The sequence below is a fragment of the Gordonia sp. NPDC003950 genome, assembly GCF_053605205.1.
Genome location: NZ_JBSGIT010000012.1, coordinates 1 through 57671 on the forward strand (window position 1 = coordinate 1; position 57671 = coordinate 57671).

A 57671-nucleotide genomic window follows, 5' to 3' on the forward strand; every position below is an offset into this window, starting at 1 on the left:
GTTGTACCGGGGACTCGCCGGTCAGGTCAGCACGCAATCGCCGCAGACGGATCGGCGGTCACCGCTGACCTGATAGATCAGGCAACAACTGCGTCGGCGAAATGTCGGACCGGAGCGCAACGCACCGCCCTCGACCCGGCCGTCGGCGAGGTGTCGGTCGGCGGCATCCCGAGCGGCTTCCTGCAGGTCGGGCCGGGCCGCGGCGATGAGCTGCGCGGCGCTGTTCGCCGCGGAGGCGACATTGCCCCACAGGGTTCGGGCACTGACCCCGAAGGTGTCACCGACGAGGTGGGTCAGCGCCTCGACGACCGAGTCGCCGCTGTCGGTGCCCGGTTCCGCCGCGGTCACCGAGAGCGGGTAGGGACCACCCAGTTCGTCCTGCCACCAGATGTCGTCCGGGCGCAACGAGATCGGTGGATCACCCAGGGCCTCGACGGCGATGGCGGGGGCGATGATGCGCGCGACGAGACCCAGATGTGTCACCGATGCGGCGACCCTTTCCTCGACCGGGCCGCCGGCAGCGAGCGCGCCGCGGACGCGCGCGACGCGATCGGTGAGGATGCCGGGGTCGGCGAGCAGGTCCGACATCGGCGTCCACGGAGTGATGGCATGGTCGGACGCGGCGTGCCGCGCAACGCCGAAGAAGGGGCCGAGTTCGTCCAGGTGGGTCACCGTGTGACGAGCGTATCGCGCCGGTCCTCACTCGGCCGCGCGTCATCCGACGGCATCATCCGGTTCATCAACGCGCCGAACACCATTCCGATCACCAGCCAGATCAACGCCTGATTGAGCAGTGAGTACCAGCGGAACTTCCACAACACGTCCGCGTCGAAGCCGGGGTAGGCGATCTGGCCGGGTGCGTAGGTCTTCCCGTCGATGGTGAGGGGCTTGTCGAGGATGTTGGTGATCGGCTGCGGCGTTTCCGTGGACGCCCGCGCGAAGCCGAATTCGCTTGAGTGGTCGACGTTCGCCTGCAGGTCGCCGAGCGAGGGCATCGCGGCCAGTGCGATACCGAACAGGACCAGGAAGCCGGCGCCCGCGACCAACACGGCTCGGTAGGTGCCGATCCGGGAGTGCAACATGTGCGCGACGTACACCGCGAGTCCGAGGAGGATCAACGAGATCGTCACCATCGCCAGGTACAGCTGTCCGCGGGTCGCGATGGTGAAGTCGTGTCCGATGGCCGGCGGGTTGGCCGGGTACTTGACGAACGGGAGCAGGTAGATGCCGAGGAATCCGAAGCCGGCGATCAGCCAGGAAAGGTACTGCGCGCGGAGACCCGTTCGTCCCATCAGGACCAGGTAGGCGACCGCGATCAGGGCGCCCATCGCGACGGAGAAGCCGATGATCCCGGTGGCGATGCCCACCGTCGACTGGATGGATCGACTGAAGATCTCCGAGCCCTCGGCCTCGGTGGCCCGGCCCGCCGCCTGGTTGAGGGCATCGAGGACCTCGTCTCGCCCCGACTCGTAGTCGATCGCCGTGTTGATGACGGGTTCGGCAAAGATGCGGGCGAAGACGAAGCCCAGAATGCCGGCGATCAGACCGGCCAGGGCTCCGCGCCCGATGACGCGGAGTTCCAACATCGTTCAGCCGGCTCAGTGGCAGGGAAGCCGAGGAAGTGGCGGGCGTCGTGCACCCACTCGTGGACGACCATCGTCTTGCCGAACACGGAGGTCATCCCCTCGTCGATGCCGATGAAGTAGTAGGCCAGCAAGGCCAGCAGGACGGTGATGCCGAGGATCAGGGCGACACGCCCGGCGGACAGCGCCTCGGGTGAGACCTGGACGCCGGCGCTCGGCTGTGCGACGTGTGAAGTCATCGGAACCTCCTGGGGTGATGCGCCCCGTCGATGGTGTGCAACTCGGTGACGGCGACGTGTCTGACTTGCCGGTGACGTATCGCGTGGGCGATACGTCGGGCTCACAGTGGCGCCACCGTCCCGGATTCTCACCGGGTTCCGTGCGCCGTCGCAGATGAGCACATCACCCGGAAGAGTGCAGGTCAAGACGGGTGTCCGGGATGTCTCGATAGTCCCGTGCGGAGGTGGCCGCATTGTCCGGATCGGCGCATCCCTCAGCAAAGAGATGAAATCTCCAATCTGTTCCTTGACGGTGACAGTGGCGGCTGACACAGTTGGGAGCTGAAACGTGTTCCACTGGTGCTCCCTACTTGTGAGGTGTGTCGATGTTCGAATGGTCAGAGGAAGATCTGATGGTGCGCGACGCCTTGCGCGCGTTCATCGACAAGGAGATCCGTCCGCACATCGACGAGCTCGAGACGGGGGTGCTGCCGCCCTATGACATCACTCGAAAGTTGTTGTCCACCTTCGGTGTCGACGCGATGGCCAAGGATGCGCTGGAAAAGGAGCTGGCCGCCGAGGCCGCCGGGGAGAAGTCGTCCGGCGGTGGTGGCGGAGGTGCCATGGCCGGTTCGATGTTCATGATCGTCAACATCGAACTGGCCGGCGTCTGCCTCGGACTCGTCGGTTCCATGGGCGTCAGCATGGGTCTGACGGCCTCGACCATCCGCGGCAAGGGCACCCTCGCACAGAAGAAGCGCTGGCTACCCGAACTGGTGACGATGGAGAAGGTGGGCGCGTGGGCGATCACCGAACCCGACTCGGGCTCGGATGCCCTCGGCGGCATGAAGACCACGGTGCGTCGCGACGGCGACGAGTACGTGCTCAACGGACAGAAGACCTTCATCACCAACGGCCCTTACGCCGACACGATCGTCGTATTCGCCAAACTCGACGACGGCTCGGGCACCCCGATGCGGGAACGCAAGGTGCTCTCCTTCGTCCTCGACAAGGGCATGGAGGGGCTGACCCAGGGCAAGCCGTTCAAGAAGATGGGCATGGTGAGCTCACCGACCGGCGAGTTGTTCTTCGACAACGTGCGCCTCGGTCGGGACCGCCTGCTCGGCGAGACCGAGGACACCGGCTCGGATTCGCGTGGCGCCGAAGGGGCCAAAGCCGGTTTCACCGCCGAGCGCATCGGTATCGCGGCGTTGGCGATGGGCATCATCAACGAATGTCTGCGCCTGAGCATCGATTACGCGAAGGCCCGCACGCTGTGGGGCCAGGAGATCGGGAAATTCCAGCTCATCCAGCTCAAGCTCGCGGAGATGGAGGTGGCCCGGATCAACGTGCAGAACATGCTCTTCAGCGCGATCGAGCGCACCAAGGCGGGCAAACCGCCGAGCCTGGCCGAGGCGTCGGCGATGAAGCTGTACTCGTCCAAGGCCGCCACCGATGTGGCGATGGAGGCCGTGCAGCTGTTCGGCGGCAACGGCTACATGGCCGAGTATCGCGTGGAACAGCTTGCGCGCGACGCCAAGTCGCTGATGATCTACGCGGGCAGCAACGAGATCCAGGTGACCCACGTGGCCAAGGGGTTGCTGGCCTAGACGCGCCGCCGATACCGGCCTCGACGCCGGGCGTCGTCGAGGCCGGTATCTGTTGGTCTCAACCCCGAACACCCGGTCGCGCAACCACTGCGGCAAGCACCAGATTCAGTGGTCGCGGTGGCCAATGGTCGCGGTGGTGAACGGTCGCGGGGGCCGTGCCGCCGGCGGTGGCCCCATTCCGCTCAGGTCCCGGTCAACACCAGCACGATGAGGGCGATGTTGAGGACGACGATCATCACCGACGACAGGGCCGCGACGATGCGCAGTGGCCACCCGTCGGCGAACTCACCCATCAGTGACCGGTCGGCGGTGAGTCGTCCGAGCGGGATGATCGCGAAGGGGATGCCGAAACTCAGGACCACCTGGCTCATCACCAGTGCCCAGGTGGGATCGACGCCGAGGGCGAGCACCGCCAGGGCGGGAACCAGGGTGGCCAGCCGCCGGATCACCAGCGGGATACGTCTGTGCAACAGGCCGGCCATGATGGCCGCACCCGCCGACGATCCGACCGAGGTGGCGGCCAGTCCGCTGGCCAGCAGCCCGATCGCGAAGATGGTCGCCATGTGCGGTCCCATCGAATCGGCCACCGCGTGGTAGGCGCCCTCGATGGTGTCGGTGCCCTCCTTGCCGCGCAGATTCTGGGCCGCGAGCAGCAGCAGGGAGATGTTCACCGCGCCGGCGATGATCAGGGCGGTCACCACATCCCATCGGGTGGCACGCACCAGCAGCCGCCGTCGGGCCGGGGTCTTGGCGACGCCGTGCCGGTCGATCACCAGTGACGAGTGCACGTAGATGGCGTGCGGCATCACTGTCGCGCCGAGCATCGAGGCGGCCAGTAGCACGGTCTCCGGGCCCTGCAGACGGGGAACGAGACCCCCGAGGACGTCGGACAGCCCAGGCGGGTTCACCACGAGACCGGCCAGGAAGCCTACGACGATGATGGCCAGCATCGACACGATGACGGTCTCGAAGACCCGTTGCTGGCGCGGGTTCTGCAGCAACAACACCACCGTGGAGACGACGCCGACGATGATGCCGCCGATCAGGAGGGGCAGATCGAAGAGCAACTGCAGGGCGATCGCGCCGCCGAGGACCTCGGCGAGGTCGGTGGCGATGGCGACGATCTCCGCCTGGGCCCAGTAGGCGAGGCGTCGGCGTTTACCGAGCCGTTCACCGAGCAGTCCGGGGAGGCTTTTGCCGGTGACGATGCCGAGCTTGGCCGACTGGTACTGGATGAGCATGGCGATGACGTTGGCGATCACCAGCACCCAGACGAGCAGGAATCCATAGCGGGCGCCCGCGGTGATGTTGGCGGCGACGTTGCCGGGGTCCACGTAGGCGACGGCGGCGACGAAGGCCGGGCCGAAGAGTGCGATCTGACGGAGCGACCGGTATCGACGCAGCCGGATCCGTCGTCGGGCCGCCGCGGTATCCGGTGCCTCGGAGGTGCGCGTGTCCACCTGATTCACCCGCTCAATCTGACACAGCCGCGGCTAATCATCAAATAAGGCGAAACCAAAAGTTCGGTGAGCCGAAAAACCGTGGCGGGTGTGTGAGCCGGATTCGTCACTGCAGGAGCCGCCAGATCCGATCCCGCGACATCGGTGTCTCGTGTGGTCGCACACCGATGGCCCGTCGGATCGCATTGGCCAGCGCCGGCGCCACCGGGTTGTACGGCGATTCGCTCATCGACTTGGCGCCGAACGGGCCGAGGTCGTCGGAGGTGTCGGCGAAGAACACCTCGGTATCGGGGATGTCGGCCATCTGCGGCACGCGGTAGGTACGCAATACCGGCGTCAGTACCGCGCCCTTGCCGTCGAGCATGATCTCCTCGTACAGGCTCGAGCCGATCGCCTGCGCGACGCCACCCTCCACCTGTCCGAGGCACTGTTCGGGGTTCATCACGGTGCCCGCGTCGGCGGCGTGGACGGACTGCATGATGACCACCGATCCGGTGTCGGTGTCGACGGCCACGCGGAACGCCTGCACGTTGAAGGCGATGGATCGCAGTTCGCCGTGTTCGGCGCCGGTCGCCACGGCGCGAGGCCCGCCGGGGCGTTCGATGCGGTGATCGGCGTCGACGGCGCCGATGAGTTCGGTGAAGGTGACCATCCGCTCCCCGACGAGCGCGCCGTCGGCGGTCAGCCGGACCTCGTCGGGTGTGACCGAGCACAACGCGGACGCGGTGCGCAGCAACACCTCTCGCAGTTCCAGCGCGGCGCCGTACACTGCCTTGCCCGCGACGGTGGTACCCGCGGAGGCGAAGGCCCCGGTGTCGTAGCCGGCGGCGTCGGTGTCGCCGTTGCGGAGGACGACGCGATCCACCGACGTCGACATCGTTGTCGCGGTGATCTGGGCGTGCACAGTGGTGGTGCCGTTGCCGAACTCCGCCGTGCCGACCCCGACGTGATAGGTCCCGCCGGCGTCGACGGCGACGGTGACATCGGAGTGATGTCCGCGTGGGGCCATCGTCGCGATCGCCGCGAGGGCCATGCCCTCGCCGATCCGCCACGACTCTCCGGCCGGTGCGGTGACTCCGTTGCCCTTCGTCAACGCCGCTTGGGCGAGATCGAGGCACTGGTCGAGTCCGTAGCTGCCGTAGACCAGATCCTCCTCGGGTTCCGGGTGTGCGATCAACAGCGGATCACCTTGTGCCACAGCGTTGATCCGGCGCAGCTCGAACGGGTCGACACCGAGCCGCAGCGCGAGCTCGTCCATCGCACTCTCGATCGCGAAGATGACCTGCCCGAGGCCATAGCCACGGAAGGCCCCCGACGGCGGGTTGTTGGTGTAGACGACTTCGGCATCCACCCGTTTGACCGGGCAGGTGTACACCGAGACCGATTCGGCGCAGGCGTGGAACATCACCCCGATCGCGTGGTTGCCGTAGGCGCCGGTGTCGGAGAGCACGTCGACCTTCATGGCGGTCAGCCGCCCGGCGTCATCGGCGCCGAGATCCACAGACACCTCGAAGGGATGACGGTAGGTGGTGCGGGTCATCTCGTCGGTGCGGGTCATCTCGTAGCCGACCGGACGGCCGGTCCGCAGCACCGCGATCGCGACGAGATCCTCGGTGAGCAACTCCTGTTTCCCGCCGAATCCGCCGCCGACACGGGCGGCGACGACGCGGATCCGTTCCGGTGGGAGATCGAGGAGCAGGGCGAGTTCGTCACGCACCAGGAAGGGGACCTGGGTACTGGTCCGCAGGACGAGGCGGCCGTCGTCGTCGAGCCATCCGATGCTGCCGTGCGTCTCGAGCTGGGCGTGGCTCACTCGTGACGTCCGCCAGGTTCCGCCGACGGTGACCGGCGAACTGTGCAGTGCGGCATCCACATCACCGCCGAAACCGTCATGGAATGTGGCGATCACGTTGCGGTCGGCGTGCGCCACCCGGTCCGCCGGGGTGCGGTCCGGGTGGATGAGCGGGGCACCCGGCCGGCGGGCGTCGGACGGATCGAACACCGCGGGCAGGGGTTCGTAGGTCACAGTGATCCGGCGGCATGCCTCCTCGGCGGCCGTCGCGGTGTCGGCGACGACGGCCGCCACCCGTTGGCCGACGAACCGGACAACGGGATCGAGGACCAGGGTGTCGTCCGGATCGTCCTCGCGAAGGTCGTGCCGGGCAGTGGAAAACCGTCGGGTGGAGACGTTCTCGTGGGTGAGGATCAGATTCACGCCGTCGACGGCGGCCGCGTCGGTAACCTCGATCGAGGTGATCCGGGCATGCGCGTGCGGTGAGGTGAGCACCCGCAGGTACTGCATCCCCGGCACCTCGACGTCGAAGGTGTACGGTTCGGTGCCGGTGACGACGCGTTCGGCGGCAAGGGGATTCACCGAGGAGCCGACACCGGTGCCGGCCGGGCGGGCGGCCACCGAACTGGGGGCGTGCTCGCCGGTCACGCCTTCGTGAATCGCCGAACAAATCGCCCGATAACCCGTGCAGCGGCACAGGTTTCCCTTCATCCGCCGCGGGAGATCGTCGAGATCATCGGCTTTCAGCGTCGAGGCGGTGACGATCATTCCGGCAGTGCAGAATCCGCACTGGAAACCGAAGTTGTCGACGAAGGCTTCCTGCATCGGATGCAGGTCGCCCGGCTTGCCGAGTCCGGACACGGTCGTCACCGACGCGCCCTCGATGCGCTGGGCGGGATAGATACACGAATGCACCGGCGTCCCGTCGACCAGCACCGAGCAGGCCCCGCAGTCGCCGGCGTCGCAGCCCTTCTTCACCTCGAAGTGGGCGGCGTCGCGCAGGAACGTCCGGAGGCATTGGCCGGGTCGTGGTGTGGCGTCGGCAGATTCACCGTTGATCTCGAAGTGCATGGATCTCACCGTCCGCCGGTCGTGGGCTGCGTGCGGTCGCTCAGTTCGGCCCGGATCTGCTCGGCGAGCGTCCCGCTCACCCCGCGGCGCCAATCCGCAGAGCCGAGCGGATCGGTGTAATAGCCATCGGCGGAGTCGATGTCGGCGCGCAGAGTGGCCGCATCGGGAAGTATGGGATAGCGCAGCACCGTCGGCCACCCCGTCGCGGCGGTGATACCGAACACCGCGGTTCCGTCGTCATCGAGGCGCCCGGTGACCACGGCCGCGGAGCGACCCAGTTCGGCCAGGGCGATCTTGCGGAATCCGGTGAACCCGCGCAGCGCATGGCCGGGGATATCGATGGCACGCAATACTTCTCCCGACTCGAGTGTGTTGGTGCCGTTGCCGGTGACGAGGGTGGCGACCGGCACGGCACGCTCGGTGCCGTCTGGTTTCCAGATCAGTGCCACACCGTCGAGTGCGACGGCCAGCGACACCATCGACGCGGCGGCGAACGACCGGCAGATGTTGCCGCCGACGGTGGCAACGTTCCAGATCTTGAACGACGCCAACAAGGCGTTCGCGCACTGGGAGAAGAGCGGATGCGCATGCCACCCGGGCCGTGGCTCCAGGTGGGTGAGTGTGGCGATGGGGCAGGTCGCCGCGATCCGCAGACCGCCGTCGGGAAGATCTTCGACCTCGGGCCAGCCGATGCGGCTGATGTCGACGACACCGGAGGCGTCGATCTGCGGTTCGGAGAAGAACCAGGTGCCCCCGGCGACGATGCGTTCGCCCGGGGCGAGGATGAGATCGTCTCGGGTGCGTGCGTAGCGGTAGGCGCTGATGGTGTTGAGATCCATGCCGTGTGCGACCTATCCGGCCTTGTCGAGCAGTCGACGATGTTCGGTGGCGCAGTCCTTCGCGATGGTGTCCACGTCGGCGGTCGTGAGTTCACCGTCGGCGACGATGCGTCGGCCCTGGATCCAGGTGCCCACGATCGGCGGGATCGCACCGAGAACCAGGGCGGCGACCGGGTCGTCGATATCGGCCTGGCCGAGTCCGGACAGATCCCACAGCACCAGGTCGGCGAGCTTGCCGACCTCGATCGACCCGATCTCGTTGTCACGCCCCAGGACTCGGGCACCGCCGATGGTGGCCAGGTCGATGGCGGTGCGGGTGGTCAGCGCCGTCGGACCGCCCCTGGCGCGGGCCATCAGGACCGACTGGTGGGCTTCTTCGAGCAGGCGCGCCGACTCGTTGGAGGCGGCGCCGTCGACGCCGAGGCCCACGGGTACGCCGGCGTCGACGAGATCGCGGGTGCGGCAGATCCGGTTGCCCAGACGCGCATTCGAGGTGGGGCAGTGCGCAACGCCGGTCGACGTGGCGGCGAGGCGACCGATTTCCGCGTCGTCGAATTCGATGCCGTGGGCGAACCACACGTCGTCGCCCACCCAGCCGACGGATTCCATGTACTGCAGCGGGGTGGAACCGAAGTGCTCGTCGCAGTAGGTGTTCTCGTCGAGGGATTCGGCGAGGTGGGTGTGCATCCGGACGCCGAGTTCGCGTGCCAGGGAAGCCGATTCGCGCAGCAGATCGGTGGTCACCGAGAACGGGGAGCACGGGGCGAGCGCGATCCGCAGCATCGAGTCGGGGGACGGGTCGTGCCAGCGGCTCACGGCATCGGTGCTCGCCGTAAGGATCTCGTCGATGGTCTGCACGACGGTGTCCGGGGGCAGGCCGCCGTCCTTCTCCGACAGGTCCATCGAGCCGCGGGTCGGATGGAAACGGATGCCGAGGGTCTCGGCGGCGGCGATCTCCGCGCCGAGCAGATCGCCACCCTCGCGCGGAAAGACGTAGTGATGGTCGGTGGTGGTGGTGCATCCGGATAGGGCGAGTTGGGCGAGTCCGCCGAGCGCGGCGACGTTCACGGCCTTCTCATCGATCCCCGCCCAGATGGGATAGAGCGTGGTGAGCCACTGGAACAACGTGTGATCGGCGGCCAGTCCCCGCGTGATCCACTGATAGAGGTGATGGTGGGTGTTGACCAGACCCGGTGTGAGCACGCAGCCGCGGCCGTCGATGCGGACCACATCGTCGTCGACGTCGGTGATCGGCCCGGTGGACACGGCCGTGATCGTGGTGGAGTCGATGAGGACCGACGCGCCGGACAACTCGCGCCGTTCGGGGTCGACGGTGATCACGTGCGTGTTCTCGATGAGGGTCTGCGGGGACACGGGCTCACGCTACGACCATCGCGTTACGGTCAGATTGCGCCACGCGCGAGCGTGCTCGCTGACTCCGCGGGTGTGTGAGCTAGACGCGTTCCTCGTCGAGGCGGCGTCCCTGCGGGATGGCCAGTGCCAGACCCGCGGCCACCGCGCAGGCGCACAGCGAGATGATCGACGCCGCCAGGTACCCGGAGGTGTCGGGGACCGACGCGACCGTCCCGTCGGGGCCGTCCACCGTGACGATCGACCAGGTGAGGATCATGCCGACCACGGCCGCCGACGTGGAGGTGCCGACGACGCGCATCAGTGCGTTGACGCCGTTGGCCTCGCCGGTCTGGGTGATCGGCACGGCCCGCATGATCAGGGCGGGCATCGCGGCGTAGGCGATCCCGAGGCCGGCGCCGATCAGACAGGCGATCATCAGCATCAGCCACCAGGTGATATCCCAGCCGGCGGCCAGGACGACGATGAACACGACATAACCCACCCCGATGACCGTCGCGCCGAGCGACAGTGAGATCCGCGGACCGACGTGCGCGGTCAGCCAGGCGCTGACATGGGAGAACACGAACATCAGGATCCCGCTCGGCGCGAGGATCAACGACGCGGTGACCATCTGGTAGCCGAGTCCCAAGGGTCCGGTGGTCGGTGCCATCAGCACCTGAATGGGCATCAGCTGCATCGAATAGAAGGCGAAGCCGGTGGCCACCGACGCGATGTTGGTGAGCAGTACCGGGCGTTCGACAGCGATCCGCGTGTCGATGAGTGCGTTGGGCAAGCGCCGCTCCCAACGCCACCACAGCGAGCCGATCACCACGAATGCCACGAGGGCGCCGATCGTCAGCGGCGAACCCCAACCCCATGACGCGCCCTTGGACAGCGGCAGCAGCAGACACGTCAGCAGCACGGCGAGGCCGAGCGCTCCCAGGATGTCGAATCGTCCGCCACTATGGCCACGGTCGGCGGGGATGGTCGCCACCATGCCCAGAGCACTGAGTCCGGCGGCGACGGCGCACATCCAGAACAGGGCATGCCATCCCACATGCTGGGCGAGCAGGGCGGCGACCGGGAGGCCGAGGGCTCCGCCGATTCCGAGGGAGGCGCTCATTGTGCCCACCGATGAGCCGAGCCGCAGCGGCGGGACGATGTCGCGCATCACGCTGATCCCGAGCGCGATCGTTCCGAAGCCGAGGCCCTGCATCCCGCGTCCGATGAGGAACGCGAGCAGCGACGGCGACAGCGCGCACACGACCGAACCCGCGGCCACGCAGGCCATCGACGCCAGCAGCATGCGCCGTTTGCCGTACATGTCACCGAGGCGACCACCGATCGGCGTGATGACCGCGCCCGCGAGCAGTGTGATGGTCAGCGCCCATGTCGTGTCACCGGGTTCGGCGTGCAGGAGAGTGGGCAGCGCCGGAATCAGCGGCACGATGATCGTCTGCATCAGGGCGACGACGATGCCTGCGGTGCAGAGAACGGTGACGGCCGCGCGCGGGTGAATCTGCGGGAGGTGGTTGTCGTGATGGCCATCGGTGGGGTTTACCGCACCGCTCGTACCCCCCGGCCCGCTCGAACACACAGTGCGATCTGTCGCTGACACCGGCATCAACCTCCGTGGGACACGCTATCTCACGTCGTCGAACGAACGATCGGTCAGGGCGAAAAGTGGGGGAGGAATGCCGACGTAGGGAACGAGTGGTTCGTCCCCGGGTTCATGATCGTCGGTGGGGAAGTGTCGGGGGATGAATCGACCGGTGGGGGAGGAATTCTCAGGCGCCCCACCCATCCCCTGTGGCAGGTGAGGGTTGGGTCACGCGGGACGATACGGAATCGAGTCGCTGCGAGTCGGATCGATGTGAATGCCCCGGCCGAGCTGGGGGAACGCGCGTTGAGTGCACGCCGGACGCTCGCACACCTTGCAGCCGGCCCCGATCGGTACGACGGTGCGCTCATCGGCGAGATCGACACCGGTCGAATAGACGAGCCGGTCGGCGTGGGCGAGGTCGCATCCGAGGCCCACGGCGAAACTGGTGTGTGGTGCGAGATGGCCGCGCTGTTCGGTGGTGGTGCGGGCGAGCCAGAAGTAGGACCGACCGTCTGGCATCTGGGACACCTGGGTGACGATTCGCCCGGGCGTGGCGAACGCATCGTGAACTCCCCACAGCGGGCAGCTGCCACCCACGCGTGAGAAGTGAAAAGCGTTGGCCGACTGCCGCTTCGAGATGTTTCCCGCCTTGTCGGTGCGCACGAAGATGAACGGCACACCTCGACTTCCGGGACGTTGCAGGGTCGACAACCGATGGCACACCGTCTCGAATCCGACCTCGAACGTCAGGCTGAGCAACTCGATGTCGTAGCGCGTGTTCTCCGCCGTGGCACGGAACCGCTCATACGGGAGCAGTAGAGCACCCGCGAAGTAGTTGGCCAGTCCGATGCGTGCGACGGGAAGTGTTGCAGCGCTGAGGTTCTGGGCCTGTGCAACCAGCACATCGATGGTGGCCTCCTGTTCCAGCAGTGCCAGCTGGGTGGCGAGCTGAAACGCGCGCTGTCCCGCGCTCAGACGACCGGCCAGGCCGATCACACCGTTGGCCGGATCGAACGTCCGTTTCGGAACTGCCACGGCCGCAACGGGATCGGGTTCATGGGTGATGGTCACACGGATGTCGTGGCGACGACGCAAGAGATCCGCCAGTTGCAGATCGAGCCCGCCGATGGAGAGTTTCTCGTCGGCGAAGAGTTGCTCTGCCGCCCGGTCGAGGACGTCGATGTGGTTCTTGCGGTCGTAGAAGAAGTCACGCACCTCCTCGAAGGGAGTCGAACCCGCCGCCGCGGCCGGGTCGGAGAGTTGCGCCCGGTAGGTTTCCAATTCGGCGGTCGCCGACGTGAGTTGCCGGTGGAGGGCGACGAGAGTCCGTCCCATGGCGGGCATGCGTCCGGCGAGTTCGGCGATCTCGGCGCGGCTCACCTCCCCGGACTCCGCATGGGCGGTCATGACGTCGGCGAGGTCGCCGATGAGTCGCGCATCGTTGTCACCGGCAAAGTAGTCGGCGTCGAGATCGAACTCCCGGGTCAGCGCGAGCAGGACCGGGACGGTGATCGGGCGCTGATCGTTCTCGAGCTGGTTGACATAGCTCGTCGACTTCTCGATCCGACGTGCGAGCGCGGCCTGCGACAGGCCCTGCTCATCGCGCAGCCGCCGCAGTCTCGGGCCCACGAACATCCGGCCCGCCGAACTCGACGACGTCTTCACCATGGCGCCCAGCATAGACGGCGAGCCGTCCACAAAGTTTGCAAGATTGTCTGGAAACTTCCGCAGAAATACGCATTTGCCAGGTCTTTCCACTGGTCGCCGATGCTGCGTACGGTGCGAATATGATCATTCACGACGTACGGACACACCGCAGCTCTGATGACTTCCCGCAGTCCGAGCACCTTGCCACCAAGATCGCCAAGGTGGCCATCGACCCCGTCGAGGTGCCCGCCGACACCGCGGAGATGATCATCAACCGCGTCATCGACAACGCCGCGGTCAGCGCGGCGTCGGTGATCCGCCGTCCGGTCACCTCCGCCCGGGCGCAGGCGCTCGCACACCCGCCGGCAGAAGGAAGGCCCGGTGCCGCGGTCTTCGGTGTCGAGGGCCGTTACTCGCCCGAGTGGGCGGCGTGGGCCAACGGGGTCGCCGTGCGCGAGCTCGATTTCCACGACACCTTCCTCGCCGCCGAGTACTCCCACCCCGGTGACAACATCCCCGCACTCGTCGCCGTGGCGCAGCAGGTCGGCGCCTCGGGTGCCGACCTGATCCGCGGTCTCGCCACCGCCTACGAGATCCAGATCGACCTGGTGCGCGGAATGTGCTTGCACGAGCACAAGATCGACCACGTCGCCCACCTGGGGCCGTCGGTCGCCGCCGGCCTCGGCACGATGCTGAAGCTCGACGAGGAGACCATCTACCAGGCCATCGGGCAGGCCCTGCACCTGACCACGGCCACCCGCCAGTCGCGGAAGGGTCTGATCTCGAGCTGGAAGGCCTACGCCCCGGCCCACGCCGGAAAGATCGCCATCGAGGCCGTCGACCGCGCCATGCGCGGCGAGGGTGCGCCCGCCCCGATCTGGGAGGGCGAGGACGGCGTCATCGCCTGGATGCTGGGTGGTCCGGAGAAGACCTACCAGATCCCGCTCCCCGGACCGGGTGAGGCCAAGCGCGCCATCCTCGACAGCTACACCAAGGAACACTCCGCCGAGTACCAGAGCCAGGCGCCGATCGACCTCGCTCGCCGCATGCGGGACCGCATCGCAAATCTCGACGACATCGAATCGATCGTGCTGCACACCAGCCACCACACCCACGTCGTCATCGGCACCGGTTCCGGGGATCCGCAGAAGTTCGATCCGAAGGCCAGCCGCGAGACGCTCGATCACTCCGTGCCCTACATCTTCGCGGTGGCACTCCAGGACGGCGTCTGGCATCACGAGGCCTCCTACGCACCCGAGCGGGCGAACCGTCCCGACACGATCGCACTGTGGAACAAGATCTCCACGGTCGAAGACCCGGAGTGGACCCGTCGGTACCACTCCACCGATCCGGCCGAGAAGGCATTCGGTGCCAAGGCCGTGATCACCCTGACCAACGGTGAGGTCATCACCGATGAACTCGCGGTCGCCGACGCCCATCCGCTCGGCGCTCGGCCGTTCGCGCGACCTCAGTACGAGGCGAAATTCGCGGCGATGGCCGAGGGGGTAGTCGATGCGGACGAGCAGCAGCGATTCCTGGTGGCTGCTGCCGGGCTCGGCGATCTCGGGCCGGGTGAGCTCGGCGCGCTCAATGTGACCGTGGCGCCGCTGGTGTTGGACAAGGCGCCGACGATCGGGACGGGGATCTTCTGATGGGCTCAGCATCAGGGGTTTCCGGACTCTTCTCGTCGGCCGTCTCCGACGCCGACAAGCGCCGCGCACTGCGCGCCGGGCTCGCCTCGGGTGAGCTCCTGCGCTGGCCGGGAGCCTTCTCCCCGCTGGTCGCCAAGCTGATCGCGGACATCGGATTCGAGGGCGTCTACGTCTCGGGTGCGGTGCTGTCGGCGGACCTCGGGCTGCCCGACATCGGCCTGACCACGCTGAGCGAGGTCACCGCCCGCGGATCGGTGATCGCGCACGCCACCGACCTGCCGACCCTCATCGATGCCGACACCGGTTTCGGGGAACCGATGAGCGCGGCGCGCACGATCGCCGCGCTCGAGGACGCCGGCCTGGCCGGATGTCACCTCGAGGATCAGGTCAACCCCAAACGGTGCGGACATCTCGACGGCAAGGATGTGGTGCCGACGGCCGAGATGCTCAAGCGTCTGCGTGCCGCGGTGTCCGCGCGTCGCGATGAGAACTTCGTCATCTGCGCGCGCACCGACGCGGCAGGCATCGAGGGCATCGAGTCGGCCATCGAACGGGCCAAGGCCTACGCCGATGCCGGCGCCGACCTGATTTTCACCGAAGCCCTGCGCGACATCGGTGAATTCGAGAAGTTCCGCGCAGCCGTCGATGTCCCGCTGCTGGCGAACATGACCGAGTTCGGCAAGTCCGAGCTCGTGACCGCCGACCAGCTACGCGACGTCGGCTACAACGCCGTCATCTACCCGGTGACGACGCTGCGCATCGCGATGGGTGCCGTCGAACGTGGACTGCGGGAGATCGACTCCGCCGGAACGCAATCAGGGCTTCTCGACGGGATGCAGCACCGCAGTCGACTCTACGAACTGCTGCGGTACGCCGATTACAACGATTTCGATTCCGACCTGTTCAACTTCAGCATCGGCGCCGGGAGCGGAGCGAGTGAGCCGCTTTCTGCGGCGGGCGGGCCGGCCACCACCACACACCCGAAAGGTGTACAGCAATGACCACCGCGACACCCGAGAGCACGGCGGCACAGTCCGAAGCCCCAAAGATCTACAAGGGCCTGGCCGGCGTCGTCGTCGACACCACCGCGATCTCCAAGGTGGTACCGGAGACCAACTCACTGACCTACCGTGGCTACGCCGTGCAGGACCTGGCGGCCCACTGCTCGTTCGAGCAGGTGGCCTACCTGCTGTGGCATGGGGAACTGCCGAACGATCGTGAGCTGGCGGCGTTCACTCAGGTCGAGCGTGCCAGTCGTCGTCTGGACCGTTCGACGCAGGCGGTCCTGGCGCGGATTCCAGAGAACTGCCACCCGATGGACGTGGTGCGCACCGCGATCAGCTTCCTCGGCACCGAGGATCCGGACGAGGACAATCCGAGTGCGTCGTCGAACTACGACAAGGCGCTGCGGATGTTCGCCGTCCTGCCGACGATCGTCGCCGCCGACATGCGGCGGCGACGCGGGCTGGAGCCGATCGCCCCGCATCACGGGCTCGGATACTCGGAGAACTTCCTGAATATGTGTTTCGGAGAGGTGCCCGACCCGGTGATTGTCCGGGCATTCGAGAAGTCGATGGTCCTCTACGCCGAACACAGCTTCAATGCATCGACGTTCGCCGCACGCGTCGTCACCTCGACGCAGTCCGACATCTACAGCGCGGTCACCGCGGCGATCGGAGCGTTGAAGGGGTCGTTGCACGGTGGGGCGAACGAGGCGGTCATGTACGACATGATCGAGATCGATCGTCCCGAGCGGGCGAGGGAATGGATGGAGGCCAAGCTGTCTCGAAAAGAGAAAGTCATGGGCTTCGGACATCGCGTGTGCAAGAATGGCGACTCGCGGGTGCCGACCATGAAGGAGGCGCTCGTCGACATATCGAACCACAAGAACGACACCCGATGGTTGGAGATCTACGGCGAACTCGAGGCGGTGATGACCGAACGGACCGGGATCAAACCCAATCTCGACTTCCCGACCGGGCCCGCGTACTACCTGATGGGATTCGACATCGGTTCGTTCACACCGATTTTCGTCATGAGCCGGATCACCGGATGGACGGCGCACATCATCGAACAGACGGCGGCCAATGCGCTCATCCGTCCGTTGAGTTCGTATGACGGCCCGGCGCAGCGGGTCCTGACCGCCTGATGTCCAGTCATCCGACAATTCGGGGATTCCGCGGCGGAATGCGTGGTATTCCCACCAGTCATCCCACGTCATAAGACAGCCGGTCCGATGTCAGATGCTCCCGGGTTACGCTCACCTGGGAGCATCTGACATTTCGGGGCCTGCAGGAACGGAAAGGCAACATGTTCGACAAGGTGTTGGTGGCCAACCGCGGCGAGATCGCGATCCGTGCGTTTCGCGCCGCCTATGAACTCGGCGCCCGCACGGTCGCGATCTTTCCGTATGAGGATCGCAACTCGCTGCATCGATTGAAGGCCGACGAGTCCTATCAGATCGGCGTGCCCGGACATCCGGTGCGCGCATATCTGTCCGTCGAGGAGGTCGTCGCCGCGGCCCAGCGATGCGGTGCGGACGCGGTCTACCCGGGCTACGGGTTCCTCTCGGAGAACCCCGGTCTGGCGCGTGCGTGCGCGGCGGCAGGGATCACCTTCGTGGGTCCGAGTGCCGACGTGCTCGACCTGACCGGCAATAAGGCCCAGGCCATCGCCGCGGCCAAGGCCGCCGGACTGCCGGTGCTGGCGTCGTCGGAGCCGTCCTCGGACGTCGAGAACTTGATCGCGGCGTCGCAGGACATGCAGTTCCCGGTGTTCGTCAAGGCCGTCGCCGGTGGCGGTGGGCGCGGGATGCGCCGTGTGGACGACCCGGCGCAACTGCGGGAATCGATCGAGGCCGCCTCGCGTGAGGCCGATGCTGCCTTCGGTGATGCGACGGTGTTTCTCGAGCAGGCGGTGATCAATCCGCGCCACATCGAGGTGCAGATCCTCGCCGACACCCACGGCAACGTGATTCACCTCTACGAGCGTGACTGCAGCCTGCAGCGCCGCCATCAGAAGGTGGTGGAGTTGGCGCCGGCGCCGAATCTCGATCCCGCGCTTCGGGATCGGATCTGCGCCGACGCGGTCGCCTTCGCCCGCCAGATCGGCTACTCCTGTGCCGGCACCGTCGAGTTCCTCGTCGATGAACAGGGCAGGCACGTCTTCATCGAGATGAATCCGCGGATTCAGGTGGAGCACACGGTGACCGAGGAGATCACCGATGTGGATCTGGTGGGGGCGCAGCTGCGGGTGGCCTCGGGGGAGTCGCTCGCCGACCTCGGGCTGACCCAGGAGACCATCGCCGTCCACGGCGCGGCGATGCAGTGCCGCATCACCACCGAGGACCCGGCCGCCGGATTCCGCCCCGACGTGGGCCGGATCACCGCGTATCGCACCCCCGGTGGCGCCGGTATCCGACTGGACGGCGGCGCCAACCTCGGCGGTGAGGTGAGTGGTCATTTCGACTCGATGCTGGTCAAACTGACCTGTCGGGGAAGGGATTTCGCGACCGCGGCACGTCGCGCCCGACGCGCCTTGGCGGAGTTCCGGATTCGCGGCGTCGCGACCAACATCCCGTTCCTGCAGGCGGTTCTGGATGATCCGGACTTCCGTGCCGGACGGGTCACCACCTCCTTCATCGACGAGCGGCCGTGGTTGCTGACCACCGGCGGATCCGCCGACCGCGGCACCCGCATCCTGGAGTATCTGGCGGATGTGACGGTCAACAAGCCGCACGGGGAGCGGCCGTCGACGGTGTATCCGCGCGACAAACTGCCCACCGTCGACAAGGCCGTGCTGGCCCATCCGCAGCCCGGATCCAAGCAGCGGCTGACCGAACTGGGCCCGGAGGGCTTTGCGCGCGCACTGCGTGAGCAGCCGGGAGTTGCGGTGACCGACACCACCTTCCGTGATGCGCATCAGTCGCTGCTCGCGACCCGGGTGCGTACCTCGGGGCTGATGGCGGTCGCGCCGTATGTGGCGGCGTTGACGCCGCAGTTGCTGTCGGTGGAGTGCTGGGGTGGGGCGACCTACGACGTGGCGCTACGGTTCCTCAAGGAGGACCCGTGGGACCGACTCGCACAGCTGCGTGAAGCCATGCCCAACATCTGTCTGCAGATGTTGCTGCGCGGCGCGAACACCGTCGGCTATACCCCGTATCCGACGAAGGTGACCACCGCCTTCGTGTCGGAGGCCACCGCGGTCGGTGTTGACATCTTCCGGATCTTCGACGCGCTCAACAACATCGAGCAGATGCGGCCGGCAATCGAGGCGGTCCGGGAGACCGGTACGGCGGTGGCCGAGGTGGCGATGAGCTACACCGGTGACCTGGCGAATCCGGCCGAGGATCTCTACACCCTCGACTATTACCTGCGTCTGGCGGAGCAGATCGTCGAGGCGGGTGCGCACGTGCTGGCCATCAAGGACATGGCCGGTCTGTTGCGTGCACCGGCCGCGACGAAACTGATCACGGCACTGCGTTCGGAATTCGACCTGCCGATCCATGTGCACACTCACGACACCCCCGGTGGTCAGTTGGCGACGTATCTGGCGGCGGTGCAGGCCGGTGCGGATGCGGTCGACGGTGCGTCGGCGGCGTTGGCCGGGACAACGAGTCAGCCGCCGCTGTCGGCGATCGTGGCGACGTTCGCACACACCGAACGCGACACCGGCCTCGATCTGGCTGCCGTGTGCGATCTCGAACCGTACTGGGAGGCGATCCGAAAGGTGTACGCGCCGTTCGAATCCGGCATCCCCGGACCGACCGGACGCGTGTACGCCCACGAAATCCCGGGTGGCCAGCTGTCGAATCTGCGCCAGCAGGCCATCGCGCTCGGCCTGGGCAACCGGTTCGAGGCCGTCGAGGACGCGTACGCCTCCGCCGACGCGATGCTCGGCCGGCTGGTCAAGGTGACACCGTCGTCGAAGGTCGTCGGTGACCTCGCCCTGTCGATGGTGGGCCAGGGCATCGACCCGCAGGACTTCGCCGACGATCCCGCCGGCCACGACATCCCGGATTCGGTGATCGGGTTCCTGCGTGGCGAACTCGGCGATCCGCCCGGCGGCTGGCCGGAACCGTTGCGCAGCAGGGCACTCGAGGGCCGGCCTCCGGCGCCCCAGGTGGTCGAGTTGTCGACGGAGGATTCGGCCGCACTCGACGAGCCGGGACGTGGACGGCAGGAGACGTTGAACCGCCTGCTGTTCCCCGGCCCGACCCGCGAGTTCACCGAACACACCGAGGCCTACGGCGACACGTCACGGTTGTCGGCGAATCAGTTCTTCTACGGTCTGCGCTACGGCGAGGAACATCGCGTCGAACTCGAACCGGGTGTGGAACTGCTGATCGGCCTCGAGGCCATCAGCGACGCCGACGAGAAGGGCATGCGCACCGTGATGTGCGTCCTCAACGGGCAGCTGCGGCCGGTCGCGGTCCGCGACCGCGCGGTGGATTCCGCCGTCGAGGCCGCCGAGAAGGCCGATCGGTCCAATCCCGGGTCGGTGGGCGCACCGTTCGCCGGTGTGGTGTCGGTGTCGGTGTCGGTGGGCGACGAGGTGAAGCCGGGTGCGGCGATCGGCACCATCGAGGCGATGAAGATGGAGGCCACCATCACCGCCCCGGTCGGCGGCAAGGTCACCCGCGTCGCCATCGGACCGGTCACCAGCGTCGCGCCCGGAGACCTGCTGATCGAGATCGGCTGAGGTCACTCGCCGGTGACCTCGGCGTCGCAGCGAGATCGGGTGGCGCGCACGAGTGCGGCGTTGACATCGTCGACCTCAGCGATCCAGGATCGCGCATCGGAGTCGGTCTTGCCGGCCGCGACGTGACGGGCAAGTAGTCGCGTGTGGCGCACAGCATCGGGGGCATCGACAAACCACAGGCGATCGAGAAGTGTTCGTACCGGCGACCATTCGCCATCAGCGGCGAGGTAATTGCCTTCGACGACCACGACGCGGGCAGTGCCGCCGATGATCAGCGAGGCGGCAATGGGCTCGGCGGTGGTGTGGTCGAAATCCGGTGCGTAGACATCATGTCCGGGCGTCCGGATGCGTCGGAGCAGGCTGAGGAATCCGTCGACGTCAAAGGTGTCGGGAGCGCCTCGTCGTGCGGCCCGGCCGAGACGGCGCAGCACAGGTGTGGCCAGATGGAAACCGTCCATCGGCAGAAGGCCCACCGCCTCGTCGCCGAGCGTTGCTGCGAGCTCGGCGACGAGGCGGTGGGCGATGGTGGTCTTGCCGGCGCCGGGTGGTCCGGTGATACCCACTACATGACGTGGTGACCCGGCGGCCGCCGCGATGATCTCCGTGGTGACCGACATACGCCGAGCCTATCGGCCGCGACGTTCGGTGGGTACAGAGTCAGCGGACCTCGGCGGTCGGCGGATTCTGCTGTGGGTCCCACTGCACGAGCACGGTTTCGGGACCACGGAAGGACGTGTTGGGGGAGTAGGTCCACCGTTGTGGTTCGACGAGGCGGAGATGCGGGAGCCGAGCGGTGGTCTCCTCGAGCATGACGGTCATCTCCATGCGCGCCAGCGCCTGACCGAGGCAATGATGCACTCCCCAGCCGAAGGCAAGGTGATCCTCGGCGTTGTGGCGGTGAATGTCGAACGTGTCACCGTCGGCAAACCGTGCCTCATCGTGATTGGCCGAACCGGTGAGCAGCAGGATGCGTTGCCCGGCGGGGATGTCGAATCCGCCGATGGTGACGGGGCGAGTGGTCACCCGACGCCACGCCGGCACCGACGAGGCGTAGCGCAAGATCTCTTCGACAGCGGCGGGAATGAGCGCGGGATTCTCGCAGAGCTCGCGCCACTGATCAGGGTGCTCGAGCAGCACTTTGAAACCACTGGCCATGGCATTGGTGGTGGTCTCGTGCGAGGCGTAGAGGTGACTCTGCATGATCGAGGCCAGATAGGTGCGATCCCAGACGTCGTCGTTGCCTGCCTTCTGCCACGCCTTGATCGCGTTACTCATGTAGTCGTCGCCCGGATTGTCGATCAGACGCTCCACATGTTCCCGCGCATAGGTCAGGTACGCGGCGAACTCCTCGGCGAGCGTGACCTGTTGGTCGTCGCTGGGGCGACCCCAGATCCACAAGGCGAACCGGGACGCGTACCGACGGGCCCGCTCCACCTCGGCCTCGGGCACCCCCATCAGGACGAAGGCGGTCTGGGCGGGAACCTGAAAAGTCATATCGGAGACCATGTCTGCGTGTCCCGCATCGACGATCGCGTCGAGGCACGTGCGGACGAATCGACGGGTGTACGGCTCGATCTCGGCGACCTTGTCCGGCGTGACGCCCTTGCGCAGTACGCGCCGGCGCTTGGTGTGCAGGGGAGCGTCCTCGTCGACGAGCATGGTCGAGGGAACGTAGTCGACGGCGGCGAGCTTGTCCATCGCTGCCGGGCATGGCGGCTTGATCAACTCACCGGCCGCCGTGGCCGAATAGGACTCGGTGTCGCGGAAGATCGCGAGCACGTCGTCGTAGGTGCTCACCACCCAGTAGTCGATCTCTGGGCTGTAGAACACCGGCTCGTCGGCTCGTGCCCGGGCGAACACGGAGTAGGGATCTTGCAGATACGCCTCGTCGAATGGGTTGAACTCTGCGGCAAAGTTACTCACCGGGCAGCGACCGGCGGATGTCGCGGCGGATGTGGTGGTGGGTGCGGTACTCGGCGCATGGGTGTTGGTGGGGCGCACGGGTGTCTCGGTCATCGTCGACTCCTTGTCGAATTGGGGGGGGGGCTGAACTCCGATGGGGCAGAGGGTGTGTGGCAGAGGTGATGGTCACAGGTCGAGGACGAGACGATCCGATGTGGCGCGCGAGCAGCAGATCATCATGACCTCGTTCTCCTCCTTCTCGTCGTCGTCGAGGATCTGATCGCGATGGTCCACGGTGCCCTCGACGATGGTGGTCTCGCACGACCCGCATACCCCTTCGGCGCAGCTGTTGGGGGCCTTGATGCCCTGTGCGAGTAGGGCATCGAGAATGCTTTGGTCGGCACCCACGGTCACCACCGCGCCCGAGCGGGCCAGTTCCACCTCGAATGCCCGCTCCTTGTCGGCGTCGAGATCGACCGCGGTGCCGACGAAGCGTTCGATGTGTAGATGGCGCTGACGGTCGGCGCGTCGGCAGTGGTCGGTCAGTTCGTCGAGCAGTCGTGGTGGGCCGCAGGCGAATATCTCGGCCGCAGCGTGCGTGTCGTCGTCGAGTAGTCCTGCGACGTCGAGCCGGCTGCCCTCGCCCGATACCAGTAGTTGTACCGACGGATCGTGGGAGAGCAGGCCGGAGAAGGCCATTCGCGATCGGTCTCGTCCGGCGTAGACGAGCCGGTACGGCCGGTGGCGTCGCTGGGCGGTCACCATCATCGGGATCAGGGGGGTGATCCCTATTCCACCGGCGACGAACAGATATTGCGGGGCATCGGTGAAGGGGAAGTTGTTGCGTGGCAGGGAGGTCGATAGATGGTCACCCTTGGCGAATGTGTCGTGGATGTAGCGTGAACCGCCGCGACTGTGTGGATCGAGGAGCACCGCGATCGTGTAGTGGCCGGGGTCGGCGGGGTCGCTGCAGATCGAGTACTGGCGGCTGAGTCCGTTGCCGAGGTGTACCTCGATGTGTGCGCCGGGATCCCAGGCCGGCAGGTCGGTACCGTCCGCGGCCACCAGTTCGACGCAGACGATGCCGTCGCATTCGGTACGTAACTCGTCGATGACGAGCGGGAGAGTGGGGGCAGGATGCATGAGAGACCTCCGGGCGGTGTGCGAGCGACGTCGCCATGCGGCACGGATTTGGTCCGTCGCGGTGCGGTGGTGTCGCGCTCGGCGTCGTGATGCGGTGACGCGCTGTGTGACTCGCTGTGGTGTCGGGGGCGAGGGCACCCGATGGATATGTCGTATATCACCCAACCGTAGGCAAGTGGGACAGCGCACATCTATCCGCGCAGCGGCGCGGTCCTATCCGATTTGCGCCACGGCACGTCCTCGCGCTACCGGTTCGACCGACGACCCCAACTTGTGCGACCGGTGGCCTTCAGGGTCTCCGACGGTGAATGTCCGTGCAGCCGTTTGTAGTCCGCGGAAAATCGACCGAGATGGTAGAAGCCCCATCGGCCGGCGATCGCGGCGACGGTGGTGGTCGCCGGGTCGGCGGCAAGGAGATCGCGATGAACGTTGTGCATCCGAACGGTCCGCAGATAGTGCATCGGGCCGAGGCCGACGTGTTCGCGGAATCCGCGCTGCAGGCTGCGGACACTGAGGCCGGCCTGTCGGGCGATGGATGTCGGGGTCAACGGAAGTTCGGCGTGGGCGTCGATGAACTCCATGGCCCGCCGGATCGCGACCGGCGCGGTGGCCGGTGCCGCCGCCTCGAGGGCGTCGGTGTGCCCATGGTCGATGAGTGAGAGCAGTCCGGCGATGATCGAATAGTTCAGCGGCTCGGCGACCACCGGGTTGGTGAGCATCGCATTGGGGACGGCAGCGACGTGGGTGTTCAGGACCAGCGATCGCCAGGCCAGCCCCGCGCGAGCGGAGAGGTTCAGGCTCCCGCGCAGGTGTACCCCGGGGACGGGGGCGCCCACGATGTCGGCGAGCACGTTCTCGACAGCGTCACGGTTGAACTTGAGCGCCACGACGTTGAGCTGGCTGGCGGAGGGGGTCACCAGGCGGGCATCGGCGTCGTGGTCGTAGACGACGCCATCGAGTTCGTCGATCGTGGTGCGTACCCCCGCCGACTCGGAGATCAGGCGCCCGGCGATCGGAATGTTGACGTGAAAGCCGTCGATTGCGGGGCAATACAGATCGCTGTTGCTGTTGTAGCGGATGCGCCCGGCCACGATCGGTCCGGTGGCCACCGCGCTCAGGTCGGCCTCGAATGTGCCGGTGGTCTCGACCCGGGTGAGTTCGTGGGGATGAAACAGTCGTCCGACCTCGGCGGTCGCTTCTTCGACGTCGGCGCTGTGCATTTCGACCGAGGTCGGCGGTGTGGGTGGGCCCGCGCCCGGATCCGATTGCGATGGGCGGCCCGGCGAGTGTGGCATCCCGACCTCCTCGGACGTTCACGGCGGTCGCGGTGGCCGACCGGCCCTCACTGTGGGTGTGGTGAGAGCACCCTGCCGTGGTCGCCACCCTCGCGGGTCGCGACCACGGCAGGTCAACGCCGCAGCCTACGCGGACTGGGACTCGAAATGCATGATATGCACGCCATGTGTGGCGAAGTTCCCCACATCGGCTTGTGCCGCTTGCCCTTCCGGTGAGTCGAGTGCGGCGCCCATCGCTTCGACGCTGTCGAAGTCGGCTTCGAATACCGCGAAGTAGGGCGACGGTGAACCGTCGGGCGTGGCGATCTCGAAGGAATACCGCGATGCCCGGACGTTGGGAATCTTTGCCGCCAGCGGTAGGTGGGTTTGCGCGTAGTAGCGACGGAACTCCACCGGATCGGCCGGGTGCGGGTAGGCGACCATCAACGTGTGCATGATGTGGGTAGTCCTCTCAGTTGCCGAAGTAGCTGACGTCGTCGTTGCCGATCAGATCGGGGACGGTCCAGCCGTCGAGGTCATACTCGGCCAGGCAGGCCTCGGCGAGACCCTTCATCTGATCGACGCCACCGCGGTTCTGCGCGGCGAAGAGCAACTCGGCGTGCACGTTCTCGTGATTGCCGGAGTAGTTGCGCTCGTAGAGTTCGTGACGGCCCCCGAATTCGGAGCCGATCGAATCCCACAGGGCCTTCATGACTTTCACGCGGTCGACGGCGGTGATGCCGTTGGAGCCGCGGACGTACTTGTCGAGGTAGGGGCGCACGGTGGCGCTCTTGAAGTCCGCGGCGCTCGACGGCAGGTAGATGAGGCCCGACGCCACGTCCTGCTCGATGATCTCCTTGATGCGGGGGTAGCCGCGCATCATGAACATGCGGTAGATCAGCCCGTACTCCAGGCGTGGGATGACGGTGTCACCGATCCACGGTTCCGGGTTGTGGGCCATCGCGTCGGTGATTGTCCAGAACAGATTGCGCCAGCCGATGACCTCACCGACACGGGTCTGCACGCCGCGGAATCCGCCGGAACCGGTGCAATCGAGGGCCTTCATCAGCAGACCGGCGATGAAGTCGAGCTTCACCGCGAGGCGGGTGCAGCCCTGGAAGGTGAAGCGCGGCAAGAAGCCCGATTGCGGGAAGAACGCGTTGATGCGTTCGACGTCGCCGTACATGAAGACGTTCTCCCACGGGACGAGGACCTTGTCGAAGACGAAGATGGTGTCGTTCTCGTCCATGCGGCTCGACAGCGGGTAATCGAACGGGCTGCCCATCACCGCGGCCTGCTGGGTGTAGGAACTGCGGCAGATCAGCTTGATGCCGGGCGCGTCCATCGGCACCGTGCAGATGAGGGCGAATTCCTTCTTCTTGATCGGCAGGCCGTAGTGGGCGATGAAGTTGTAGTTGGTGATGGCCGAACCGGTGGCGACCACCTTGGCGCCGGAGACCACGAGGCCGGCGTCGGTCTCCTTCTCCACCTTCATGAACACGTCGCCGACCTCGTCGGGAGGCAGCTGCCGATCCACCGGCGGGTTGATGATGGCGTGATTCCAGTAGAGGACCTTCTCCTGCGATTCGCGGTACCAGCGTTCGGCATTGGCCTCGAACGGCGCGTAGAGATCCTTGTTGGCGTGCAGGGTGCCCAGGAAGCTGGCCTTGTAGTCGGGGGAGCGGCCCATCCACCCGTAGGTCATCCGGGCCCACTCGGCGATGGCGTCGCGTTCCTTGATCAGGTCCTCGCTGCTCGTCGGCGCCTTGAAGAAGGGCATGGTGACCCCACCGTTGCCGGTGTCGGTGGGTGCGGTCACCTTGTCACGGGTCTCCGGGTCGTGCATCGAGTCGTAGAGACGGGCGGTCATCCGGATCGGATTGCGGAAGGCCGGGTGGGTGGTCACGTCCTCGACGCGTTCACCGTGCAGCCAGATCTCACGACCGTCGCGGAGTGATTCGATGTACTCGTCGCCGGTCATCGGCCGGGATGCGAAGTTCTTCTTCTGATTGTCGGGCGAATCGGCGGCCGGATTGACGGTGGGCGCTCCGGTGTCGGCGGGATTGCCGGTGGAATTGTTACTGGGGCGTTCGATGGTCGTCATGATTCATACCTCTTTCTGATGAATGGAACGAATGTCGTTATGGATCAGGCTGATACGGGAGTTGTGCTGGACTTCGGAGTTTCTGCGTTCTCTCCTCGGGTGAGATGGAAGGGGGTGAATGTGGTGGTGGCGTCGAACCATCCGGAATGCGGATCGTCGGCGCACAGCGTCCACAGCGAGTTGACGCTGGGCTCGCCCAGATCGTGGAAGGTGCTGCGGTAGTACAGGAGTGGGGGCTTCCCCGAGGACTCGGCGTCGACGATCTCGCCGATGAAGATCAGGTGATCGCCGCCGTCGTAGGACCGCCACGGCGTGCAACTGAGAACCGCCGCGCTGCCCCGCAACACCGGCGCGGTGGGTCCGTCGACCCAGGTCGGGCCGGGTTCGCTCGGCCGGCCGGCGAAGTGCATCGCGGTGTCGAGTTGATCGGCCGCGAGGATGTTGACCGCGAAGGGAGCATCGGTCAAGTAATTGCACGCCTTGGACTTTCGCGTGAGGGTGACCTGACACAACCGCGGTTCAAGGGAGACCGCGGTGAACGCGGTGACCGTCGCGCCGTGCGGCTCGCCGTCGGCGTTGGCGCAGGTGATGACGGTGACGCCGCTCGCGAAATGGCCGAAAACGTTCTGCAGGGCTTTCTTCTCCATGTGCCTCGCCTTTCCTCTCGGGCCGAATGTGATGTAGAACATAAGGCGACCGAGAAGACGTTGGCGATCCGATCTGCGCGGTGTCCATCCGAAAAGCGCGTCGGGTTCTTTCAGCCCGCGAAACCGCGTCCCTCGGTCCGAGGAGGTGTCAGAGCATGGGTTCGGTGGACCATATCCGGGTGCCGGGTACACCCGAGTGGGATGCGGCCCGCAAGGCCGTGTCGGATGCGTACTTCCCGCACGAGCTGAAGCCTCTCGACGCGGGGAGTGCGGCCACCGAGGCCGACGTGAACGTGACGGTGGTCGGTCCGTTGCGGATCGCGCGGATCGGTTGGGGAGCCGAGGTGGCCATCCACAGTGACCATCCCGGGGCGTAGGGGATCAATGTGCCGCTCGGTGGGGTGCTCGAGACGGCGGTGCACGGCCGGACGGTGGTGTCGACGAGCGGCCATGCGACCGTGAACCCGCCGGATACGCCGGTCGACATCACCCGCTGGTCGGGGGACTGCACGATCGTGGGAGTCAAGATCGATCGGGACTTCGTGCACCGCGAGGCGATCCGCGTGGCCGGTGACACCGACGTGGTGATCCCGGATCTTCTGGATCTGGGTGTGCCCGAGATGGCGAGCTGGTTCCGCCTGGTGCGGTCGGTGGCCGGTCAGCCCGGCGACGACCCGTTGCTGTCCAATCCGCTGATCGCCGAGCAGCTGGCCACGTCGCTCACCGACGCGTTTCTCGTTGCGGCACTTCCCGAATCGCCGTCGGACCGGCAGGCAGTGCGGCCCCGGATCGTCACCCGGGTACTGGATGCGATCCGTGCCGATCCGGCGCGGGCGTGGTCGGCGGCCGACATGGCCGAGGTCGCCGGGGTGAGCGTACGACGACTGCAGGAGGGCTTCAAGGAGTACATCGGCAAGACACCCCGAGAGTGCTTGACCGACATCCGGTTACGTGGCGTTCACGACGAATTGGCCGGTGAAACAGCCGATTCCGTCACCGAGGTCGCACTGCGGTGGGGATTCACGCATTCGGGCCGGTTTGCGGCAGCGTTCCGCAACCGCTACGGAGTGTGCCCCTCGGATGTGGTGGGCGGCAGAGGGATATAGGCATCGGTGAGAAGAAGGTCCGACGCCGATCCACCCCCGCGACGGGCGGGTGATGGATCGGCGTCGGAGCTGTGCGGGTCGACTCAGGCGTCGGCGCCCGCCCGGACGGCGGCGGCCGCCGCGACCAGGTTGGTCAGCGACGCGATGACCTCCTCATTGCCGCGGGTCTTGAGCCCGCAGTCGGGGTTGACCCAGAGGCGTTCCGGGCCAACGGCCTTGAGGGCCGCACGCAGCGACGTCTCGATCTCGCCGGTGTCCGGGACACGCGGGGAGTAGATGTCGTAGACGCCCGGACCGACACCATTGGAGAAGCCGACGGAGTTGAGATCGTCGAGCACCTCCATGCTCGACCGGGCCGCCTCGATGGAGGTGACGTCGGCGTCGAGGTCGGCGATCGCACCGATCACCTCACCGAACTCCGAGTAGCACAGATGGGTGTGCACCTGCGTGGTGTCGGCGACGCCCGACGTCGACAGACGGAACGCACGGACAGCCCAATCCAGATACGCCTGCTTGTCGGCGTTGCGCAACGGGAGCAGTTCGCGCAGGGCCGGCTCGTCGACCTGGATGATGCCCACGCCGGCGCGTTCGAGATCAACGGTCTCGTCGCGGATTGCCAGGGCGATCTGATCGGCGGAGACCGACAGCGGCTGATCGTTGCGCACGAACGACCACGCCAGGATGGTGACCGGGCCGGTGAGCATGCCCTTCACCGGCTTACCGGTCAGCGACTGGGCGTAGGTGATCCAGTCGACGGTCATCGGCGTGGGACGCGACACGTCGCCGAAAAGGATCGGCGGGCGCACGCACCGGGTGCCGTAGGACTGGACCCACCCATTGGCGGTGGCGAAGAATCCGTCGAGTTGCTCGGCGAAGTACTGCACCATGTCGTTGCGCTCCGGCTCGCCGTGGACGAGCACGTCGAGCCCGATCTTTTCCTGCAGTGCGATCACGTCGGCGATCTCGGCGCGCATCTGTCGCTCGTACTCGGCGTTGTCGATCTCGCCGGAGCGCAGCGCGGCGCGGGCCAGACGGATGGCCGAGGTCTGCGGGTAGGAACCGATCGTCGTGGTCGGCAGGACCGGCAGTCCGAGCCGTTCGTTCTGCGCTGCCAGGCGGGCGGTGGCCTCGCCGCGCGTGGCGTCGGCGTCGGTCACTGCGGCGAGGCGCTCGCGGACCGCCGGGTTGTGGACGCGCGGATCGGTGTCCCGGGTCGCCAAAGCGGCGGCAGAGGTGGCGAACGCATCGGCCTGTGCGTCACGACCGCGGCGCAGCGCGTCGGACAGGACCGCGACCTCCTGATACTTCTCGGCGGCGAAGGCCAGCCATCCGCGCAGATTGTCGTCGAGCTCGGTCTCCGGCTCCAGCGAGTACGGCACGTGCAGGGTGGAGCACGAGGTGGACACCGCCAGCGATCCGGTGGAGCCGAGCAGCGTGGCCAGGGTGCCCAGTGCCTTCTCCAGGTCGGTACGCCAGATGTTGCGTCCGTCGACCACACCGGCCACGACCAGCAGATTCGCCAGTCCGGGGACGTCGGCGACCGATTCGATGCTGCCCTCGACGAGGTCGACGGCCACCGCCTCGACACCGGAGGACGCCAGCGGTCCGAGGGATTCGCGGGCGTCGCCGAAGTAGGTGGCGACCAGGATCGACGGACGCGTGCCCGCCTGAGCGAGGGTCGAGTAGACCGAACCGGCCAGCGCCGGGAGTTCGGGAGCGACGTCGGTGACCAGGATCGGCTCGTCGATCTGCACCCACTCGGCTCCGGCCTCGGCGAGGCGGGCGAGGAGGTCGAGGTAGAGGGGAGCAACTCGTTGAGGCGGTCCAGCGGCGGCGCGGCGTCGTCGGCGCCGACCGTCTTGGACAGCGCCAGGAAGGTGATCGGACCGACGATCACCGGTCGCGGATTGATGCCGGCGTCACGGGCCTCGGCGAGTTCGGCCAGAACCTTCTCCGGGTGCAGCGAGAATCGGGTGTCCGCGGAGATCTCCGGAACGATGTAGTGGTAGTTGGTGTCGAACCACTTGGTCATCTCCAGCGGCGCCAGCTCGGCGGTGCCACGGGCGGCGGCGAAGTAGCGGTCCAGCGCATCGTCGATCGCGGCGAAACACTCGGGCAGTGCGCCGAGCATGATCGCGGTGTCGAGAACCTGGTCGTAGTACGAGAACGAGTCGACGGGAATCGAGTCGAGGCCCGCCGAGGCGAGTTGCGCCCAGGTGTCGCGGCGTAGTTCGGCGCCGACGGCGGCCAGTTCGTCTGCGTCGACGCGCCCGGCCCAGTAACCCTCGATGGCGCGCTTGAGTTCGCGGCGCGGGCCGATGCGAGGCGTACCGAGGACGGTGGCGGTGAAGGGTGCAGCTTTCGGAGTAGGACTGCTGGTGGTACTCACGGGCATGAGTGTGACGCTCCTGCAATGGTTTCCGACGGTCCGTCGCCCTTGCAGAGTGGGTCGATCAAGCCCCGTGGCGAACTACCGCAAGAAGTCGGTTCGCCTGTTGCTGCCTGTCCGACCAACGCCCATTCCACGAGGCGACGATCCACCGATCGCGGCGCGACCGGTACAGCAGGCAGGTCTTCGGACTCGTCGGCGGGCAGATCATCGCTGACCCGGTTCCTACTGGCCGTCGCTTCCCGGGCGTGTGTGCCCAGTGCATGTGACGGCGGTCGTTCCGACATACCGCTGCGGGACAGTTCCGGATTCACACCGGATTCCCTCTTTCGACGCCTGGCCCGGGTGTAGGGGCTCCATGACTTCCCGGGTGGCGAACCAACTGCGCAGGCCAGGATACACACACTCCGCCGCCGCCCCGGCCGGCGGTCCATGCGATGACCGTTATCGATCCGTCGTTACGGCAGGTCGGGGCGCTGTCAGTGGGGTGGCGGGCGCTGTCAGTGGTGTGTTGAGCGCCGTCAATGGTGTGCGATGTGTGCGGGTGAGCTCGCTCAGCTACCGCGGTACGTCGAGTACGCGAAGGGGCTCAGCAGCACCGGAACGTGGTAGTGGCGGTCCGGGTCGTCGACGGTGAAACAGATGTCGATCTCGGGATAGAAGCCGTCGATGTTGTTGTCGGCGAACCAGTTTCCGGTGTCGAAGACGAGATGATAGATGCCCGGGATCAGCGGCTCGGTGTTCACCTGGCCGATCCGGCCGTCGGAATCGGTGACGCCCGCGGCCACCTCGCCGCCGGCGGCGTCCTGCAGGGACACCGCCACACCGACGGCCGGCGATCCCGAGACCGCGTCGAGGACGTGGGTGGACAGACCGGTCATCGGTGTTCGCTCCCTTGCGATGTCGGACCGCCGGATGCGGTGCGGTGATCAGTCGTCAACATACTCGATGGCCGGGGTGAGCATGCGCTGCAGCCGGGCGCGATTGATCTTCGCCAGCTCCATGCGCATCACCCGTCGTTCGGTCGCGGCGTCGTTGCGGATGCGCTCCTTGAGGATGGCCAGCAGTTCCGCGGCCGGGCGGCCGTTGGCGAACACCAGGTAGACGTGCCCGAACTTTTCGTCGTAGGCCCTGTTGAGGTCCTTGAGTTCGGCCAGGACCGCCGGGTCCGCACCGGCAACCCCCGACTGCTCCCGCTGCGAGGAGGCGTTGTCGGGGCGGTCACCGATGCGCGGATGGCCGGCCAGGGCCTCGTCGAGATCGGCCTCGGTGAGTTCGGCGAGGATCAGGTCGGCGTACTCGAGCAAGGCCTCATCGTCGACGAAGGGTCGGGCCCTGGCCACCCGCAGCGCCCAGATCGATGAGCTGCAGCAGTCGTAAAGGGTGCCGATGGCCTGCCTCTCGGACAGTTCGTTGAAGCTGGCCAGTCCACGCCAATCCACTCGTCGCACTGCCCCAGCCTAGGAGAGCTCGGGCTGGCGGCCGAATCGCACCGACGTCAACGGATTGGCGTCGGCCACGAGATCGTCGAACCGGTAGTTGACGATCTTGGCGATCTCGATGAGCGCGAAGGACTTCTCGGAGGTTTCGGAGTTGTCCATGCGGGCCCAGCCGTTGCGCAGCACGCGGTCGTACCGTTCGGTTTCACGGGCGCAGATCACCAGCGGGAACCCGAAGTGCTCGCGATAGGCGCTCGCGAGATTGACGACGTTCTCGTGCTCGGTCTCCTCCAGATGTGAGAGCCCCTTGTGATCGACCGCGGTCAGTTCGCCGTACTCGTTCTCGGCACCGAGGTCGGGGAACGCCTGGATCAGGTCCATCTGCTGGGTGTCGCTGCCGGTGAGCATCGCCTCCTGGAACGCGATACGCAGATCGTGCACGTCCTCGAACGGACGCTGCTCCCAGGCGCGGTCGAGCACCCAGTCGACGCCCTGGACGACCTCGCCGAAGGTCTCCCGGAACTCCTCACGCGACATGGTGTTGACCTCGTCGAGGGTGATCGAGCCCTTACCGGCGACCGCGGGTCCCTTGCCGCCGACGTGGAAGAACAAGAGATTCAACAGGATTGCGCAGATCGCGCCCATCGTGATGCCGGTGGAGAACGGAATCTGCAACACCATGTTGGGCATCGCCTGATCGACACCGGGCAGTTCCGGGACGTCGGTGATGCTGCCGCCCTTCTCGATCACCTGGGAGGGGACCGACGACTGCGAGAACTGCACGTACAGGGCTACGGCAAGGGACGTGGCGGCGATGATGAGGTTGCGGTGGTCGGTGAAGTCCACCGACGTCAGGGTCTGGATTCCGACGATCGCCACGGTTGCGAACATGATCAGGGCGGCGCCGCCGAGCACCGGGGCTGGAATCGACTCGACGACCTTGGCCAGCTTGGGCAGCAGACCGAGGATGATCATGATGACACCGGCGCAGGCCACCACCCACCGGCTCTTCACCCCGGTCAGGCGCACCAGACCGACGTTCTCCGAGAAGGCGGTGTACGGAAACGAGTTGAACGACCCGCCGATGACGGTGGCGACACCGTCGGCGCGGACCGCCGCGGCGACGTCGTCGGCCTTGATGCGTTTGCCGACGATCTCGCCGGTGGCAAAGATCGAGCCGGTCGACTCCACCGCGACCACCAGCAACACCACGATCATCGAGACGATGGCGACGATATCCCAACGCGGCCAACCGAATGCGAAGGGCGGGGTGAAGCCCAGCCAGTTGGCCTCGCCCACCGAGGAGAAGCTTGCGTCACCGCACAGCCAGGCGATGAAGGTGCCGATCACCAGGCCCAGGAGGACGGCGATGGTGGCCATGAAACCGCGGAAGAACCGTTGCATCAACACGATCAGCAAGATGGTGCCCAGGGCGTAGCAGACCCACCGCCAGTTGGCGGCGTCCTTCAGATGCTCGTTCGGGTTGGTGACCGCGTCACCGGCGCCCACCGGGATCAGGCAGATGCCGATGATCGTGATCAGGGTGCCGGTCACGACGGGCGGGAGGAAACGGATGAGTTTGGCGAAGAACGGTGCGATGAGGAAGGTGAAGACACCCGCCGCGATCACCGCCCCGTACACCGTCTGCAGGCCGACACGTCCGCCGCCGTTCTGGTTGGCGATCTGGATCACCGGGGCCAGCGTGGCAAACGTGATGCCCTGCAGCAGGGGCAGCCGGACACCGATCTTCCAGATACCCACCGACTGCAGCAACGACGCGATACCGCAGGTGAACAGGTCGGCGGTGATCAGCATGGTCAGCGCCTCGGAGTCGAGGCCGATCGCGCGGGCGATCAGCAGCGGTACCAATACCGCCCCGGCATAGAACGCAACAACGTGCTGGGCGCCCAGTGCGACGAGTTTGCCGGGTGGTGGCACCTCGTCGACGGGGCGGACGCGCTTCTTCTTTTTCGGTGCCGCGGCCGGGGCCGAATCGGTGGACATCGCCTGACTCCCTGCGAATATGAACTTCTGACGTCGGTGGACCGGGGATGTCCGGTGCACAGCAGGTCAATAGTGGACCCACGCAACCCTTTTCGCGACCGTCGGATCGTATATTGCGATCAGGTAAAAGGGATATACCGGGCGTGGAGCCGGATCGCCCGGCGGGCAGTTCGCGGGCGCTCGGGCGGGCCCGGGCGCACAATGGGAACCATGCCGGAGGTGGTGGTCGGGGCCGTGCTCGCCGCGGGTGCGGGACGCCGCTACGGGATGCCCAAAATTCTTGCGCAGCAAGGTGAATGGCTTCAGTCGGCGGTTCGTGCACTCGGTGATGGGGGCTGTGACGAGGTGGTCGTCGCGATGGGTGCGGCCACGGTCGAACCCCCGTTGGGGGCTCGAGGGCTGATGGTTCCGCGGTGGTCTGACGGGCTGTCGGAAACGGTGAGGGCGGTGCTCGCCGACGTGGCTGCGAGACCGGAGGTCGCGGCGGTGGTTTTACATGTTGTTGACGTGGCCGACGTCGACGGTCAGGTGGTGGCCCGGATTCTCGACGTGGCCGACGGCCGCCGGGACCGGTTGGTGCGGGCGAGGTTCCGGGGGGTGCCCGGTCATCCGGTCTTCATCGGTGCCGCACACCATGCGGGCGTGCGAGACGCCGTTCGGGGAGACGTCGGCGCTGCGGTCTATCTGCGCGCCCACGCCGATCGCGTGATCGAGGTGGAGTGCGGTGACCTGGCCCGCGGAACAGACCAGGATCACCGCCGGGGCTGATGTGCTCAGTCGGGTTGCGGATAGGAGTAGAAGCCCTGACCGCTGGCCACACCCAACTTGCCCTTGTCGATGTAGTTCGCCTTGAGCCAGGCGCCGAGGTGACGGTTGCCCTGATCGCCGTTCATCAGGATGTTGTACGGGGTGTTGAGTCCGATGATGTCGAAGATCTGCAGCGGTCCCATGGGGGCGCCGGTGGCGATTCGCCAGGTGCGGTCGACATCGCGCGGGTCGGCGTAGCCGCCGGCGACGAGTTCCAGCCCGGCATTGAGGAACGGGATCAACAGCGAGTTCAGGACGTAGCCCGCCTTCTCCTTGTGGATGCGGATGGGCACCATACCGATCTGCTCGGCGAACTCGGCCACCGCCTCGTACACTTTCGGGTCGGTCTGGGCGGTGCCCATGACCTCGGCGGTATTGAACTGCCAGACACGGTTGGCGAAGTGCAGGGCCAGGAATCGGTCCGGGCGTCCCGTGGCGGCGGCGAGGTCGCTGGGCAGCAGGGACGATGAATTGGTCGCGAAGATGGTCTTCTCCGGAGCCAGGCTCGCCAGTTCCCGATAAATCTTCTCCTTCAACTCCAGGACCTCGGGCACGGCCTCGATGACGAGGTCGGCATCGGTCACCGCCTGCGCCAGGTCGGTGGTCAGTGTGATGCGGGCGCGTCCCGCCTTCGCCGCCCCGTCGCCGGCTCCGGCCACCTCGGCCTCGTAGGTGGACACGAGCGAATCGAGACGGGTGGCCGCCGCGGCCAGGGCATCGTCGGAGACGTCATAGGACGTCACCTCGAAGCCTCGGAACGCTGTCTGGAACGCGATCTGTGAACCGAGGACCCCGGCCCCGAGCACCGTGATCTTGTGGAATTTCGTCATCGTTGACCTCCGTCGGTGTCATGTGTGTGCGGGGTGTCGAACACCGACACCCTCATCATCTACAACATGCCCGCGACGCCGGATCATGGCGTACGGACCGATCCGGTCGGTCACACCGGCCGGTCGGTGTCTACCACGAGACACCGCGGCTCGTCCCGACCGGCGCGGGCGGTCGACGCTCGTGTGGGTCGTCGACGACCTGCCCGAGCCGAGTGGACCTGCGCGAGCCGAGTCAACCCGCCTGAGCCGGGTGGGAACGGACGAGCAGGTCAGCGGTGTGACGGGAGCAGCGGCGAGATCGACGTCGAGGGGCGTAGGTCCAGCGCGCCGTCGGCGAAGCGGGAGACCGGTGCCACGGCGGCGGACAGCGCCTCGTCATAGCCGGTACGGGCCCGGCCCCACACGGTGCCGGCGTCACCGTCGGCGGTGACACCGATCAGCGCGATGAGCTCACCGGTGGTGGGAATGCAGACGGCCCAGGCGAATTCGGTTTCGTCGGCCCACCGGGCGTCGGATGCGGCGACGAATCCGACGGGGTCATCGACCCCGAGATCGGACAACGCCGGGACGTCGGTGATCCGGTCGTCGGCGCGAAGCCCACGCAGATACCACGTCCCGGCGTTGATCTCGACGGGTTGCAGCGGAATGTCCTACTTCAGTTCGAGCAGGGCGGTGCCCTGGGTGACCGCGGCGCCGGGTTCCACGGCCAGGCCGGTGACCACACCGTCCTTGTGGGCGGTCACCGGGTTCTCCATCTTCATGGCCTCGAGCACGACGACGAGGTCGCCGGCGGCGACGGTCTGTCCCTCCTCGACGGCCACCTTGACCACGGTGCCCTGCATCGGTGCGGTGACGGCGTCACCGGAGGCGGCGGCACCGCCACCCTTCTTGCGGGTACGGGCCTTGGGCTTCTTGCGGATCACGCCGTTCGCGCCGCCACCGCCGCCGCCGAGGGCGAGATCGCCGGGCAGGGTGACCTCGACGCGGCGGCCGCCGACCTCGACGACCACCTTCTGGCGCGGGGCCTCGTCGTCGTCCTCGATGGCCTCGCCACCGGTGTACGGCTCGATCGGGTTGTCCCAGTCGGTCTCGATCCACTTGGTGTAGACGTCGAAGGTCTCCACGCCGTCCTCGTCCTTGTGGCCGATGAACGCCGGGTTGCTCACGATGTGGCGGTGGAACGGCAGCACCGTCGCCAGGCCCTCGATGTGGTACTCGTCGAGGGCGCGTCGCGCACGCTCGAGCGCCTGCTCGCGGTTCTCGCCGGTGACGATCAGCTTGGCCAGCATCGAATCGAACTGACCGCCGATCACGTCGCCCTCCACGACACCGGAGTCGACGCGCACACCGGGGCCGGCTGGCTCGCGGTAGACGGTGATGGGGCCAGGGGCCGGGAGGAAGCCGCGGCCGGCGTCCTCACCGTTGATCCGGAACTCGAAGGAGTGTCCGCGCGGGGTCGGGTCCTCGGAGATCTCGAGCTTCTCGCCCTGGGCGATGCGGAACTGCTGGCGCACCAGGTCCAGACCCGAGGTCTCCTCGGTGACCGGATGCTCGACCTGCAGTCGGGTGTTGACCTCGAGGAAGGAGATCAGGCCGTCGTCGCTGACCATGAACTCCACGGTGCCTGCGCCGTAGTAGCCCGCCTCGCGGCAGATGGCCTTGGCCGACTCGTGGATGCGGGTGCGCTGCTCGTCGGTCAGGAACGGTGCGGGCGCCTCCTCGACGAGCTTCTGGAAACGGCGCTGCAGCGAGCAGTCACGGGTGCCGGCGACCACGACGTTGCCGTGCTGATCGGCGATCACCTGCGCCTCGACGTGGCGGGCCTTGTCGAGGTAGCGCTCCACGAAGCACTCGCCACGGCCGAAGGCGGAGATGGCCTCGCGGTTGGCCGACTCGTAGAGCTCGGGGATCTCGGCGATGGTGTGGGCGACCTTCATGCCGCGCCCACCGCCGCCGAAGGCCGCCTTGATGGCGACCGGGACGCCGTACTCCTCGGCGAATGCGACGACCTCGGCCGCGCCGGAGACCGGGTCCTTGGTGCCCGGGGCCATCGGGGCATCGGCCTTGAGGGCGATGTGGCGGGCGGTGACCTTGTCACCGAGGTCGCGGATCGACTGCGGGGACGGACCGATCCAGATCAGTCCGGCGTCGATGACGGCCTGGGCGAAGTCGGCGTTCTCCGACAGGAAGCCGTAGCCGGGGTGGATGGCGTCGGCACCGGACTTCGCGGCCGCGTCGAGCAGCTTGTCGAACACCAGGTACGACTCGGCAGAGGTCTGACCACCCAGGGCGAAGGCCTCGTCGGCGAGCTTCACGAAGAGCGCGTTCGCGTCCGGCTCGGCATACACGGCGACGCTGGCGATCCCGGCGTCCCGCGCGGCACGGATGACGCGAACGGCGATCTCGCCGCGATTGGCGATGAGGACCTTGCTGATAGTGGGCACTTGTTGTTCTCCTGGGCCGGACATCGGGATCAGGTGTGACGGGGGTACATCACACACGTGGTCGTCCGGCGCCCGGATGGGGCGCCGGGGGGCTCGTACCGCTCACGAACGCGTCGTACGCGGCGTCGCGCACCGCCGGGATGACCCATGGCGGATCTCTCGGCAGTGCGCGCTCCGGGCTTCACCCTAACGCACCGAGCAATCGTTCGGTGGAGGCGTGGGTCACTTGCGGGAGTTGAATGTGCTGTCATCGCCCAGCGTGCGCACGAGATCGGCGAAACCGCCCAGTAGACGTGCGAGTGGGCTGTCCTCGGGCGCGGCGGACCCGCCGGATCCCGACGTGTCGGCGACGACAGGTGAGCGCGCCGAGAACCGCAGGCCCGACGGTGTCCGATTGATCCAGATGAGCACCTCGTCGGGGGAGTAGGAATGACTGCGCAGTACGGTGGCGCGACCGGCGTCGGCCTCCGCGGCGCCCGGGGCGTAGCGGGTGTCGATGAACGAGATCACGAAGCGCGGCGACCCCTGATACCCGATCAGGTCGGCCACGCGCAGGAACGGCAGCGCCGCACCCTGCCGTGAGCGCTTGAGCTCGGCGGTCGACCGGGCGACCGCCTGGTCGAACGTCGGTGAGTCCGACATGTCGAGGCAGAACGGTGCCAGCGCGACGAACCAGCCGAGGGCGGTGAGCCAGCGCGCGTCGTCACGGGTATGACGCGGCAGGACGCACCGGAACTCCGGGTCGCCGGTGAGGTCGTGGTGGACCATCGCGAACGCCGCCAGGACGCCCGCCGTCAGCGATCCGCCGGCCTCCGAGCACACCGCGGTGAACCGATTCGCGGTCGCGTCGTCGGCGATCATCCCGGACAACGATGGTTGCGCCACCGCGTTCTCGGTGTCGGTGTTGTGGCCGGGTGGGGGTGTCCCGGCCGGTGGGGTACGAAACATCGGCGGCATGTCGCCGTCGCCGGAACGCAGGAATCCCAGCCAGGTGGACACCGCCGGGTGATCGGCACCGGACTGATCGGCCTCCCGCCGTTCGGCGGCACTGAAGTCCACATAACTGCCCACCGGCGGCAGTTCGGGCTCGTGATGGTCGCGCGCGGCGCGGTACAGCGCGGTCAACTCGAACTGCGACATGATCAGCGAGTAGCCGTCCACCAGCGAGTGATCGGCGGCGAACAACAACGTGAACGACGACTCGCGCCCGACGGTGGCGAACATGTACGCGGGCCACTGCAGCGGGGCGGTGGTGCGGTCGAACGCCCCGGCGATCTGCTCGACGAGCGGTCCCGATTCGTTGTACCAACCGATCCGGCCCATCTTCAGCTGCACCGTACCCGGATCGGTGCTCAGCCGGGCCAGCCCGTCGTGGCGGATGATGACGTGACTGCGCAGCACCTCGTGACGGTCGATCCAGCGCCGCAGCGCGGCGCGCAACGCCGGGATGGACAACGGCTCGTCGAACTCGATCGCCACCCCGAGCCACGATTCCCGCCCACCCTCGCGACGGGTGCGCAGACGGTACTCGAACGCCCCGCGCAGATGCTGCTCGTGGTTGTGCGACGTCAGTCGCGGGTCGCGGTCCCAGGCGCCCAGACCGCCGGGCACGAATGGTGTCCACTCGACGAGTCCGCCGGGTTCGATGGGCTCCTCGAGGATCTGGATGAACTTCATCCCGGCTGGGCGGAGCCTGTTTGGGTCCGCACCGCCGCCTTGATCCGGCCGAGCATCCCGGCCATACCGCGCAACCGCAACGGACTCACCGCCGACGCGAGACCGAGATCGTGATAGAAGTCGCCGGGCACCTCCAGGATGGCCGCGGCGGACGCACCGTCGAGACCCTGGCTCAAGATGGAGGCGAACCCGCGGGTCGTCGGGGCCTCGGGCGGCGCGCTGAAATAGAGGCGCACCGCGGCGGCATCTGCGGCATCGACGGACAAGAACACCGGTGACTGACACTCCGGTACCGGCTCCATCGCCTCGACCGCCAACGAGGCAGGCAGTTCCGGCAGCTCGCCGGCGAACTCCAGGAGCAGGGTGACCTTGTCCGAATCGCCCAGTGCCGCAAAGTCATCGACGATCTCGGCGAGGGCTGGGGGAAGACTCATGACGCTTCTGGCCTCAGGAATCGGTGGGCGGATCGCCGGGCTCGTCGCCGACGGAGATCGGTACTCGCACCGCGTTGCCCCACTCGGTCCAGGAGCCGTCGTAGTTGCGGACCGAGGTGAAACCGAGCAGATGGGTCAGGACGAACCAGGTGTGACTCGACCGTTCCCCAATGCGGCAGTAGGCGATCGTCGGGGTGGCGGGATCGAGGCCGGCGTAGACCTCATCGAGTTCGGCACGCGACCGGAACCGGCCGTCGAGGGCGGCGGCCTTGGCCCAGGGGATCGAGACCGCAGTCGGGATGTGGCCGCCGCGCAGCGCTCCCTCTTCGGGATAGTCGGGCATGTGGGTCCGTTCGCCGGTGTACTCCTGCGGCGACCGCACGTCGATCAGCGGTTCGGTGCCCAGCAACTCGCGAACCTCGTGGGCGAAGACCCGGATGTCGGCGTCGTCGCGCTCGACGACGGGGTAATCCGAACGTGGGTACTCCGGGACGTCGAAGGAGGTGTCCCGATCCTCCGACATCCAGGCGTCGCGGCCACCGTCGAGCAGGCGGACGTCCTCATGACCGAACAGGGTGAACACCCACAGTGCGTAGGCGGCCCACCAGTTGGACTTGTCGCCGTAGATGACGACCGTGTCGTCGCGTTCGATTCCCTTGTCGCGCATCAGTTCCGCGAACTGCTCGCCGTTGATGTAGTCGCGTTCGACCGGATCGTTGAGGTGTAGGTGCCAGTCGATCTTCTGGGCGGTCGGGATGTGGCCGATGTCGTAGAGCAACACGTCCTCGTCGCTCTCGATGATCTTGAGGCCCTTGGACCCCAAGTGCGCCGACAGCCACTGGGTGGTGACGAGCCGCTCGGGGTGCGCATAGGCGGCGAAGGCCGGATTCGGATCGGTCTCAACGCTCAACTGAAGAACCCCTCCCGGGTGATCGTGGATCGGTGGGGCACCCGCAGTGCCCCGCGCAAAGCCTACCCAGTCGTCTCGGCGCGTGGGTGGCGGCGGCCCGATCGTCGCGCGACCGGCGCCGCATCGGTGCCGACGACGGGTCTGCGCATCATTCGAAGAATGTCGCGATGGTCCGGATCCGGCGCCGGAGTTGCTAGATTCATGAGCCATGAAAGCACTGGTCACCGGTCATGTACGACTTCGCGTGCTGGTCGCCCTCGCCGTGACGGTGGTAGGGCTCGCGGCGTGTTCGGGCAACGACGGCCCCACCGCCTCCGATGCGACCTCGTCAGGCACCGGCGGCGCTTCGTCATCGCGGTCATCGGTGCCGTCGTCGACCGTCGACGGCGACGTGCCCGGCGAGTGCACCGAATCGGCGTGTCCGGAGTTGCCGGTGCCGGGTGCCGACCTGATGAGCGGCAGCATCACCCGTGCCAACGCACAGGAGGAGGTGCCCGGCTATCTGACGTCGGTGCTCGACGATCTGGACGCGACGTGGGGTCCGTGGTTCGACAAACTCGGTTGGGGGCAGCCGTATCCGGGGCGGGTGCTCGTCGAATCGGGGCGCTACACCTCCGACTGCGAAGATGAGGACGGCGTGATCGTCGTCGAGCCCGACACCCCGAACGCCTTCTTCTGCCCGCTCGACACCGCCGAGGACGGTGAGGGACAACGAGTCGAGGGGTCGATCATCCTCCCGGTGGAGACCTTCGTCGGCATCTGGACGGGGGTGTTCCTGGTGGAGGGGCCGCTGGACTCGATCAGCGGCTTCCAGGGGGAGTTCACCGCGGCCACCGTCGTCGCCCACGAGTACGGTCACGCCGTCGTCGATCGCATCCTGACCGCCGGCGATCTCGATCCCGATCAGGAACCACGCGGTGAGAACAGCGAACTGATCGCCGACTGCCTCGCCGGGAACTGGGCGGCCACCGTACTGCGTCGGGACCAACTGTCGGTGGCCGACATCGTGCAGGCCGCCACACTGCTCCAGAAGATCGGCGACCCGGCACCCGGTGAAGGTCACGGCACCGCGACGCAGCGGATCGCGGCGATCTCCCGCGGCTTCTTCGGGCCGTCGCTGAGTCAGGCACTCGGTCAGGGCGAGCAGGGACAACCCATCGACTGCCTGGGCAAGTACTGGCCGGAGCTCTTCGGATAGGGCCTGGGCCAGCTGGGCCGCGATGCGGCGCGATCAGGCCGGGGCGGCCCACAGATCGGTGACGGCGAGGCCGACCCGGCGCAGCAGGTCGCGCACCGTCGGCAGGCCGATGCCGAGCACCGAGGACGGATCGCCGTCGACGCTGTCGACGAACCAGCCGCCGAGCCCGTCGAGGGTGAATCCGCCCGCGACCTCCAGGGGTTCACCCGTCGCGACGTACGCCTCGATCTCGGCGTCGGTGACGGGCGCGAACGAGACGGTGGTCGAGCGGGTGGCGGTGGCCGATGCAGTGACCTCCAGGCCGCGCAGCACGGCCAGGTGATGGCCGGTCAGCAACTGAGCCGAATGCCCGCGGACCTTGTGCCACTGGGCGATCGCCGCCTCCGGTGTGTGCGGTTTGCCGGTCAGGCGGCCCCGGAAGAGCAGCATCGAATCGCACGTCAGGACCACGGTGTCGGGACGGGCGGCAGCGTCGGCCGTGCGCTCGGTGAGCAGGGCGGCGACGACGGAGTCCGCCTTGGCCATCGCCAGACGCGACACCACATCGTCCGGCGGCGCGCCGACGAGGCTCTCGAGGACGGCATCCTCGTCGACGTCGGACACCAGGACCCGCGGATCGACCCCGGCCTGCCGTAACACCGACAGTCGCGCCGGCGACGCCGATCCGAGGACCACCTGATACCGCGGGGTGCCGGTGCCGGTGCCGGTGCCGGTGCCGGTGCCGGTGCCGGTGCCGGTGAAGCTGTCGGTATGGCCGGCCGGTTCGCTCACCGGGTCAGTATCGCAAATTGGTGAAGCTGGTCGACGCGCCCCACTGCGGACGCAGACGATCGATCGGGCTACCCCAGTCGTCACGGATAGCGGAAGTGCCGGAGCCGGCGTCGCCGCCACCCACCGAGGCGAGGACGGCCACCAGCGCGGCCACGTCCTCGTCGGTGGGATTGCCGGACACGACCGTCAAAAACGGTGCGCGAGTATCCTTTTCGCCGTCACTATGAGGCCCGGCGTTGGCGCCCTCGGCGGTCACAGCGGGATGTTCCCGTGCTTCTTGGGCGGCAGGGTGACGAACTTGCGCTCGAGCAGGCGCAGTGCGGTGGCCACCTGACCGCGGGTGTGGCTCGGCGGGATGACGGCGTCGACGTAGCCCCGCTCGGCGGCGATGTACGGGTTGACGAGGGTGTCCTCGTACTCCTGCTGCAGTTCCAGACGCAGCGCGTCGACGTCCTCGCCGTTGGCCGCGGCCTCCTTGAGACGGCCCCGATAGACGAAGCCGACCGCACCGGAGGCACCCATCACCGCGATCTGGGCGGTCGGCCAGGCCAGGTTGACGTCGGCGCCCATGTGCTTGGACCCCATCACGTCGTACGCACCGCCGTAGGCCTTGCGGGTGATGATGGTGACCTTGCCGACGGTGGCCTCGCCGTAGGCGTAGAGAAGCTTGGCGCCGCGTCGGATGATGCCGTTGTACTCCTGGTCGGTACCCGGCAGGAAGCCGGGGACGTCGACGAGGGTGACGATCGGGATGTTGAACGCATCGCAGGTGCGGACGAACCGCGCGGCCTTCTCCGAGGCGTTGATGTCGAGGCATCCTGCGAACTGGGTGGGCTGGTTGGCGACGATGCCGACGCTGCGGCCGTCGACCCGGCCGAAGCCCACGAGGATGTTGGTGGCGTACTCGGCCTGGATCTCCAGGAATTCGCCGTCGTCGAGGATTCGCTCGATCACCTGGTGCATGTCGTACGGCTGATTCGGCGAATCCGGGATCAGCGTGTCGAGTTCGAGGTCCTCGTCGGTCAGGGTGTCCTCGATCGACCCGGCGGCCGGGGCCGCGACCGGCAACCGGGGAGCGTCGGCCCGGTTATTGCTCGGCAGGTAACTCAGCAGGTCCTTGACGTAGTCGAGGGCGTCCTGCTCGTCGGAGGCGACGTAGTGGGCGGTGCCCGACTTGGCCATGTGGGTGTTGGCCCCGCCGAGGGCCTCCATTGTGACGTCCTCGCCGGTGACGGTCTTGATGACGTCCGGGCCGGTGATGAACATCTGGCTGCTCTGATCGACCATCACGACGAAGTCGGTGAGTGCGGGGGAGTAGACATGCCCGCCCGCGGCCGCCCCGAGGATCAGTGAGATCTGCGGGATGACGCCGGAGGCGCGCACGTTGCGGTGGAAGATCTCGCCGTACAGGCCGAGTGAGACCACGCCTTCCTGGATGCGGGCACCGGCGCCGTCGTTGATGCCGATCAGCGGACGGCCCGTCTTGATCGCGAGATCCATCACCTTGACGATCTTCTCGCCGTAGACCTCGCCGAGGCTGCCGCCGAACACGGTGGAGTCCTGGGAGAAGACGCAGACCTCGCGGCCGTCGATGGTGCCGTACCCGGTGACGACGCCGTCACCGAGGGGGCGGCGCTCGGCGAGCCCGAAGTTGGTGCTGCGGTGGCGGGCCAGTGCATCGAGTTCGACGAAGGAGCCGTCGTCGAGGAGATGGAGGATGCGCTCACGCGCGGTCAGCTTGCCGCGCGAGTGGATCTTCTCCACGGCTGCCTCACCCACGGGGTGGGCGGTCTCCTCGAGGCGTTGGCGCAGATCGACGAGTTTCCCGGCCGTCGTGTGGATGTCTGGCGCGGCGCCGGAGTCTGACGAAGCTGTGGTCATGGGAGTCGATGCTAGCGACATATATGTGAGCCACGTCAACCACCCCAATATGAGCAATTCCTCATGTTTCCGAGCGATCGGTCGGTGACCTGCCACATCGCCCGCGATGCACCCCGTAGGCTCATGTCACATGAGCGACGATGTGTCCGATCCCACTGGCGCCGATTCCACCGCCACCACCGATCTCCGCACCGCGATCGAGGCCGCGGACCTGTCCGGCAGCGGATGGCACCGCATCGAGGTGGTCGAGTCGACGGGGTCGACCAACGCCGACCTCGCCGCGCGGGCCGCCGACGACGACATCGTCGGAACCGTGCGGATCACCACCGATCAGACCGCTGGACGAGGGCGGCGCACCCGCGTGTGGTCGGCACCCGCGGGCGCTCAGATCGCGATCTCGGCGGTGGTTGCCGTCGGCGACAACGCCGACCGGCTGGGCTGGCTGTCGTTGGCCACCGGTATTGCGGCCGCCACCGGCATCGAGAAGGCCACCGGTATCCGCCCGGTGCTCAAATGGCCCAACGATGTCCTGATCGGGGAGCGGAAAACCGCGGGCATCCTCGCGGAATACGTCAACGGACACGCTGTCGTGGGCATCGGCATCAACACCAACATGAGTGAGTCGGATCTACCGGTCCCCACCGCCACCAGCCTGCAGATGGAGACCGGCGCGCCGGTCGACGTCGCAGTCGTCGCCATCGAATACCTGCGTGCGCTCGCCGCGGTGGGATGGCCCGACGACATCGACGACCTCGCCCAGCGCTACCGCGACCGCTGCGACACGATCGGCCGGGCGGTGCGCCTCGAACTGCCCGATGGTGAGGTCACCGGCACCGCCCGGGACGTCGACCGGGAAGGCCGCATCGTCATCGAGGCGGCCGACGGGCGCACGGTCACCGCGGCCGCGGGGGACGTGGTGCATCTGCGCGCGCAGTGACCGACCCCGAGCAGATACGTTCAGCGCGCGGTGTTGCGGCTTTTGTGACCCATCGCCGGGATCAGGGACAGGACAGGCAATCCGATCATCAGGTGCATGATCGCGGTACCGAGGCCGACGGAGAACTGCGCCGACAACACCAGCGGGACCACGACCGCGGCGGCGATGAGCAGACCGACCACCCAGCGATAGAACTGGTCCGGTGACGGCGTGATGATCTGCAGGACATACCAGAGTGCGCCGCCTGCGAGAGCCACCAGGAACCCGACGACCGCGAACCACGCCGGATCCTGGGCCACCGGGTTCCACACGCCGAACTTGCCGGCCGCGTTCACCCGATCGACGATCGCCCGGATGATCCACGCGACCAGCCACGCGGCGAGTCCGGTCACCACACCTGTCATCACCACACCACCGACGAACATGCCCGGCGAAATGTCCGGGCCCACCTTCTTCCGTGGCCGCGCGGGAGCCGGTTGCTGGTATCCGCCCTGGTCGTAGCGGGTCTGGTCGTATGGGGACTGTTCGCCGCCGGAGGTCGGGTGGTACGACGGATCCTGCTGACTGTAGGCGCGCGACTGGGGTGCGTACCCGGGCTCGTACTTCGCGGTGCGGGGATCGCGGGGATCGCGGTAGGTCATGAGTGCTCCTGCGCCGGTGGTCGCTGTGGTCTGCGTCATTCTACCGACTGCGACGGCGGGTCCCGGTGGGTCGACGGGCGCCGGGCCCGAGAACCCGCGCCACGCCTATGCTTGCTGCCATGGCCTACCCGCGGGAAAACCTGGCCCCCGGTGAGCGGATCGTGCTGCATCGACATCCCCACTGGAAGTGCCTGCTGGGACCGTTTCTGTTGTTCATCCTCGCCACGGCCGTCGCCGGGGTTCTGGCCGGTCTCATCGAGGCGTCGTCGTTGGCCTCCACGGGTGCGTTGATCGCCTACCTGGTGGTGGCGGTGCTGTGGGCGGCCGCGGCGATCTGGTTCTTCCTGCGGCCGCTGATCTCTTGGAAGACCACGCATTTCGTGCTGACCGATCGCCGGGTGATCTTCCGCAACGGCGTCCTGACCCGCTCCGGCATCGACATCCCGATCCGACGCATCAACACCGTCGAGTTCCGTCACGGTCCGATCGACCGGATGCTGCGCACCGGCACCCTCGTCATCGAATCGGCGTCGGACGATCCGCTGTCTTTCGACGACATCCCGCAGGTCGAGAAGGTGCACGCGCTGCTCTACCACGAGGTCCTCGACGTGGCCGATCACGCCGCCGACGAAGACTACGACGACGGGGGCGACATGGACGACGACGGAGGCGCCGACGGGGCGGAAGTGCGTGCGCGAGGGGGACGCCGATGACCGACGTACTGCTCGCCGAGGACGACACCGCCATCGCCGAACCGCTGGCCCGGGCGCTGGCCCGGGAAGGCTACGGATGTGAGGTCGTCGGCACCGGCACGGCGGCCCTGCACCGCGTCGACGAGGGATCGTTCGAGTTGCTGATCCTCGATCTCGGGCTGCCGGAGATGGACGGTCTGGAGGTGTGCCGTCAGGTTCGGGTGCGCCGACCGGAACTGGCGGTCCTGATGCTCACCGCCCGCACCGATGAGGTGGACTTCGTCGTCGGTCTCGACGCCGGCGCCGACGACTACGTCGGCAAACCGTTCCGGCTCGCCGAACTACTCGCCCGCGTGCGGGCGCTGCTGCGTCGCCGTCAGACCACCGACGACGTCGTCCTCGAGGGTGGGGACCTGCGTGTGGATGCGCGTGCCCGTCGCGTTACGCTCGACGGCACCGATCTGATCCTGGCCAACCGTGAGTTCGACCTGCTGCGCTTCCTGATGGAGCGGTCCGGGCAGGTCATCGGACGTGACGAGATCCTCACCGAGGTGTGGGGTTCGGCGGATCTGCGGTCGTCGAAGACGCTCGACATGCACATCTCCTGGTTGCGCCGAAAGATCGGCGACGACCGCCGCGATCGCCCACGCCACATCGTCACCGTGCGCGGTGTCGGGTTCCGGTTCGATCCGTAGCGACCCCCGAAAGCCCCGAAATGCGTCGCCGAATTCTGTACACGATGGTCGCCATGTTGCTGGCGGTCGGTGCCGCCCTGGGCATCCCGTTGTCGGTGATCGCGTGGTGGTGGGTTGCCGACAACGCCCATCAGACGCTGGACTCCCGGCTGAAATCCATCTCCGATCAGCTCATCCGCACCGACGACGGCCGGGACGCCACCCTCGATCCCCAGCTGCTCGATTCCCCGGCCCTGCGCTCACTCATCCCCGAGGGCGGGCACCTGAAGCTGACGTACGCGACCGCCGACGGCTCCACCGAGGACCGGACGGTCGGCGCGACCTTCGACGGTCCCGCGCTCTCGGATTCGATCGGGCTCGGCGACGCGGGATCGCTGCTCCTGGAGATCCCCGCCGACGGCGTCCGCAAGGATCAGCTCGCCGCGGTGGGCATCGTCACCATCGTCGTCGCGTCGTCGCTGGCGGCCGGAACACTGGTGGCCGCGGTGACCGCCGGGCGCATCGCCGACCCGGTGATCGATCTCGCCGACCGGGCCGCGGCGATGGCCCGCGGCGACTTCCGGTCGGCGTGGCCGACCTACGGGATCTCCGAACTCGACCGGGTGTCACGCGCCCTCGGCGATGCCAACGCCGAGATCGCGGTGCGACTCGAACGTGAGGGGGAGATCGTCGGTGACGTCTCGCATCAGCTGCGCAGCCGGCTCACCGCGATCCAGCTCCGCCTCGACGAGCTGTCCCTGCACGACGATCCGGCGGTGGTCAGCGAGGCCGAGGCCGGCCTGGACCAGATCGAACGGCTCTCCGCCGAACTCGACGAGATGGTGGCCGCCTCCCGCGACGATCCCGCTGATCCGCAGGCGGTCGACGTGGGTGAATTGGTGACGACGCTGGTCGGCGACTTCCGGGCGGCGTTCGGCGCGGCCGGACGTGAGATCCGGACGGGTTTCGACGGGGCCGGTGCGGCACTGAGCGCCCGTCCCGGACGGTTGCGGGAGGCCATCAGTGTGCTCGTAGACAATGCGCTGCAGCATGGCAGCGGCACCTGTGAGATCGCCGTCGACGACCTCGCCGGTGACATGATCCGCATCTCCGTCACCGATGAGGGTGCCGGTGTTCCCGACGATCTCTCCCAGCTGATCTTCCGTCGGGGATTCTCCGGCGGCAGCGGCAACGGGGTCGGATTGTCACTGGCCCGCGCGCTGGTCGAGGCCGATGGTGGTCGACTGGAGTTGGCGCATCGTCGACCGCCGGTGTTCCGCATCGTGGTGCCCGCGGCGTCGGGCCGACACGGCGGCGATCCGCGCGTGCCGGCCGATCCCGCATCGTCGGGGCCGGACGGCGCCGAACCGGCTCCGGCGTCCCGCTCACCGATCAGGCGTGACCGAGTTCCTCATCGTTGAGTTCGGCGAGGCTGGGGTGCAGATCGGTGGAACCGGCGTCGCCGCCGCGCAGATTCTCCTCGGGGAAGGCGAACTTGCGCAGTGCCCAGAACCGGAATGCCATCTGCAGCACGTTGCCGATGAGGAAGCCGAGGATGAAGTCGACGACGGCCAGCTCCAGCGACCCCAGGTTCGATCGCAGGTCGAAGACGTTGTTCGCCAGCCACAACGGTGCCGCCGCCAGGATCACGCCGACGCCGCTGATGATGAAGAACAACAGCGCCTCGTGCGAGCGTTCCCGGCCGCCGCGATTCTTGAAGGCCCATTCGCGGTTGAGGATGTAACTCAGGATGGTCGCCAGGGTTCCGGAGATGATGCGGGCGACGACCGGTTTGGGACCGAGCACAGTGAACGTCAGCGTGTAGAAGATCGCGAGGTCGAACACGAACGTGGTGCCACCGACGAGAGCGAATTTGATGAGTTCATGGTGCTGCATCATCAGCCGGCGAACCGGTTCGGGTAGACGGACTACCACCTCGTCGATGAAAGGCACAAGACACGAGTGTAGGGCCCCCGTCGATGCCCGCCGCACCACGGTCGGTCATGCGTCCGACATGCCCGTCATGCCACGATGGTTCGCGTGAGCTCATCGAAGGACGATCCGACCCCACCGGCGCCGGTCGCCGACCGCGCCGGCCCGAATCCGTCGGGATCGAGTGTCGGGATGCCGACGGTCACCATGATCGGCGGAGGGCAGTTGGCCCGGATGACCCATCAGGCCGCGATCGCGCTCGGTCAGTGCCTGCGGATTCTGGCCGGCAGCGCCGCGGACCCGGCCGCCCAGGTGAGCGCGAATGTGGTGCTCGGTTCCCATGATGACCTCGGCGATCTGCGCCGCGCCGCCGCCGGGGCCGCGGCGGTGACCTTCGATCACGAAGGGGTCCCACTGGAGCATCTGCAGGCGCTCGAAGCCGATGGGATCTCGGTGTTGCCGCCGTCCAAGGCCCTGCGATTCGCCCAGGACAAGCAGGCGATGCGCGTGCGGCTCTCGCAGCTGGGCCTGCCGGTTCCCGACTTCGCCGACCTGACCGGTGACCCCGATGCGGCACGTGCACTGCTGATCGACTTCGGGGAGCGGCACCGCTGGGCGGTCGTCCTCAAGGCGATCCGCGGGGGATACGACGGTCGTGGCGTGTGGATTCTGGACGACCGCGAGGAGGTGCTGGCGGTGTTCGACGAGCAGGTCGGCGCCGGAGCCGAGCTGATCGTCGAGCAGAAGGTGGCGATGCGCCGGGAATTGTCGGCGATGATCGCCCGATCGCCGTTCGGCCAGGGTGGTGCGTGGCCGGTGGTGGAGACCATTCAGCGCAAGGGTCAATGTGCGGTCGTGCTCGCGCCCGCGCCCGGCCTCGATCCCGACGTCGCCACGGCGGCCCAGCAGATGGCCCTGGGGCTGGCCAATGAGCTCGGCGTCGTCGGCGTGATGGCGATGGAACTGTTCGAGACCGTCGACGGCGGCCTGCTCGTCAACGAGTTGGCGATGCGCCCCCACAACAGCGGTCACTGGACCATGGACGGCGCGGTCACCTCGCAGTTCGAGCAGCATCTGCGCGCGGTGCTCGACTATCCGCTGGGGGCGACGACCCCACGGGCGCCGATCACCGTGATGGCCAACATCCTCGGTGCCGACGACGCACCGACCATGTCGATGGACGAGCGGCTGCACCACCTGATGGCGCGGATGCCCGACGCCAAGGTGCATCTGTACGGCAAGGGGGAGCGGCCCGACCGCAAGATCGGGCATGTCAATATCGTCGGGGTCGGCGACGAGGATCTCGCCTCGGTGCGTGAGCGCGCCGAACGCGCCGCACAGTGGATGTCCACCGCGGTGTGGACCGACGGATGGGAAGGGCACTGATGACCGAGGTGAGCGACACCGACAACCGTGACCAGGTCCCGGCGCGGGCGCGGGTCGGCCTGATCATGGGAAGCGATTCCGATTGGCCGACAATGCAACTCGCCGCCGAGGCGCTCGCCGAGTTCGACGTACCGTTCGAGGTCGGGGTGATCTCGGCGCATCGCACGCCCCAGCGCATGCTCGACTACGCGACCGGTGCCGCGGAGGCCGGGATCGAGGTCATCATCGCCGGTGCCGGTGGTGCCGCTCACCTGCCGGGCATGGTGGCGTCGGCGACGCCACTGCCGGTGATCGGGGTGCCGGTGCCGTTGCGTACTCTCGATGGACTCGACTCGCTGCTGTCGATCGTGCAGATGCCCGCCGGGGTGCCGGTGGCGACCGTGTCGATCGGCGGCGCGCGCAACGCCGGCCTGCTCGCGGTGCGGATCCTGGGCGCGGCGGATCCGGATCTGCGGGCCCGGATGGAGACCTTTCAGCGCAACCTCGAGCAGCTCGTGCTCGACAAGGACACCGCCCTGCGGCAGCAACTGCTCGGCGACTGAGCCGGCGCGTCGCTGGGTTCTGCCCGGTCGGCTACCGCTCGTCGCCGGTGTCGGCGACGAGGGTGCCGTTCAGTACCCATTCGAAGCCGCGGGCGAACAGCCGCGCCCCGCGTGCCACATCCGGCGAATCCGCCGGGATGATCCCGGGTCGGATGAGGCGAAAATGCTTGTCGCGTCGAATGATCGAACATCCCGGAGCGGCCAGGACGTTGCGCACCCAGTCGGTGTCACGGCCGTACGCGAGGACGATGGAGATCCTCTGGCCGTCCACCCAGGCGAGCACCGGGGTCTCATACCGGCGTCCGGATCGGCGGCCGGTGTGGACGACGACCGCCCACGGGGCCAGGTGCGGCGCCCACCGGCGCTGAATCGGATTGGTGACGTGCTTGTTGATCGTGGCCACGATGGCGGGGACCTGCATGCCACCACTGTGCCGCATCGGGTGGCCGTGGGCGGCGTGACCGGGGATTCGGGGTGCTCGCCGAAGCGCGGCGTGGCCTGCGGACTGGGGCGAGACGCGCAGTCACCGTCCGTCGAGAACCACGGTGGCGTGTTCGGTGCGGATACGCGTGGACTGATCGTCGTCGGGGTGTGCCACCCACACCAGTCCGGCGCCGACCACCAGCGGCGCAAGGAAATTGGCGATGACGCCGTCGGCGGTGTGCCATTCGCGGGTGGACAACACCCGCGATCCGGCGGTGATCCCGGCCGCGCGGGCGGCCGCGGCCGCCGACGCGAGCACCGTCTCGGTGTCGCGGTCGTCGAGGGCGGGCCCCCGGTGGACGGGTCCTGCCATGTGATCGCCGTGGATGCGCACCCGGCTGCCGTAGTCGCCTACCCCGGGCGGCAGTCCGGGAATCGGCAGCGCGAACGGATCGAGTGGCGCGACGATCAGTTCGTCGGCGTCGGGATACCGGTCGATGCGGGCGCGATCGGTGAAGACCGCGCGCGGGTCGTCGGCCGCGTCGTCGGACAGGTGCACATGCGCGCCTGCCCACCAGGCGCCGAGCAGGATGCCCGCGGTCTGCCAATGCTCGGGAAGGTCCACCACGATGTCATCCCCGGGGGCCACGCCGATCTCGTCGACGAGAAGGTTGGCGGTCTTGGCCGCCCAGTTTCCCAGTGTCGCCCAACTCAATTCGGTGCGTCCACCGGTGGCGTCATCGTAGAACGTCAACGCGGGACGGCTGTGGTCGGCGATCGAGCCGAAAATCGCGGCGGTGATGGTGGTCGTGTCGGTCATCGGTGCTCTCGGCTCAGTTCACACAGGTCGGGCCGTCGGTACCGGCGGTGATCGCCTTGTTGGTACCGGCTGCGTCGGCGGTGGGGGCGGTGGAGGCGGTGCCGACGTCGGACACCGAGCCCACTCCGCCGTAGGTGTTGGTGAGGTCGGCACGCAGTTCGTGGTCACCGAGTGAGGTGTCGACCTTCACCGGCAGTCCACCGAGGTCCTTGGCGAGCAGTAGGGCGCCGGCGTCGTCGGCGGCCTTCGCATAGACCGCCGAATCACGTTCGTCGGTGGGTGTGCTCGATACCTTTCCGGCCTGATAGCCCTTGCCGGTCAGGATGCCCGACACATTGGCGCCGAGGCCGTCGACGGTGCCGGCATTGTTCACGTCGACGGTGTACTCGCCGCGGCCGGTGTTGCGTGACGGATCGAGCAGGGAGTTGGTGAACGAGCGCACCTTGGCCGGGTCGACGGTGACGACGCTCTGCTGACCGTCGTCGCTCCAGCCGTGATCATCGAGGACGGGGATCGTCGCGAACTTCACGCGACCACCGGAGAGGTCCTTGAGTTGTTCGGCGAAGGTCAGCACATCCCAGTCGTCGTCGATGATCACCGATCGAGAGACCGCGTTCTGCAGTTCGGCGAGCTTGGACGGATCGGCGAGGGTGCCCGCAGACAGGATCTTCTGGGTCAGCGACGCCATGTAGGCCTGCTGCCGGGTGATCCGGTCGAGATCGCCGCGCGGCAGATCGTGACGCTGACGCACGAAGCTCAGTGCCTGCGGTCCGTTGAGGGTCTGACGGCCGGCCCGGAAGCGGGCACCGGAGAAGGGTTCGTTCACCGCGTCCTTGAGGCAGACGTCGACCCCGCCGACCGCCTTGGTGAGCAGCACGAATCCGAGCAGTCCGACCTCGGCGTAGTGGTCGACCTGGACGCCGGTCAGATTGGCGACGGTGTCGATGAGTGCCTTGCGTCCGGCCTGGGTGCCCTCCTTCTCCGCCTGCGCCTCGGGGGTACCGGCCTCGACTGCGCGGCGCCGGACACCCTCACGGGTCGTGCCGTAGGCGGCGTTGATCTTGCTCATCCCGATCCCGGGGACATCGACGTAGGAGTCGCGCGGAATCGAGATGGCGGTCGCCGACGAACCGTCGTTGGGCACCCGGATCAGCAGGATGGTGTCGGTGTTGGTGGCCACGTCGTCACCGGAGCGCAACCAGCGCAGTTCCTCGGCCGAGAGCGGATTGCCCTTCGCGTCGGTGCGGGAGTCGGTGCCGACCAGCAGGATGTCGGTGGCACCGTCGTCGGGACCACCGAGCGCCAGACCGCCGAGGCGGGTGATGTCGGAGTCCAGCGAGTTGATGCTGTTCCAGGCGTACCCGGTGCACAGCAGGACCGTGACCGACAGCAGGGCGATCAGACCGCGGGCGGCCGCGCGGCCACCGCGGAAACCCGAGAGGCGAGCCCACCCGCGCGGCGGCGTGGGGGGCGGTGCGGCGGGTGAGTCGGTGTCGGGGTCGGCGGGCGGGATCTCCGGGTCGATGAGAGCGGTCGGGCGGGTCGGCTCGTCGACGCCGGCGTGGGTAGTGGAGTTCTTGTGCGGCTTGGCCTTTCGGGGCCGGGGAGGTGCCTGATCCGCCCGGTCGGGCCGCGGGTGTGCCGGCTTCTTCCGTGGTCGGGTACCCGCGTCTCGACCGCCCGGACGGGCCTCGGTGGTGGCCGTCGGGTCGTCGCCGGCGGGCCGCGGCGGTCGTCGCTTGCGCGGGCGGGGCGACTCGGGGGTCGCCGTGCGGGTGTGGATCTCACCCGAGGTGCGCTGTCGGGGCCCGCGTTCGGTGTCGGTGGGGGCCGGTCGGCGCCGGCGGCGGGCATCGGGCTCGCCGGGCCGTCGGTCGGGGCGGTCGCCGTCGTGCCGACCGGCCGCCTCGGGCGGACGGGGTCGTCGACGCCGCGCACCGTCCGGACGGTCGGCGGGTTCGGCCCGGTGGGTCGGGTCGGGCCGTCCGGTCGCCTCCGGTGCGGGTCGGCGGGGTGACTCACCGGCGCGGCGTGGGCGGGCGGCCGTCGCGTCTGCCGAGGCCGTCCGCGAGCGTCGGGGACGAGCCGCGTCACCGCGTGGGGCGGCGTCGGGCCGTCGACGGACGTCGTCGGGGCGGGAGTCCACGTGTGGGCGGTCCTTTTCGTTCGCGGTGACCACAGTCGGCATCGGCTGAGACGCATGCGCACTGTCGTTACTCGAGTGTCTGACGGTTCTGGTGTGGTTTGCCTTCGCCGAGACTACTGAAGATGACCGCGAAGTCGACGGTGCAACGCCGATGCGTCGTGAGAGGTGTGACCCCGGGCGAGGTGCGGACCCCAGCGGTGGCCGCCGGTGGCCGCTGCGGGCAGACTGTCCGCGTGCACGATGACGCCGACGCCGCGACACCAATGGGAACGCCGCAGGGAACATCACCGGGCGCGATCTGGATTCTCGGGGCCGCCGGGCAACTCGGTACCGCGTTGCGCACTCGTGCACCCGAGGGTGTCGAGATCCGCACCCTGACCTCGGCCGACATCGACCTGGCCGACCCGGACTCGGTGGCCTCGGTGCTCGCGACGCTGCGGGCCGGCGACGCCGTGCTGAACACGGCCGCCTACACCGCCGTCGATGCGGCCGAATCCGACGCCGACGCGGCGTGGGCGGTCAATGCGGTGGCACCCGGCCTGCTCGCGGACGCCATCGCAGCGGCGAACGCGTGGCTGATCCACGTGTCCACCGACTACGTGTTCGGCGACGCGGTGGCCGGCACCGCCGCACCAGGGGCCGTGCAGCGCCCGATGCGCACCACACCGTACGAACCCGGCGACGACGCGGACTCGCTGCCACCGGCCACCGTCTACGGCGCGAGCAAACTCGCCGGTGAACGCGCCGCCCTGGCCGCCGACCCGACCGCGACGATCGTCCGCACCGCCTGGGTGTACACCGGCGGTCCCGAGAGCCCCGATTTCGTCGGGACGATGCGCCGACTCGAGCGGTCCCGCGACACGATCACCGTCGTCGACGACCAGAAAGGGTCGCCCACCTATGCCGTCGACCTCGCCGACGGGTTGTGGGAACTCGTTGCCGGCGGTCCCCGGCCGCCGGTGGCCGGGAAGATCCTTCATGCCACCAACACCGGTGCGGCCACCTGGTACGACGTCGCGCGGGAGGTGTTCACCCTGGTGGGTGCCGACCCGGACCGGGTGCGGCCCTGCAGCACCGACGACTTCCCGCGCCCGGCGCCCCGGCCCGCGTATTCGGTGCTGTCCGCCCGGGCGTGGGAACGCGCGGGTCTGACACCGCTGCGCGAGTGGTCCGCGGCGGTGAGCGCCGCGGTGAGCTCTACCACAGGTTCCGGGTAACCCGCGCAGCCGGTGTGACGTGCCGCGGCCGCCCGCTACGCTGACCCGGTGACGTCGAAGCTGGCCGTGGTGACCGTGACCTATTGGTCCGGTGATCACCTGCACGCCTTTCTCAAGAGCCTCACCCATGCGACGTCCACGCTGCCGCCGGTGATCATCGCCGACAACGGATCGGGCGACGGGGCACCCGAGGCCGCCGAACGCGAACACGCCAACGTCACCCTGATCCACACCGGCGGCAACATCGGCTACGGCGGGGCGATCAACCGGGCAGTGGCCGCGATCGACGACGACGTCGAGTTCATCGTCATCGCCAACCCCGACGTGGAATGGTCGCCGGGGGCGATCGACGAACTCGTCGCGGCGGCCGCGCGCTGGCCACGGGCGGGTTCGCTCGGGCCGCTGATCCGCGACCCGGATGGCTCGGTCTACCCGTCGGCCCGCCGCGTTCCCGACCTGGTGTCGGGCACCGGACACGCCCTGCTGGGCGGGATCTGGAAGTCCAATCCGTGGACCGCCGCCTACCGGGCCGACGACATCGAACCCGGCGAGCGTCCCGTCGGCTGGCTCTCCGGATCGTGTTTGTTGGTGCGGCGCAACGCTTTTGATGCGATCTCCGGATTCGATGAGCGCTACTTCATGTACATGGAGGACGTCGATCTCGGTGACCGGCTGGGCCGAGCCGGGTGGCTCAACGTCTACGTCCCCGGCGCCGAGGTCGTCCACGCCAAGGGGCACAGCGCCGACAAACGCCCCGAGACGATGCTGCCCGC

47 protein-coding genes, 3 pseudogenes and 2 riboswitches (1 of these 52 running past the window's edge) are annotated in these 57671 nt (G+C 67.5%); of the genes and pseudogenes, 16 read left to right on the forward strand and 34 right to left on the reverse strand.

Annotated elements, in window-relative coordinates:
* Positions 1-21 precede the first annotated feature (21 nt).
* The 3 genes and pseudogenes from ACWETB_RS12275 to ACWETB_RS12285 form a co-directional block, all read right to left on the reverse strand.
* The gene (locus ACWETB_RS12275) at positions 22-672 is read right to left on the reverse strand and encodes a (2Fe-2S)-binding protein (RefSeq protein ID WP_348808530.1); all 651 of its coding nucleotides are present in this window, start codon (positions 670-672) and stop codon (positions 22-24) included.
* Entirely contained in the window at positions 669-1586 is a 918-nt protein-coding gene (locus ACWETB_RS12280) for a CbtA family protein (RefSeq protein ID WP_452211369.1), read from the reverse strand. The genes ACWETB_RS12275 and ACWETB_RS12280 overlap by 4 nt, the downstream gene beginning before the upstream one ends.
* Positions 1587-1606: 20 nt before the next feature.
* Positions 1607-1822 (reverse strand): annotated as a pseudogene (locus ACWETB_RS12285) (CbtB-domain containing protein); the annotation flags it as partial.
* A gap of 33 nt (positions 1823-1855) precedes the next feature.
* Positions 1856-1987: riboswitch (cobalamin riboswitch) on the reverse strand.
* 200 nt (positions 1988-2187) lie between these two features.
* On the opposite strand from ACWETB_RS12285, the gene ACWETB_RS12290 reads away from it, so the two are divergent.
* Positions 2188-3411: an acyl-CoA dehydrogenase family protein gene (locus ACWETB_RS12290; RefSeq protein WP_452211371.1), complete on the forward strand. Its 1224-nt coding sequence runs from the start codon at positions 2188-2190 to the stop codon at positions 3409-3411.
* A 182-nt stretch (positions 3412-3593) separates the two neighbouring features.
* On the opposite strand, the gene ACWETB_RS12295 is transcribed toward ACWETB_RS12290, so the two are convergent.
* From ACWETB_RS12295 to ACWETB_RS12320, 6 genes are all read right to left on the reverse strand, one after another.
* A complete protein-coding gene (locus tag ACWETB_RS12295) occupies positions 3594-4880 on the reverse strand; it encodes an Nramp family divalent metal transporter (protein ID WP_452211373.1) in 1287 nt (428 codons plus the stop codon).
* A 97-nt stretch (positions 4881-4977) separates the two neighbouring features.
* Entirely contained in the window at positions 4978-7734 is a 2757-nt protein-coding gene (locus ACWETB_RS12300; RefSeq protein ID WP_452211375.1) for a molybdopterin-dependent oxidoreductase, read from the reverse strand.
* Between the two features lie 5 nt (positions 7735-7739).
* Positions 7740-8573 (reverse strand): FAD binding domain-containing protein, encoded by an 834-nt coding sequence (locus ACWETB_RS12305; RefSeq protein ID WP_449744972.1) that lies wholly within the window; start codon positions 8571-8573, stop codon positions 7740-7742.
* Between the two features lie 12 nt (positions 8574-8585).
* On the reverse strand, positions 8586-9947 hold the full coding sequence (locus tag ACWETB_RS12310; protein WP_452211377.1) for an 8-oxoguanine deaminase: 1362 nt from the start codon (positions 9945-9947) through the stop codon (positions 8586-8588).
* 79 nt (positions 9948-10026) lie between these two features.
* Positions 10027-11388 carry an MFS transporter gene (locus tag ACWETB_RS12315; protein ID WP_452211379.1) on the reverse strand — a complete coding sequence of 454 codons (1362 nt, stop codon included), beginning with the start codon at positions 11386-11388 and terminating at the stop codon, positions 10027-10029.
* Positions 11389-11754: 366 nt separating this feature from the next.
* Positions 11755-13197 carry a short-chain fatty acyl-CoA regulator family protein gene (locus ACWETB_RS12320; protein WP_449744969.1) on the reverse strand — a complete coding sequence of 481 codons (1443 nt, stop codon included), beginning with the start codon at positions 13195-13197 and terminating at the stop codon, positions 11755-11757.
* 119 nt (positions 13198-13316) lie between these two features.
* Between ACWETB_RS12320 and prpD the strand changes: the two genes are divergently transcribed.
* The 4 genes from prpD (at position 13317) to ACWETB_RS12340 (ending at position 20528) form a co-directional block, all read left to right on the forward strand.
* Entirely contained in the window at positions 13317-14828 is a 1512-nt protein-coding gene (prpD, locus tag ACWETB_RS12325) for a 2-methylcitrate dehydratase PrpD (protein WP_449744968.1), read from the forward strand.
* Complete coding sequence (prpB, locus tag ACWETB_RS12330) at positions 14828-15829, forward strand: methylisocitrate lyase (protein ID WP_449744967.1); 1002 nt, start codon at positions 14828-14830, stop codon at positions 15827-15829. The genes prpD and prpB overlap by 1 nt, the downstream gene beginning before the upstream one ends.
* On the forward strand, positions 15826-16977 hold the full coding sequence (locus tag ACWETB_RS12335) for a bifunctional 2-methylcitrate synthase/citrate synthase (RefSeq protein WP_452211382.1): 1152 nt from the start codon (positions 15826-15828) through the stop codon (positions 16975-16977). Before prpB ends, ACWETB_RS12335 begins: the two co-directional genes overlap by 4 nt.
* Before the next feature lie 161 nt (positions 16978-17138).
* Entirely contained in the window at positions 17139-20528 is a 3390-nt protein-coding gene (locus ACWETB_RS12340; RefSeq protein ID WP_348808521.1) for a pyruvate carboxylase, read from the forward strand.
* A gap of 2 nt (positions 20529-20530) precedes the next feature.
* On the opposite strand, the gene ACWETB_RS12345 is transcribed toward ACWETB_RS12340, so the two are convergent.
* The 7 genes from ACWETB_RS12345 to ACWETB_RS12375 all read right to left on the reverse strand — a co-directional run bounded on the left by ACWETB_RS12345 (position 20531) and on the right by ACWETB_RS12375 (position 27598).
* Positions 20531-21145, reverse strand: a complete 615-nt coding sequence (locus ACWETB_RS12345; RefSeq protein WP_348808520.1) for a nucleoside/nucleotide kinase family protein — start codon at positions 21143-21145, stop codon at positions 20531-20533.
* 40 nt (positions 21146-21185) lie between these two features.
* Positions 21186-22544 (reverse strand): cytochrome P450, encoded by a 1359-nt coding sequence (locus ACWETB_RS12350; RefSeq protein ID WP_452211384.1) that lies wholly within the window; start codon positions 22542-22544, stop codon positions 21186-21188.
* A 72-nt stretch (positions 22545-22616) separates the two neighbouring features.
* On the reverse strand, positions 22617-23573 hold the full coding sequence (locus ACWETB_RS12355) for a PDR/VanB family oxidoreductase (protein WP_449744888.1): 957 nt from the start codon (positions 23571-23573) through the stop codon (positions 22617-22619).
* 245 nt (positions 23574-23818) lie between these two features.
* Positions 23819-24868 (reverse strand): AraC family transcriptional regulator, encoded by a 1050-nt coding sequence (locus ACWETB_RS12360; protein WP_452211386.1) that lies wholly within the window; start codon positions 24866-24868, stop codon positions 23819-23821.
* Positions 24869-24994: 126 nt separating this feature from the next.
* A complete protein-coding gene (locus tag ACWETB_RS12365; protein WP_452211388.1) occupies positions 24995-25303 on the reverse strand; it encodes an EthD family reductase in 309 nt (102 codons plus the stop codon).
* 16 nt (positions 25304-25319) lie between these two features.
* Positions 25320-26951 (reverse strand): 4-hydroxyphenylacetate 3-hydroxylase family protein, encoded by a 1632-nt coding sequence (locus tag ACWETB_RS12370; protein WP_348808515.1) that lies wholly within the window; start codon positions 26949-26951, stop codon positions 25320-25322.
* A 44-nt stretch (positions 26952-26995) separates the two neighbouring features.
* Complete coding sequence (locus ACWETB_RS12375; protein WP_452211390.1) at positions 26996-27598, reverse strand: flavin reductase family protein; 603 nt, start codon at positions 27596-27598, stop codon at positions 26996-26998.
* Positions 27599-27753: 155 nt separating this feature from the next.
* Here ACWETB_RS12375 and ACWETB_RS12380 point away from each other — a divergent pair.
* Positions 27754-28704: pseudogene (locus ACWETB_RS12380) on the forward strand (AraC family transcriptional regulator).
* 83 nt (positions 28705-28787) lie between these two features.
* Here the strand turns inward: ACWETB_RS12380 and metE are convergent.
* The 4 genes and pseudogenes from metE to ACWETB_RS12400 all read right to left on the reverse strand — a co-directional run bounded on the left by metE (position 28788) and on the right by ACWETB_RS12400 (position 34536).
* Positions 28788-31099 (reverse strand): annotated as a pseudogene (gene metE, locus ACWETB_RS12385) (5-methyltetrahydropteroyltriglutamate--homocysteine S-methyltransferase).
* Positions 31100-31253: 154 nt separating this feature from the next.
* Positions 31254-31491: riboswitch (cobalamin riboswitch) on the reverse strand.
* A 156-nt stretch (positions 31492-31647) separates the two neighbouring features.
* A complete protein-coding gene (gene uraH / locus ACWETB_RS12390) occupies positions 31648-31974 on the reverse strand; it encodes a hydroxyisourate hydrolase (RefSeq protein WP_348802548.1) in 327 nt (108 codons plus the stop codon).
* 48 nt (positions 31975-32022) lie between these two features.
* Positions 32023-32544: a 2-oxo-4-hydroxy-4-carboxy-5-ureidoimidazoline decarboxylase gene (gene uraD, locus ACWETB_RS12395; protein WP_348802547.1), complete on the reverse strand. Its 522-nt coding sequence runs from the start codon at positions 32542-32544 to the stop codon at positions 32023-32025.
* Positions 32545-32553: 9 nt separating this feature from the next.
* Complete coding sequence (locus tag ACWETB_RS12400) at positions 32554-34536, reverse strand: solute carrier family 23 protein (protein WP_452211393.1); 1983 nt, start codon at positions 34534-34536, stop codon at positions 32554-32556.
* A 201-nt stretch (positions 34537-34737) separates the two neighbouring features.
* Here ACWETB_RS12400 and ACWETB_RS12405 point away from each other — a divergent pair, with 201 nt between their 5' ends.
* On the forward strand, positions 34738-35304 hold the full coding sequence (locus tag ACWETB_RS12405) for a nucleotidyltransferase family protein (RefSeq protein WP_425476163.1): 567 nt from the start codon (positions 34738-34740) through the stop codon (positions 35302-35304).
* 5 nt (positions 35305-35309) lie between these two features.
* On the opposite strand, the gene ACWETB_RS12410 is transcribed toward ACWETB_RS12405, so the two are convergent.
* From ACWETB_RS12410 to ACWETB_RS12435, 6 genes are all read right to left on the reverse strand, one after another.
* The gene (locus ACWETB_RS12410; protein WP_452211395.1) at positions 35310-36173 is read right to left on the reverse strand and encodes a 3-hydroxyacyl-CoA dehydrogenase; all 864 of its coding nucleotides are present in this window, start codon (positions 36171-36173) and stop codon (positions 35310-35312) included.
* 269 nt (positions 36174-36442) lie between these two features.
* Entirely contained in the window at positions 36443-36814 is a 372-nt protein-coding gene (locus ACWETB_RS12415; protein ID WP_452211475.1) for a hypothetical protein, read from the reverse strand.
* Between the two features lie 9 nt (positions 36815-36823).
* Positions 36824-38617, reverse strand: coding sequence for an acetyl/propionyl/methylcrotonyl-CoA carboxylase subunit alpha (locus tag ACWETB_RS12420; RefSeq protein ID WP_452211397.1), 1794 nt, complete (start codon positions 38615-38617; stop codon positions 36824-36826).
* A 222-nt stretch (positions 38618-38839) separates the two neighbouring features.
* A complete protein-coding gene (locus tag ACWETB_RS12425; protein ID WP_452211399.1) occupies positions 38840-40294 on the reverse strand; it encodes a condensation domain-containing protein in 1455 nt (484 codons plus the stop codon).
* A complete protein-coding gene (locus tag ACWETB_RS12430) occupies positions 40291-40728 on the reverse strand; it encodes a SufE family protein (RefSeq protein WP_348802541.1) in 438 nt (145 codons plus the stop codon). Before ACWETB_RS12430 ends, ACWETB_RS12425 begins: the two co-directional genes overlap by 4 nt.
* 13 nt (positions 40729-40741) lie before the next feature.
* Positions 40742-41638: a sulfurtransferase gene (locus tag ACWETB_RS12435; protein WP_449744898.1), complete on the reverse strand. Its 897-nt coding sequence runs from the start codon at positions 41636-41638 to the stop codon at positions 40742-40744.
* Between the two features lie 208 nt (positions 41639-41846).
* On the opposite strand from ACWETB_RS12435, the gene ACWETB_RS12440 reads away from it, so the two are divergent.
* On the forward strand, positions 41847-42836 hold the full coding sequence (locus ACWETB_RS12440) for a neutral zinc metallopeptidase (protein WP_449744899.1): 990 nt from the start codon (positions 41847-41849) through the stop codon (positions 42834-42836).
* 33 nt (positions 42837-42869) lie between these two features.
* On the opposite strand, the gene ACWETB_RS12445 is transcribed toward ACWETB_RS12440, so the two are convergent.
* The 3 genes from ACWETB_RS12445 to ACWETB_RS12455 all read right to left on the reverse strand — a co-directional run bounded on the left by ACWETB_RS12445 (position 42870) and on the right by ACWETB_RS12455 (position 45488).
* Positions 42870-43511: a Maf family protein gene (locus ACWETB_RS12445; protein ID WP_449744914.1), complete on the reverse strand. Its 642-nt coding sequence runs from the start codon at positions 43509-43511 to the stop codon at positions 42870-42872.
* Positions 43512-43611: 100 nt separating this feature from the next.
* Complete coding sequence (locus tag ACWETB_RS12450) at positions 43612-43863, reverse strand: acyl-CoA carboxylase subunit epsilon (protein WP_449744900.1); 252 nt, start codon at positions 43861-43863, stop codon at positions 43612-43614.
* Positions 43860-45488: an acyl-CoA carboxylase subunit beta gene (locus tag ACWETB_RS12455; protein WP_449744901.1), complete on the reverse strand. Its 1629-nt coding sequence runs from the start codon at positions 45486-45488 to the stop codon at positions 43860-43862. The genes ACWETB_RS12450 and ACWETB_RS12455 overlap by 4 nt, the downstream gene beginning before the upstream one ends.
* A 130-nt stretch (positions 45489-45618) precedes the next feature.
* On the opposite strand from ACWETB_RS12455, the gene ACWETB_RS12460 reads away from it, so the two are divergent.
* Positions 45619-46425: a biotin--[acetyl-CoA-carboxylase] ligase gene (locus ACWETB_RS12460; protein ID WP_449744902.1), complete on the forward strand. Its 807-nt coding sequence runs from the start codon at positions 45619-45621 to the stop codon at positions 46423-46425.
* A 20-nt stretch (positions 46426-46445) separates the two neighbouring features.
* On the opposite strand, the gene ACWETB_RS12465 is transcribed toward ACWETB_RS12460, so the two are convergent.
* Positions 46446-47066, reverse strand: coding sequence for a DUF6069 family protein (locus tag ACWETB_RS12465; protein ID WP_452211477.1), 621 nt, complete (start codon positions 47064-47066; stop codon positions 46446-46448).
* A 119-nt stretch (positions 47067-47185) separates the two neighbouring features.
* On the opposite strand from ACWETB_RS12465, the gene ACWETB_RS12470 reads away from it, so the two are divergent.
* The 3 genes from ACWETB_RS12470 to ACWETB_RS12480 are packed head-to-tail and all read left to right on the forward strand — an operon-like array spanning position 47186 to position 49853.
* Positions 47186-47779 carry a PH domain-containing protein gene (locus tag ACWETB_RS12470; protein WP_449744903.1) on the forward strand — a complete coding sequence of 198 codons (594 nt, stop codon included), beginning with the start codon at positions 47186-47188 and terminating at the stop codon, positions 47777-47779.
* Positions 47776-48453: a response regulator transcription factor gene (locus tag ACWETB_RS12475; protein WP_452211403.1), complete on the forward strand. Its 678-nt coding sequence runs from the start codon at positions 47776-47778 to the stop codon at positions 48451-48453. The genes ACWETB_RS12470 and ACWETB_RS12475 overlap by 4 nt, the downstream gene beginning before the upstream one ends.
* A 20-nt stretch (positions 48454-48473) precedes the next feature.
* A complete protein-coding gene (locus tag ACWETB_RS12480) occupies positions 48474-49853 on the forward strand; it encodes an ATP-binding protein (protein WP_449744905.1) in 1380 nt (459 codons plus the stop codon).
* Here the strand turns inward: ACWETB_RS12480 and ACWETB_RS12485 are convergent.
* Complete coding sequence (locus ACWETB_RS12485; protein WP_449744906.1) at positions 49825-50385, reverse strand: GtrA family protein; 561 nt, start codon at positions 50383-50385, stop codon at positions 49825-49827. The genes ACWETB_RS12480 and ACWETB_RS12485 overlap by 29 nt on opposite strands.
* A gap of 171 nt (positions 50386-50556) precedes the next feature.
* Between ACWETB_RS12485 and ACWETB_RS12490 the strand changes: the two genes are divergently transcribed.
* A complete protein-coding gene (locus ACWETB_RS12490) occupies positions 50557-51750 on the forward strand; it encodes a 5-(carboxyamino)imidazole ribonucleotide synthase (protein WP_452211479.1) in 1194 nt (397 codons plus the stop codon).
* The gene (gene purE / locus ACWETB_RS12495) at positions 51750-52292 is read left to right on the forward strand and encodes a 5-(carboxyamino)imidazole ribonucleotide mutase (protein WP_449744907.1); all 543 of its coding nucleotides are present in this window, start codon (positions 51750-51752) and stop codon (positions 52290-52292) included. Before ACWETB_RS12490 ends, purE begins: the two co-directional genes overlap by 1 nt.
* A gap of 31 nt (positions 52293-52323) precedes the next feature.
* Here the strand turns inward: purE and ACWETB_RS12500 are convergent, their stop codons facing one another.
* The 3 genes from ACWETB_RS12500 to ACWETB_RS12510 all read right to left on the reverse strand — a co-directional run bounded on the left by ACWETB_RS12500 (position 52324) and on the right by ACWETB_RS12510 (position 55681).
* Complete coding sequence (locus tag ACWETB_RS12500) at positions 52324-52713, reverse strand: nitroreductase family deazaflavin-dependent oxidoreductase (protein ID WP_449744908.1); 390 nt, start codon at positions 52711-52713, stop codon at positions 52324-52326.
* 102 nt (positions 52714-52815) lie between these two features.
* Entirely contained in the window at positions 52816-53535 is a 720-nt protein-coding gene (locus tag ACWETB_RS12505; protein ID WP_449744909.1) for a TIGR03089 family protein, read from the reverse strand.
* A 13-nt stretch (positions 53536-53548) separates the two neighbouring features.
* A complete protein-coding gene (locus tag ACWETB_RS12510; protein WP_452211405.1) occupies positions 53549-55681 on the reverse strand; it encodes an LCP family glycopolymer transferase in 2133 nt (710 codons plus the stop codon).
* Positions 55682-55944: 263 nt separating this feature from the next.
* Here ACWETB_RS12510 and rfbD point away from each other — a divergent pair, with 263 nt between their 5' ends.
* Both rfbD and ACWETB_RS12520 read left to right on the forward strand, forming a co-directional pair.
* Positions 55945-56898, forward strand: a complete 954-nt coding sequence (gene rfbD, locus ACWETB_RS12515) for a dTDP-4-dehydrorhamnose reductase (RefSeq protein ID WP_452211481.1) — start codon at positions 55945-55947, stop codon at positions 56896-56898.
* A 48-nt stretch (positions 56899-56946) separates the two neighbouring features.
* Positions 56947-57671, forward strand: the 5' portion of a protein-coding gene (locus tag ACWETB_RS12520; protein WP_348808508.1) for a glycosyltransferase family 2 protein. Its footprint extends 187 nt past the window's final position; the window shows 725 of its 912 coding nt (coding positions 1-725); it begins with the start codon at positions 56947-56949; its stop codon lies off the right edge, out of view.

Excerpts from the sequence above, each read along its gene's own strand:
- ACWETB_RS12300 (WP_452211375.1), bottom strand. The coding sequence starts at position 7,734 with ATGCACTTCGAGATCAACGGTGAATCTGCCGACGCCACACCACGACCC.
- uraH (WP_348802548.1), bottom strand. The coding sequence starts at position 31,974 with ATGACCGGTCTGTCCACCCACGTCCTCGACGCGGTCTCGGGATCGCCG.
- ACWETB_RS12290 (WP_452211371.1), top strand. The coding sequence starts at position 2,188 with ATGTTCGAATGGTCAGAGGAAGATCTGATGGTGCGCGACGCCTTGCGC.
- ACWETB_RS12440 (WP_449744899.1), top strand. The coding sequence starts at position 41,847 with ATGAAAGCACTGGTCACCGGTCATGTACGACTTCGCGTGCTGGTCGCC.
- ACWETB_RS12490 (WP_452211479.1), top strand. The coding sequence starts at position 50,557 with ATGCCGACGGTCACCATGATCGGCGGAGGGCAGTTGGCCCGGATGACC.
- ACWETB_RS12280 (WP_452211369.1), bottom strand. The coding sequence starts at position 1,586 with ATGTTGGAACTCCGCGTCATCGGGCGCGGAGCCCTGGCCGGTCTGATC.
- ACWETB_RS12400 (WP_452211393.1), bottom strand. The coding sequence starts at position 34,536 with ATGTCCACCGATTCGGCCCCGGCCGCGGCACCGAAAAAGAAGAAGCGC.
- ACWETB_RS12470 (WP_449744903.1), top strand. The coding sequence starts at position 47,186 with ATGGCCTACCCGCGGGAAAACCTGGCCCCCGGTGAGCGGATCGTGCTG.
- ACWETB_RS12320 (WP_449744969.1), bottom strand. The coding sequence starts at position 13,197 with ATGGTGAAGACGTCGTCGAGTTCGGCGGGCCGGATGTTCGTGGGCCCG.
- prpD (WP_449744968.1), top strand. The coding sequence starts at position 13,317 with ATGATCATTCACGACGTACGGACACACCGCAGCTCTGATGACTTCCCG.
- ACWETB_RS12365 (WP_452211388.1), bottom strand. The coding sequence starts at position 25,303 with ATGCACACGTTGATGGTCGCCTACCCGCACCCGGCCGATCCGGTGGAG.
- ACWETB_RS12350 (WP_452211384.1), bottom strand. The coding sequence starts at position 22,544 with ATGACCGAGACACCCGTGCGCCCCACCAACACCCATGCGCCGAGTACC.
- ACWETB_RS12465 (WP_452211477.1), bottom strand. The coding sequence starts at position 47,066 with ATGACCTACCGCGATCCCCGCGATCCCCGCACCGCGAAGTACGAGCCC.
- ACWETB_RS12375 (WP_452211390.1), bottom strand. The coding sequence starts at position 27,598 with ATGGAGAAGAAAGCCCTGCAGAACGTTTTCGGCCATTTCGCGAGCGGC.
- ACWETB_RS12505 (WP_449744909.1), bottom strand. The coding sequence starts at position 53,535 with ATGACCGACACGACCACCATCACCGCCGCGATTTTCGGCTCGATCGCC.
- prpB (WP_449744967.1), top strand. The coding sequence starts at position 14,828 with ATGGGCTCAGCATCAGGGGTTTCCGGACTCTTCTCGTCGGCCGTCTCC.
- purE (WP_449744907.1), top strand. The coding sequence starts at position 51,750 with ATGACCGAGGTGAGCGACACCGACAACCGTGACCAGGTCCCGGCGCGG.
- ACWETB_RS12455 (WP_449744901.1), bottom strand. The coding sequence starts at position 45,488 with ATGACCACAGCTTCGTCAGACTCCGGCGCCGCGCCAGACATCCACACG.
- rfbD (WP_452211481.1), top strand. The coding sequence starts at position 55,945 with ATGGGAACGCCGCAGGGAACATCACCGGGCGCGATCTGGATTCTCGGG.
- ACWETB_RS12405 (WP_425476163.1), top strand. The coding sequence starts at position 34,738 with ATGGGAACCATGCCGGAGGTGGTGGTCGGGGCCGTGCTCGCCGCGGGT.
- ACWETB_RS12305 (WP_449744972.1), bottom strand. The coding sequence starts at position 8,573 with ATGGATCTCAACACCATCAGCGCCTACCGCTACGCACGCACCCGAGAC.
- ACWETB_RS12500 (WP_449744908.1), bottom strand. The coding sequence starts at position 52,713 with ATGCAGGTCCCCGCCATCGTGGCCACGATCAACAAGCACGTCACCAAT.
- ACWETB_RS12335 (WP_452211382.1), top strand. The coding sequence starts at position 15,826 with ATGACCACCGCGACACCCGAGAGCACGGCGGCACAGTCCGAAGCCCCA.
- ACWETB_RS12475 (WP_452211403.1), top strand. The coding sequence starts at position 47,776 with ATGACCGACGTACTGCTCGCCGAGGACGACACCGCCATCGCCGAACCG.
- ACWETB_RS12360 (WP_452211386.1), bottom strand. The coding sequence starts at position 24,868 with ATGCCACACTCGCCGGGCCGCCCATCGCAATCGGATCCGGGCGCGGGC.
- ACWETB_RS12430 (WP_348802541.1), bottom strand. The coding sequence starts at position 40,728 with ATGAGTCTTCCCCCAGCCCTCGCCGAGATCGTCGATGACTTTGCGGCA.
- ACWETB_RS12460 (WP_449744902.1), top strand. The coding sequence starts at position 45,619 with ATGAGCGACGATGTGTCCGATCCCACTGGCGCCGATTCCACCGCCACC.
- ACWETB_RS12480 (WP_449744905.1), top strand. The coding sequence starts at position 48,474 with ATGCGTCGCCGAATTCTGTACACGATGGTCGCCATGTTGCTGGCGGTC.
- ACWETB_RS12315 (WP_452211379.1), bottom strand. The coding sequence starts at position 11,388 with ATGCAGACGATCATCGTGCCGCTGATTCCGGCGCTGCCCACTCTCCTG.
- ACWETB_RS12410 (WP_452211395.1), bottom strand. The coding sequence starts at position 36,173 with ATGACGAAATTCCACAAGATCACGGTGCTCGGGGCCGGGGTCCTCGGT.
- ACWETB_RS12345 (WP_348808520.1), bottom strand. The coding sequence starts at position 21,145 with ATGTCGGTCACCACGGAGATCATCGCGGCGGCCGCCGGGTCACCACGT.
- ACWETB_RS12340 (WP_348808521.1), top strand. The coding sequence starts at position 17,139 with ATGTTCGACAAGGTGTTGGTGGCCAACCGCGGCGAGATCGCGATCCGT.
- ACWETB_RS12370 (WP_348808515.1), bottom strand. The coding sequence starts at position 26,951 with ATGACGACCATCGAACGCCCCAGTAACAATTCCACCGGCAATCCCGCC.
- ACWETB_RS12425 (WP_452211399.1), bottom strand. The coding sequence starts at position 40,294 with ATGAAGTTCATCCAGATCCTCGAGGAGCCCATCGAACCCGGCGGACTC.
- ACWETB_RS12355 (WP_449744888.1), bottom strand. The coding sequence starts at position 23,573 with ATGCATCCTGCCCCCACTCTCCCGCTCGTCATCGACGAGTTACGTACC.